Annotated in this window: 52 protein-coding genes and 1 tRNA gene (1 of these 53 cut by a window edge); 9 read left to right on the top strand and 44 right to left on the bottom strand. The window is 69.4% G+C overall.

Going from position 1 to position 57,671, the window contains the following annotated elements:
• Positions 1-630: 630 nt before the first annotated feature.
• The 3 genes from rpsB to LUW87_RS17425 all read right to left on the bottom strand — a co-directional run bounded on the left by rpsB (position 631) and on the right by LUW87_RS17425 (position 3,510).
• Complete coding sequence (rpsB, locus tag LUW87_RS17435; RefSeq protein ID WP_232672476.1) at positions 631-1,617, bottom strand: 30S ribosomal protein S2; 987 nt, start codon at positions 1,615-1,617, stop codon at positions 631-633.
• A gap of 226 nt (positions 1,618-1,843) precedes the next feature.
• Positions 1,844-2,380, bottom strand: a complete 537-nt coding sequence (locus LUW87_RS17430; protein WP_232672475.1) for a hypothetical protein — start codon at positions 2,378-2,380, stop codon at positions 1,844-1,846.
• Between the two features lie 686 nt (positions 2,381-3,066).
• Positions 3,067-3,510, bottom strand: a complete 444-nt coding sequence (locus LUW87_RS17425; RefSeq protein WP_232672474.1) for a hypothetical protein — start codon at positions 3,508-3,510, stop codon at positions 3,067-3,069.
• A 174-nt stretch (positions 3,511-3,684) separates the two neighbouring features.
• Between LUW87_RS17425 and LUW87_RS17420 the strand changes: the two genes are divergently transcribed.
• Entirely contained in the window at positions 3,685-4,362 is a 678-nt protein-coding gene (locus tag LUW87_RS17420) for an 8-oxoguanine DNA glycosylase OGG fold protein (protein ID WP_232672473.1), read from the top strand.
• A gap of 17 nt (positions 4,363-4,379) precedes the next feature.
• Here LUW87_RS17420 and LUW87_RS17415 read toward each other — a convergent pair whose 3' ends face one another.
• The 7 genes from LUW87_RS17415 to LUW87_RS17385 form a co-directional block, all read right to left on the bottom strand.
• Positions 4,380-4,625, bottom strand: coding sequence for a DUF7662 domain-containing protein (locus LUW87_RS17415; RefSeq protein ID WP_232672472.1), 246 nt, complete (start codon positions 4,623-4,625; stop codon positions 4,380-4,382).
• Positions 4,625-6,106, bottom strand: a complete 1,482-nt coding sequence (locus LUW87_RS17410; RefSeq protein ID WP_232672471.1) for a type I restriction-modification system subunit M — start codon at positions 6,104-6,106, stop codon at positions 4,625-4,627. Before LUW87_RS17410 ends, LUW87_RS17415 begins: the two co-directional genes overlap by 1 nt.
• Complete coding sequence (locus LUW87_RS17405; RefSeq protein ID WP_232672470.1) at positions 6,103-7,491, bottom strand: restriction endonuclease subunit S; 1,389 nt, start codon at positions 7,489-7,491, stop codon at positions 6,103-6,105. The genes LUW87_RS17410 and LUW87_RS17405 overlap by 4 nt, the downstream gene beginning before the upstream one ends.
• On the bottom strand, positions 7,488-10,310 hold the full coding sequence (locus LUW87_RS17400) for a type I restriction endonuclease subunit R (RefSeq protein WP_232672469.1): 2,823 nt from the start codon (positions 10,308-10,310) through the stop codon (positions 7,488-7,490). The genes LUW87_RS17405 and LUW87_RS17400 overlap by 4 nt, the downstream gene beginning before the upstream one ends.
• Positions 10,311-10,375: 65 nt before the next feature.
• Positions 10,376-10,963, bottom strand: coding sequence for a hypothetical protein (locus LUW87_RS17395; protein ID WP_232672468.1), 588 nt, complete (start codon positions 10,961-10,963; stop codon positions 10,376-10,378).
• Between the two features lie 211 nt (positions 10,964-11,174).
• Positions 11,175-11,543: a hypothetical protein gene (locus tag LUW87_RS17390; protein WP_232672467.1), complete on the bottom strand. Its 369-nt coding sequence runs from the start codon at positions 11,541-11,543 to the stop codon at positions 11,175-11,177.
• A 273-nt stretch (positions 11,544-11,816) separates the two neighbouring features.
• On the bottom strand, positions 11,817-12,152 hold the full coding sequence (locus LUW87_RS17385) for a helix-turn-helix domain-containing protein (RefSeq protein ID WP_232672466.1): 336 nt from the start codon (positions 12,150-12,152) through the stop codon (positions 11,817-11,819).
• A 326-nt stretch (positions 12,153-12,478) separates the two neighbouring features.
• On the opposite strand from LUW87_RS17385, the gene LUW87_RS17380 reads away from it, so the two are divergent.
• Positions 12,479-13,636, top strand: coding sequence for a site-specific integrase (locus LUW87_RS17380; protein WP_232672465.1), 1,158 nt, complete (start codon positions 12,479-12,481; stop codon positions 13,634-13,636).
• Here LUW87_RS17380 and LUW87_RS17375 read toward each other — a convergent pair.
• From LUW87_RS17375 to LUW87_RS17365, 3 genes are all read right to left on the bottom strand, one after another.
• Positions 13,633-15,282 (bottom strand): UvrD-helicase domain-containing protein, encoded by a 1,650-nt coding sequence (locus tag LUW87_RS17375; protein ID WP_232672464.1) that lies wholly within the window; start codon positions 15,280-15,282, stop codon positions 13,633-13,635. The two genes, LUW87_RS17380 and LUW87_RS17375, sit on opposite strands and share 4 nt — an antisense overlap.
• On the bottom strand, positions 15,282-16,889 hold the full coding sequence (locus tag LUW87_RS17370) for an ATP-dependent nuclease (protein WP_232672463.1): 1,608 nt from the start codon (positions 16,887-16,889) through the stop codon (positions 15,282-15,284). Before LUW87_RS17370 ends, LUW87_RS17375 begins: the two co-directional genes overlap by 1 nt.
• A 233-nt stretch (positions 16,890-17,122) precedes the next feature.
• Positions 17,123-17,199: transfer RNA gene (locus tag LUW87_RS17365), tRNA-Met, on the bottom strand.
• 106 nt (positions 17,200-17,305) lie between these two features.
• Here LUW87_RS17365 and LUW87_RS17360 point away from each other — a divergent pair.
• From LUW87_RS17360 to LUW87_RS17350, 3 genes are all read left to right on the top strand, one after another.
• A complete protein-coding gene (locus LUW87_RS17360; protein ID WP_232672462.1) occupies positions 17,306-18,295 on the top strand; it encodes an NADPH:quinone oxidoreductase family protein in 990 nt (329 codons plus the stop codon).
• Between the two features lie 177 nt (positions 18,296-18,472).
• The gene (locus LUW87_RS17355) at positions 18,473-19,810 is read left to right on the top strand and encodes a phosphotransferase family protein (RefSeq protein ID WP_232672461.1); all 1,338 of its coding nucleotides are present in this window, start codon (positions 18,473-18,475) and stop codon (positions 19,808-19,810) included.
• Between the two features lie 51 nt (positions 19,811-19,861).
• Complete coding sequence (locus LUW87_RS17350) at positions 19,862-20,674, top strand: glucose 1-dehydrogenase (protein ID WP_232672460.1); 813 nt, start codon at positions 19,862-19,864, stop codon at positions 20,672-20,674.
• Between the two features lie 63 nt (positions 20,675-20,737).
• Here LUW87_RS17350 and LUW87_RS17345 read toward each other — a convergent pair whose 3' ends face one another.
• From LUW87_RS17345 to LUW87_RS17325, 5 genes are all read right to left on the bottom strand, one after another.
• Positions 20,738-21,286: a hypothetical protein gene (locus tag LUW87_RS17345; RefSeq protein WP_232672459.1), complete on the bottom strand. Its 549-nt coding sequence runs from the start codon at positions 21,284-21,286 to the stop codon at positions 20,738-20,740.
• Positions 21,287-21,467: 181 nt separating this feature from the next.
• The gene (locus LUW87_RS17340; RefSeq protein ID WP_232672458.1) at positions 21,468-22,040 is read right to left on the bottom strand and encodes a hypothetical protein; all 573 of its coding nucleotides are present in this window, start codon (positions 22,038-22,040) and stop codon (positions 21,468-21,470) included.
• 126 nt (positions 22,041-22,166) lie between these two features.
• Positions 22,167-25,205 carry a UPF0182 family membrane protein gene (locus LUW87_RS17335; RefSeq protein WP_232672457.1) on the bottom strand — a complete coding sequence of 1,013 codons (3,039 nt, stop codon included), beginning with the start codon at positions 25,203-25,205 and terminating at the stop codon, positions 22,167-22,169.
• 68 nt (positions 25,206-25,273) lie between these two features.
• A complete protein-coding gene (locus LUW87_RS17330; protein WP_232672456.1) occupies positions 25,274-27,430 on the bottom strand; it encodes a DivIVA domain-containing protein in 2,157 nt (718 codons plus the stop codon).
• 70 nt (positions 27,431-27,500) lie between these two features.
• On the bottom strand, positions 27,501-28,658 hold the full coding sequence (locus LUW87_RS17325) for a YlbL family protein (protein WP_232672455.1): 1,158 nt from the start codon (positions 28,656-28,658) through the stop codon (positions 27,501-27,503).
• A gap of 85 nt (positions 28,659-28,743) precedes the next feature.
• On the opposite strand from LUW87_RS17325, the gene LUW87_RS17320 reads away from it, so the two are divergent.
• Positions 28,744-28,920: a hypothetical protein gene (locus LUW87_RS17320; protein WP_232672454.1), complete on the top strand. Its 177-nt coding sequence runs from the start codon at positions 28,744-28,746 to the stop codon at positions 28,918-28,920.
• Positions 28,921-28,996: 76 nt separating this feature from the next.
• On the opposite strand, the gene LUW87_RS17315 is transcribed toward LUW87_RS17320, so the two are convergent.
• Positions 28,997-29,617 carry a TetR/AcrR family transcriptional regulator gene (locus LUW87_RS17315; RefSeq protein ID WP_232672453.1) on the bottom strand — a complete coding sequence of 207 codons (621 nt, stop codon included), beginning with the start codon at positions 29,615-29,617 and terminating at the stop codon, positions 28,997-28,999.
• An 18-nt stretch (positions 29,618-29,635) separates the two neighbouring features.
• On the opposite strand from LUW87_RS17315, the gene LUW87_RS17310 reads away from it, so the two are divergent.
• Positions 29,636-30,298, top strand: coding sequence for a HEAT repeat domain-containing protein (locus LUW87_RS17310; protein WP_232672452.1), 663 nt, complete (start codon positions 29,636-29,638; stop codon positions 30,296-30,298).
• Positions 30,299-30,385: 87 nt separating this feature from the next.
• Here the strand turns inward: LUW87_RS17310 and LUW87_RS17305 are convergent, their stop codons facing one another.
• The 9 genes from LUW87_RS17305 to LUW87_RS17265 all read right to left on the bottom strand — a co-directional run bounded on the left by LUW87_RS17305 (position 30,386) and on the right by LUW87_RS17265 (position 39,283).
• Positions 30,386-31,684 (bottom strand): ABC transporter substrate-binding protein, encoded by a 1,299-nt coding sequence (locus LUW87_RS17305; protein WP_232672451.1) that lies wholly within the window; start codon positions 31,682-31,684, stop codon positions 30,386-30,388.
• A gap of 139 nt (positions 31,685-31,823) precedes the next feature.
• The gene (locus LUW87_RS17300; RefSeq protein WP_232672450.1) at positions 31,824-32,945 is read right to left on the bottom strand and encodes a branched-chain amino acid ABC transporter permease; all 1,122 of its coding nucleotides are present in this window, start codon (positions 32,943-32,945) and stop codon (positions 31,824-31,826) included.
• A complete protein-coding gene (locus LUW87_RS17295) occupies positions 32,945-33,844 on the bottom strand; it encodes a branched-chain amino acid ABC transporter permease (RefSeq protein WP_232672449.1) in 900 nt (299 codons plus the stop codon). The genes LUW87_RS17300 and LUW87_RS17295 overlap by 1 nt, the downstream gene beginning before the upstream one ends.
• Positions 33,844-35,700, bottom strand: coding sequence for an AMP-dependent synthetase/ligase (locus LUW87_RS17290; RefSeq protein WP_232672448.1), 1,857 nt, complete (start codon positions 35,698-35,700; stop codon positions 33,844-33,846). The genes LUW87_RS17295 and LUW87_RS17290 overlap by 1 nt, the downstream gene beginning before the upstream one ends.
• On the bottom strand, positions 35,697-36,482 hold the full coding sequence (locus tag LUW87_RS17285) for an ABC transporter ATP-binding protein (protein WP_232672447.1): 786 nt from the start codon (positions 36,480-36,482) through the stop codon (positions 35,697-35,699). The genes LUW87_RS17290 and LUW87_RS17285 overlap by 4 nt, the downstream gene beginning before the upstream one ends.
• A gap of 34 nt (positions 36,483-36,516) precedes the next feature.
• Positions 36,517-37,344: an ABC transporter ATP-binding protein gene (locus LUW87_RS17280; RefSeq protein ID WP_232672446.1), complete on the bottom strand. Its 828-nt coding sequence runs from the start codon at positions 37,342-37,344 to the stop codon at positions 36,517-36,519.
• Positions 37,345-37,509: 165 nt separating this feature from the next.
• Positions 37,510-38,505, bottom strand: coding sequence for a rod shape-determining protein (gene mreB, locus LUW87_RS17275; RefSeq protein ID WP_232672566.1), 996 nt, complete (start codon positions 38,503-38,505; stop codon positions 37,510-37,512).
• A 2-nt stretch (positions 38,506-38,507) separates the two neighbouring features.
• A complete protein-coding gene (locus LUW87_RS17270; RefSeq protein WP_232672445.1) occupies positions 38,508-38,795 on the bottom strand; it encodes a hypothetical protein in 288 nt (95 codons plus the stop codon).
• Positions 38,792-39,283, bottom strand: a complete 492-nt coding sequence (locus LUW87_RS17265) for a molybdenum cofactor biosynthesis protein MoaE (protein ID WP_232672444.1) — start codon at positions 39,281-39,283, stop codon at positions 38,792-38,794. Before LUW87_RS17265 ends, LUW87_RS17270 begins: the two co-directional genes overlap by 4 nt.
• 60 nt (positions 39,284-39,343) lie before the next feature.
• On the opposite strand from LUW87_RS17265, the gene LUW87_RS17260 reads away from it, so the two are divergent.
• On the top strand, positions 39,344-40,600 hold the full coding sequence (locus LUW87_RS17260; protein WP_232672443.1) for a S1C family serine protease: 1,257 nt from the start codon (positions 39,344-39,346) through the stop codon (positions 40,598-40,600).
• Between the two features lie 166 nt (positions 40,601-40,766).
• Here LUW87_RS17260 and LUW87_RS17255 read toward each other — a convergent pair whose 3' ends face one another.
• Positions 40,767-41,840: an NAD-dependent epimerase/dehydratase family protein gene (locus LUW87_RS17255; protein WP_232672442.1), complete on the bottom strand. Its 1,074-nt coding sequence runs from the start codon at positions 41,838-41,840 to the stop codon at positions 40,767-40,769.
• An 81-nt stretch (positions 41,841-41,921) separates the two neighbouring features.
• Here LUW87_RS17255 and LUW87_RS17250 point away from each other — a divergent pair, with 81 nt between their 5' ends.
• Positions 41,922-43,136, top strand: a complete 1,215-nt coding sequence (locus tag LUW87_RS17250) for a zinc-dependent metalloprotease (protein WP_232672441.1) — start codon at positions 41,922-41,924, stop codon at positions 43,134-43,136.
• A gap of 36 nt (positions 43,137-43,172) precedes the next feature.
• Here LUW87_RS17250 and LUW87_RS17245 read toward each other — a convergent pair whose 3' ends face one another.
• The 15 genes from LUW87_RS17245 to LUW87_RS17175 form a co-directional block, all read right to left on the bottom strand.
• The gene (locus tag LUW87_RS17245; protein WP_232672440.1) at positions 43,173-44,939 is read right to left on the bottom strand and encodes an MFS transporter; all 1,767 of its coding nucleotides are present in this window, start codon (positions 44,937-44,939) and stop codon (positions 43,173-43,175) included.
• Positions 44,940-45,010: 71 nt separating this feature from the next.
• A complete protein-coding gene (locus tag LUW87_RS17240; protein ID WP_232672565.1) occupies positions 45,011-45,721 on the bottom strand; it encodes a response regulator in 711 nt (236 codons plus the stop codon).
• Positions 45,722-45,726: 5 nt separating this feature from the next.
• A complete protein-coding gene (locus tag LUW87_RS17235) occupies positions 45,727-47,016 on the bottom strand; it encodes a sensor histidine kinase (RefSeq protein ID WP_232672439.1) in 1,290 nt (429 codons plus the stop codon).
• 11 nt (positions 47,017-47,027) lie between these two features.
• Complete coding sequence (gene phoU / locus LUW87_RS17230) at positions 47,028-47,786, bottom strand: phosphate signaling complex protein PhoU (RefSeq protein ID WP_232672438.1); 759 nt, start codon at positions 47,784-47,786, stop codon at positions 47,028-47,030.
• A 44-nt stretch (positions 47,787-47,830) separates the two neighbouring features.
• Entirely contained in the window at positions 47,831-48,505 is a 675-nt protein-coding gene (gene phoU, locus LUW87_RS17225; protein ID WP_232672437.1) for a phosphate signaling complex protein PhoU, read from the bottom strand.
• Positions 48,498-49,400 carry a phosphate ABC transporter ATP-binding protein PstB gene (gene pstB, locus LUW87_RS17220; protein ID WP_232672436.1) on the bottom strand — a complete coding sequence of 301 codons (903 nt, stop codon included), beginning with the start codon at positions 49,398-49,400 and terminating at the stop codon, positions 48,498-48,500. Before pstB (LUW87_RS17220) ends, phoU (LUW87_RS17225) begins: the two co-directional genes overlap by 8 nt.
• 10 nt (positions 49,401-49,410) lie before the next feature.
• The gene (gene pstA / locus LUW87_RS17215; protein ID WP_232672435.1) at positions 49,411-50,361 is read right to left on the bottom strand and encodes a phosphate ABC transporter permease PstA; all 951 of its coding nucleotides are present in this window, start codon (positions 50,359-50,361) and stop codon (positions 49,411-49,413) included.
• A complete protein-coding gene (pstC, locus tag LUW87_RS17210) occupies positions 50,362-51,303 on the bottom strand; it encodes a phosphate ABC transporter permease subunit PstC (RefSeq protein ID WP_249420612.1) in 942 nt (313 codons plus the stop codon).
• A 57-nt stretch (positions 51,304-51,360) separates the two neighbouring features.
• A complete protein-coding gene (locus tag LUW87_RS17205; RefSeq protein ID WP_232672433.1) occupies positions 51,361-52,362 on the bottom strand; it encodes a PstS family phosphate ABC transporter substrate-binding protein in 1,002 nt (333 codons plus the stop codon).
• Between the two features lie 227 nt (positions 52,363-52,589).
• Positions 52,590-53,450: a phosphate ABC transporter ATP-binding protein PstB gene (gene pstB / locus LUW87_RS17200; RefSeq protein WP_249420585.1), complete on the bottom strand. Its 861-nt coding sequence runs from the start codon at positions 53,448-53,450 to the stop codon at positions 52,590-52,592.
• A 45-nt stretch (positions 53,451-53,495) separates the two neighbouring features.
• Positions 53,496-54,389, bottom strand: a complete 894-nt coding sequence (gene pstA, locus LUW87_RS17195) for a phosphate ABC transporter permease PstA (protein WP_232672432.1) — start codon at positions 54,387-54,389, stop codon at positions 53,496-53,498.
• Between the two features lies 1 nt (position 54,390).
• Positions 54,391-55,383 carry a phosphate ABC transporter permease subunit PstC gene (gene pstC / locus LUW87_RS17190; protein WP_232672431.1) on the bottom strand — a complete coding sequence of 331 codons (993 nt, stop codon included), beginning with the start codon at positions 55,381-55,383 and terminating at the stop codon, positions 54,391-54,393.
• A 1-nt stretch (position 55,384) separates the two neighbouring features.
• On the bottom strand, positions 55,385-56,419 hold the full coding sequence (gene pstS, locus LUW87_RS17185; RefSeq protein WP_232672430.1) for a phosphate ABC transporter substrate-binding protein PstS: 1,035 nt from the start codon (positions 56,417-56,419) through the stop codon (positions 55,385-55,387).
• Positions 56,420-56,560: 141 nt separating this feature from the next.
• A complete protein-coding gene (locus tag LUW87_RS17180; protein ID WP_430300544.1) occupies positions 56,561-57,049 on the bottom strand; it encodes an NUDIX hydrolase in 489 nt (162 codons plus the stop codon).
• Positions 57,046-57,671, bottom strand: partial view of a CYTH and CHAD domain-containing protein gene (locus LUW87_RS17175; protein ID WP_232672429.1) — the final stretch only. It continues 889 nt past the right edge of the window; only the last 626 of its 1,515 coding nucleotides appear in the window; the start codon falls outside the window, past its right edge; the stop codon is at positions 57,046-57,048. The genes LUW87_RS17180 and LUW87_RS17175 overlap by 4 nt, the downstream gene beginning before the upstream one ends.

Below are 57,671 nucleotides of genomic sequence, written 5' to 3'. Positions count from 1 at the left end.
CATGCCAACAGACCCCCCACGGTTGGGGCCGGTGTCCGCTGCGGTTGGTGTCCGCCGGGCGGCGATGAGGGTTGGTGGGTGAGCTCCCCGAATGGTTCGTTGGGGTGATGGTCGACCATCCAGGCCAGTCTCGGCATCCCAGGTTCGTTGTGGGTAACAGCCCTTGGCAGCAGATCTGGTACACCTCGGTGGCCGTCATGTCGTCGATGAACGACCCGTCGAGAGTTGCGTCGGGTCGTAGCCCCGAACCACCCGAGAGATCCGCACCGCAGCCCGGGGAAACGGGTGAAACACCCCGAAAACGTCGAGAACCCCACCGCAGGGGGGTTCTCGAGCCGACATCTCGGAAGTTGGTGGCGGGGGCAGGATTTGAACCTGCGACCTTCGGGTTATGAGCTAGCCAAGGCCCATGTCGGCGGATACCGCTGAATGCCGGATCATGCGCCTGACCTGGGGTTTCGTGGGCTGCTGCCATCAACCCGATTGCGTCAGTTCCGGGTCATATCGGCCCGTTCGTTAGAAGATCCGTTAGAAGCCCATGACCGCCAACACGAACAGATCGCGTGTCGGCAACACCAGTCATCGGATCATGCGGTAAGCGAACCAGGGCATTGAAACCAGCCACAGGTGTCAGGCCTCCTTTGGGCGGGGGCGGAGGTTCTCGGCGGCGCCCTGACCGGCAGCCTCGGCGTCGGCCTCGAGGTTCTCGACGTTCTCTGGGGTGAGGCCGGCCTCGGTGGGCTGGTCGGCGGCGAGGGCCTCGGTCTCCTCCGCGGACTGGGCCGGCTCGGCCTGCTCGGCGGCGATGCGGGCATCGCGGGCGGCCGCGGCCTCGGCGGCCTGACGGCGGGCCTTGGCCTGAGCGGCCTCGTGGGCGGCCACCTCCTCGGCGCTGCGCTCCTGCACGGCGGGAGCGGCGGCATCGGCCGCAGCGCCGCGCTTACGCGAGGCGATGAACCGGCCCTCCTCGACGGCATCGGCGACCACACGGGCCATGAGGTTGGCGGAGCGGATGGCGTCGTCGTTACCCGGGATGACGTACTGGATGATGTCGGGATCGCAGTTGGTGTCGACCACGGCGACGATCGGGAGACCGAGCTTGTTGGCCTCCGTGACCGCGATGTCTTCCTTCTTGGTGTCGAGCACGAAGACCGCGTCGGGCAGGCGCTCCATGTTGCGGACGCCACCGAGGTTGCGCTCGAGCTTCTCGAGCTCACGGGAGATGAGGAGGGCTTCCTTCTTGGGCATCGCCTCGAACTCACCGGAGTCCCGCATGCGCAGGTACTCCTTCATCTTCGCCACACGCTTGGAGATCGTCTGGAAGTTGGTGAGCATCCCGCCGAGCCAGCGCTCGTTCACGTAGGGCATCCCGCACTTCTCGGCATAGAACTGCACCGAATCCTGAGCTTGCCTTTTGGTGCCGACGAACAGGATCGTGCCGCCATCGGCGACCAGGTCGCGCACGTAGACGTAGGCGGTCTCGATGCGACCCAGCGTCTGCTGCAGGTCGATGATGTAGATACCGTTGCGCTCACCGTGGATGAAGCGCTTCATCTTCGGGTTCCAGCGGCGGGTCGAGCCCCCGTAATGCACGCCAGCTTCAAGCAACTGGCTCATCGTCACTACAGCTGGCGAGGCTGTTGCCCGTGGTGTCTCGGGGATGAAGGTACGCCTTGCCGGCTTTGGCGCTGACGGAGTCGAGGGGTTCGGCTCAGACTCAGGAGGCGCAGGCGTAGGAGGAGGAGGAGGCGGTGTATCTCTCCGACGAAACGGGAAACGGGCATCCGGAGATGGGCGATCGGGGTCCGACACGGACCGGCACTGTAGTTGTTTCGCCCGCAACTCAGCTAAGCGTCAACCATCCGAGTGCGATCCACAGCGCAAGTTGGCCCATCCCGCAGAGAATTGCCGCCACGTAGAGCCAGCGTCGCCGCCCAAGCTCCAACTCATTTCCGTCCGCCTTCTTATCGACCTCCTCAGCAAGCTCCTTGTAGATCGCTGGTCCGGGTGGATGAATATCGGAATCGATCCAATCAGTCAGGAGGGGTTGCGCCTGGACGGATAGGGACCACTTGCCCGGCCACAACAACAGCGTGAGTGACGCGAGCATCCCGATAAGAAAAACGGTCGCGACTCCGGCGAGAATCTGTCCACCCGCACCAATGGACCCGGAATTACCGACGACAGACCCGACCAGGAAGGCCGTAGAAGCCCCAATGAACGCCACGAATTGAACCGCCCGCTGCTTCATCGTGGACAACTCTTCGGTCTGGTCGTGGACTCTCGCCCGGCTCTCGGTGTACGCGAGCCGGTATAGATCGGCCTTGGCCCTAGAAACCGATGGGGCCTTCGACGGCGTCTCCGGCTGGTTCTCGTTCACGGCCCGACCAGGGTACCGGCATAGCGATCCGACGTCGCCTGCCGGCCAATCCGATCGCCAGCGGATCCACGAATTCCCATAGCACAACTGTCGCACAGGGACGCGCTGCCTCGAGCGATGCGAGCTTCACCCAATGGTGGCGCAGAACTAAGAGGCCACGGGAGTCAGTCGAGATTGCACAGCCGCGCCCTTCTCTCAGCCCCCGGCCCGCCTGCCTAGCGGCCCAGAAGCGTCTGCCCGCCCTCTTCGTGACCCAGCGCAGCGGCTGAACGAAGCAGGGGCCCAATCACTACGGACTGCATCAAAGCGGCAGCAAAGCCGCGCCCCCTCCCCTGGGACGCAACGCCTCGGACCTCCTTGTCGGCCCGACGGTAGCGGCGAGCTCGACCTGAGCCGACGGAAACCGAACTCCCGTGCCACCTCCCCTGCCACGCGCTCTTACCGATCGTCGCCCTTGTCGTACCTCGAGCCGCTTGCCTGGAGGTACGACGCCGACCTCCTCGAACTCAGGCATGAGCCGAACCCTGGAGCTAGGTGGACAAGTCCGCTGGACGCCCCCAGCCACTTCCACAGTTAATCCAGACTAGGGCTCCGCTCACACCGGTATCGTGGCAACCCCAAGACCCCGGAACGATCCCTGCCCTCGGCACATCGCCGGGGTTTCGCCGTTCACCCCATGCGACCGGTTAGAGCAGTGCCCTCTCCGGAGGTGCGGCATCGCGTTCCGCCAGCATCGTCACCAGGACCGACTCGATCTCGGCGAGGTCTCCCACCGGAATGCGAACGCTGCCACCGACCTGCATCCCGCGGATCCCGGGGATGGGGCGGCGAACGCTGATGTCGTATCGCCAGCCGATCGGCTCCAGTTCGACGACGGTGCTACCCGGCCCATCCGACCAGTCGAACTTCTGCCATCTGTGCTCCGACAGGCGCGTCGCATCGAAGAGGTCGAGGAACCTCTCCAGCTGCTCAGCCGTGTCGAAGGAGATGTAGGCCCGGTTCTCGCGGGTAGCGCCGGCCGCAGCTGTGATGCCGCCTTCACAGCAGGCGCGAGTTGGTATGCCGAGCCGCCAGATCCCTTCGATGATGCCGGCGAGCCCGGCATCGACGTCAGCGCTCAGTTCACCCACGACGACACGAACGGTGGCGTGCTCGGGTCTCCGACTCGGTCCCACTGACCCATCGGGTGCCTGGCGTTCCGGTCTCTCGACTGTCATGTGCGACTCCTTACGGCCAGAACGCACGATGCCCGGTGTCTGCGACATCCCCGCACTCTTGTCGGTGGCCCTGCCTACGATCATGGGATGGCCGAACTACCAGAAGCAGTCGTTCGGTCGATCTCCGATTTGCAGAGCGACGGATCGATCCTTCATCACAGCGTGGCGTGGAACCCTGAGGCGTGGCGGGCGGTGCCACTCTCCTCGACCAACGCGTTCCTGGAGGACGCGGTCGACCTCACCGTCTCCCATCCAGGGCGCATCTCACGAAACGACGTGATCGCGTTGGGCGCAACCGACGAGCGGCTCTTCCTGGGGGCCATGGTCTTCGGATTCGGTCCCGTTGGCTACGGACCGCACCGGGTCGGCGAGATGGTCACGAAGACCGGCCCGACGTTCGCCGAGCGACTGGCGGCCATCACGGCTGCGGGCGCCCTCGGCCCCGCCGAGAGCTGGGATGCCATCCGCTCCTCCGCCTCCCGGGTCACCGGGCTGGGGATCGCTTTCGGTACCAAGGTCACCTACTTCGCGTCATTGCGCGATAGCCCGGAGAAGCCAGTGTCGCTGATCGCCGACATCAACACCTCGTGGGGAGCCTGGGAGGCGTTCAAGATCCCGCGAAGCGTCGAGCAGAAGGGCTCGTATCTCGCCTATGTCGAGATGGCGCGATCCTTCGAAGCCTCCGGCTTCCGTCCCGACGAGGTCGAGTATGGGTTGTTCCGCTACGGCCAGCAGGTGCTTGCCAAGCGGCGAAACGGGGCCTGACGAAGGCGATCCCCTGCTCAGCCTCGGACGAACTCGATGGTCTCGGAGTTGAGATCGAGCCCTTGGGTGCGATAGCCGGCGTCCAGCCAGGCCCGAGCTTCGACGTGGCTCCCGTCGGACTCGTTGGCCCACCACGCCTGGTGCTTCCGTGCCGACGCCGGAAGCGGCTCGCCGAAGATCCGCTCGATCTCCGAGAACGAGAGCTTCAGCAACGAGTCGGGCTTCGATACGAGGTGCTCGTGCAGTGGGTCGTACTTGGCCATCACGCCTCCTCGACGTCGACGCCGATGGCCTGGAGAGATTCAGCCAGGGCGGTGAACTCCTCGAGGGCGGCCTGGAGGTCCTCGACGATCTCGGCGGCGATCACACCGGGGGCCGGAAGGTTGTCAGTGTCCTCGAGGCTCTCGTCGCGGAGCCAGGAGATGTCGAGGCTGGCCTTGTCACGAGCGATGAGTTCGTCGTAGCTGAAGCGATGGAACCGCTCGCTCTCCTCCCGCTTGCCACGGTGGCCGGGCTTGTAGCACTCGACGAAGTCATCGAGGTCAGCGCGCGCGAGGGAGTTGGTCTTGAGGGTGAAGTGCTTGTTCGTCCGCAGGTCGTAGATCCACAGGTCCTCGGTCCACGGGGTGTCGGAGCCGGGCTTGCGGTCGAAGAACAGAACGTTGGCCTTCACACCTTGGGCGTAGAAGATCCCGGTCGGCAGGCGCAGCAGCGTGTGGACGTCGCACTCGTGGAGCAGCTTGCGTCGAATGGTCTCGCCGGCGCCGCCCTCGAACAACACGTTGTCGGGTACCACCACAGCGGCAGTGCCCTCGACCTTGAGCAGGGTCTTCACGTGCTGGACGAAGTTGAGCTGCTTGTTGGACGTCGACGCCCAAAAATCATCACGCACCACGGTGAGGCTCTGCCGCTCGGCCTTGCCCTCGGCAGTGACGATCTGGACCGACGACTTCTTTCCGAACGGCGGGTTGGTGAGCACCATGTCGAACCGCTCACCCGGGTCGGCCCGCAGGGCGTCGTCGACGTGGATCGGGCTGTCCGACTCAGGTGACTCGATGCCGTGCAGCAGCAGGTTCATCGCACACAGGCGGGCGGTGTTGTCGACGATCTCCCAGCCGGTGAATAGGCCCGAGCGGATGTGCCGCTTCTGGTCGGGATCGAGGTTCGGGTTGTTGCGGACGATGTTGTCGAACGCAGCGAGGAAAAAACCGCCGGTGCCACAGGCCGGGTCGCAGATCCGCATGTCCGGGCTCGGCTGCATCACGTCGACCATCGCCGAGATCAACGCACGCGGCGTGAAGTACTGCCCGGCGCCGGACTTCGTGTCAGCCGCGTTTCGCTCAAGCAGGCCCTCGTAGGCGTCGCCCTTCACATCGGCGCCGAGGGTCATCCAGGTCTCTTGGCCGATCAGATCCTTGATCAATCGCTCGAGCTTGGCCGGGTCCTGGATGCGGTTCTGGGCCTTGCGGAAGATGACACCGAGCAGGTCGTCGGTGCCGCCGAGGTGGTTGAGGATCGCGATGTAATGCGCCTCGAGCGCCTCGCCCTTTCTGCCGAGCAGCGACGGCCAGTCGTAGCCCTCTGGCATGATCCGATCGAGCCCGAGCTCCCGCTGCTCCTCGGCCATCTTCAAGAACAGCAGGTATGTCAACTGCTCCAGGTAGTCGCCGTACGACAGGCCGTCATCCCGAAGGATGTCGCAATAGTTCCACAACTTGTCGACGATCACCTTGGTGTCGCTCACGACGCCTTCACCCTCCGGTTGCGCTTCACCAAGCCCACCCGCCGCCTCCGCTCGAGCGGCACGTATGCCGAACCGTCATCTTGTTCCCGAGGCACGAGCTGTCCCGACAACCCTGCAGCGAGGACCGACCGACGCAAGGCGTGACCTCTTGAGCTCGAAGCATTCACCTGATCAAGAGCGGACGTCCACGAACTCATCGCGGCATCGAGTCGGTTGACCAGCTGGGCCTGCACCTCGGCCGGAGGCACAGGGAGCCAGAGCCGGCGGCAGGCCGATATGTTCAGATTGATCTGTCCGGCCGTGGCCTTCCCCGTCCGCAACAGCGGATCGACGACTATTCGATCCATTAAGAGGTACGCGAGGAACTCGCTGCGGAGGATCGGGCGCGGACGAAATGCCGCGACAGCCTGGTTCATGTTCCATTCGGGATAGTCATCTGGCACCACCGAGAGCTTCCCGAGCGGCGGTCCGACAATGTTGATCAGTACGTCGCCCGGACGTAGCCGCGAGCGGCGGAGCAGTGATTCGTGTGTCTTCCTCGTGACGAACGTGGGCTTGATGGCGAAGTCCAATCTGCCATCGAATCCGAGGTTGTAGACCTTGATGAACGGGATCTCGCCAGAGTCGGGATAGAGGTCGGCGGCCTTCGGAGTGCTCCCCGAGGACACCATCTCGCACGCGTCTGATGCTCGGACCCAACGCCAACCCATCGGTAGTGGCACCGACGGATCGTCGTCATTGAGGTTCGGCGCGCCCGACAGACCAAGTACTGCTCCGACGAGCTGCGAGCGAAGCTGACTAAGACGGACTCGGGCCCGCGTCAGCGCTTGGATTGCGTTGTCTATGCCAGAGAGGCGTTCGTCGAGCGCTGCGACGATCTTCTCCTGCTCGGCTCTCGGAGGCAGGGGAATCGGCAAGTCCTCGATCGTGCGGGAGGACAGGTGCTTGACGGTGACGGCAGAAGTTACGGCGTGTACCGCGTCCAGATACGGCTGCAGAACGAGGAGGAGAAAGCGCTCGTCGTAGGTACTGGGATCGAGCACGCGGAGCCGACAGACTCGCTGATTCAGTACCGCTCGCGGGCCAAGCCAGGGGGCTACCCGGAAGTCGCCGTCCATGCCGACAAGGATGTCCCCAGGACCAATGACGTGGCGCTCCTCAAACGGCCCCGCGTAGTGCACCTGGGTGAAGTCCCGACCAACGTCACGGATTCGGACGAGCGGCTCCCCTACGCCGTCGTTGTTGAATAGGTCGGACTTGAATGCCGCCCCGTTCGTCACCTCGACCAGGTCACCGAGTCGAGCTCGCTCCCACCATGGGGCGACACCAAGAAGGGGTGACGAGGAGGAAGCGACGATCTCATCCGGGTGCACGCGAAGCGTCATGCCGCGACTGTCTCGGCGAGGTCGGCTAGCAGGTCGTCGAGATCGTGACCAAATAGCTCACGGGCGCGGCCGAGGCCGCCGTGCTGGCTGAAGGGCGGGTCAAGCAGTTCCCGTGGCTCGATGGACAGTGATGCGGCGAGGTGGTCCCGGATGAGTCGGAGCCAAGCGAGCTGTTCGTCAGTGAAGGTCCGGCCAGCATTCTGCTGTTGGGTGAGCCAGGCCTCAAAGCGTTCTTCGACCTGCTGGGGGAACGGGGCGAGCTCGTCGTCGACGCCGAGCGTGTACCGAACGAGGGAGACGATGTTGGTGAGCAGGGTGCCCGCCGCGCCGTGGACCTTGGCAGCGTCAAGGGTCTCGTAGGCCTCCCAAAGCCGTTCGGCGGTCCAGCGGTGCGGGGGCCGGCTGATGGCATCGGCCAGTTCTTTTACGTCGGCGTAGGTGAGGCGCTTGACGTAGGGGCGGCTGTAGAGCACCTGGAGCGCGGTGATCTCGTCCTTGTGCTCGTCGAGGAACGCCTTGAACGAGTCGATGGTGGCTTCGGCCCGGGCGCGGGCGTCGACGGAGAACTCCGCTCGGGTGACGGTGTCGATGCTGATCTCGTCGATGACCTGGTCGAAGCTGCGCTGCACGTTGACCAGTTCGACGCGGAGATCGGGGTTGGCAGCGAGAGGCATGACTGCCTCATCGAACAGGACCCTCTTGGCCTTCTCCAACTCGGCATCGGTCGGCTCGCTGGTGCCGGCCGCGGCTCGAGCTGCAGCGAGCTGTTCGTCGGGGTCGATGGCTCGGATGAGGCCGTGCTCGATCGACTTCATCGAATGACCAGCAACCGCTTCGATCTTGTCGCGATCGGCGGGCGAGATGCGGACGTCGATGCGGGCCAGCCGGGAAGCCAGCGACGAGACGAGGTCCTCGCTGATCTGACCGAGGGAGACCTGGTGGAGAAGCTTCTCGAGCGACACCCCGCGCTTGCGCTCGAGTGGGGTGGACTCGATGAGCTTGGTCTCGGTCACCCCGACGGCGTCGACGAGCACGAACCGGTCCTTGTGGTGCGCGTCCGGGGTGACCTGGATCAGGTCGTGGTCGTCGATGGTGCGCACGCCGCGGCCCTTCATCTGCTCGAAGAAGTTCCGGGAGCGCACCATCCGCATGAACACGACCATCTCGATCGGCTTCACGTCGGTGCCGGTGGCGATCATGTCGACGGTGACGGCGATGCGCGGGAAGTAGCTGCCGCGGAACGCCTGCAGCACCTCCTTCGGAGTCGATCCGTCGGAGGTCTTGTAGGTGATCTTGGCGATCACCTCGTTGCCCTTGCCGAGCTCCTCACGAGCGATGCGGACGATGTCCTCGGCATGGCTGTCGTCCTTGGCGAAGATCAGCGTCTTCGGGATGTGACGCAGCCGACCGTGCTCATCGAGCTCACGGTCGGGGAACATCGCCGGCAGGTTGTCTCGGATGGCCCGGACGACCGTGCGGATCTGATCCTTGGCCACGACCTTCTTGTCGAGGGCCTTCTCGTCGTAGGTGAGGTCCTCGTCGACCTCCTCGAGCCGCTCGGTGCGGGTCTCGCGGTCGCGGAAGGTGGTGACGTAGCCCTGTCCGCCTTCGATCGTCGAGCCCTGCTCGCTGATGGCGGTGGAGAGCCGGAACACGTCGAAGTCGACGTTGACCCCGTCGGCCACGGCCTGGGGGAACCCGTACTCCATCACCAGGTTCTTGTTGAAGAACCCGAAGGTCTGCTTGCCGGGGGTGGCGGTGAGCCCGATGAGGAAGGCGTCGAAGTACTCGAGGACTTGGCGCCACACCCCGTAGATCGAGCGGTGGCACTCGTCGACGATGATCACGTCGAACGCCTCGATCGGCAGCGCCGGTTGGTAGTCGACTTCGACCGGTCGGGTGGGGCTGGTGTCGAAGGTCGACAGTTCGTCGATGTCGTCGGCCAGCTCGACGTCGCCGCGCAGCATCGAATAGACCCGCTGGATCGTGCCGATGGAGACGCTGGCCACCGAGTCGACCTTGTTGTGGGTGAGGTGCTGCACGTTGTAGAGCTCGGTGAACTTGTGGCCCGAGCCCGGGACCTCGAAGCCCTGGAACTCCTTGAGCGTCTGCTCGCCCAGGTTGCCGCGGTCGACGAGGAACAAGATGCGCTTGGCTTGAGCGTTGGAGATGAGCCGCTCGCAGATGTTCGCCGCGGCGAACGTCTTGCCCGACCCTGTCGCCATCTGGATGAGTGCTCGGGAGCGGTTGCCCTTCAGCGACGCCTCGACGTTGGTGATCGCCTCGAACTGGGCATCCCGGAGGCGAGCCGGATCGTGCACGAGCTCTGGCATGGCGGGGATGCGGGCCCGCAACGTGCCGCCGCCGTGGTCGACCTGGCCTTCGATCTCCCACTCGAGCGTCTCGGGACGATGGAACCAGAACACTCGACGAGAGGTCGGCTCCGGGTCCAGGCGACAGGTGAACCACGTCTCCTCACCGGTCGACTCGTAGCCGTAGGGCAGCCGGCCGTCGATCAGGAACGAGGGAAGAGCGTCAGGCACGTTGGTCTGGTACTTGACCGTCTGCCACTCCACACCGGAAAGCGTGGTGCCCTGCTTCTTGGCTTCGATCACCCCGACGGCCTGGCGGTTCACGAACAGCACGTAGTCCGCCGGCCCCGCTGTCGTCACGAGCTCTCGCACGGCCACACCGATGCCCCCGTACAGGTTGATCGCCTTGTAGTCCTGCACAACCCAACCGGCGGCTTCGAGCATGGCGTCGATCCGCTGCCGGGCGCGCTGCTCCGGAGGAACGTAGGAAGAATCCGCCTGGGTCATCGAGATCCGAGCCTACGACGCAAGACTCGAGGGCACCGGCTCTCGACCAGCGGCTATCGGGACTGCTAGCCGGGGCCGAGCACCCCGTCGACGGCTTCTCGCAGATCCTCGTGACCGCACGCCACGGCGAGTCCCTCTCCGACGAGGCGTTGGACCGAACTCAGCGACAGAGTCTTCGCCTCCCGAAAGCGCCCATCCAGGACAGATGTCGCCACCACGTAGAACACCCACGATCCGACGTCGAGCGGACCGAGGGGTGCATCATCGGCCCCGCGCCAGTGGGCAAACACGTACGCGCACGCTGATCTCCGAGCCTCATCGGCATAGCTGTTGGTCGCAGGATCCCAGCCACGGGTCGGCCCGATTCCCCAGACCCGTCTCGGACGCCCCACGCTGGCCCCCCACGACTGGTGGTCACCTGTGGCCTTCACCTCGATGCCACGACCTTGGTAGGTGAGGTCGAACTTCGCCCACGAGACCCGGGTCGAATCGGTCACCCCGAGGGCGGTGGCGACGAGGTACTCGGCGAAGACGCTGCGAACGTCGTTGGAGACGAGGTCCGAGTAGCCCCACCTCCAGAAGTCGACGAGCCGCCGGTCAGTTCCACGGATGACATCGTCTGGGTCAGCAGCCGGGACCTCTCGAAACCCCACACAGCTCCTTCGGTACGAGCTCGCCACCACGAGCGCCTGACGGTGGCCATGCCTTCCAGATGCGGGCCGTCCCCGCCTCCCCTTGCGAACCTAGCCGAGACGATTCCAGACGGATTTCGCCGGTCGGGCAACCGTTGCGTTGCGCCCCTGGGCCAGATCTCGGTCCCGGAAGTGGTCCCGGTATCGGTCCCGACGGCCGGCTGACCTGCGCCTACTCGGATGAGTCCCCGGGGTGGTGGAGATCCCAGAGCCGTCGCTCGGCGATCCGGGCCCGGTTCTCCCAGAAGGCGACGACGTTGTCCTGCTGGACGATCTTCGCCTCCAGCTCCTTCCGCTCCCGGGTCTCCTTCGCCAACCGGCGCTCCGCCATGCCGACGAGCCTCTCCCGCCGTGCGCACTCCTTCTCGAGGCGCCGGACCTCGGAGCGGGCATCGCGAAGCTCAGCACGAAGCCGCTCGGGCTCGGCCAGCTCGTCGGCCTTACGGGCCCGGTAGGCACGCTTACGTTCCGCCTCGGACGCCCACTTCCGGGGCCGCCCTCGACGGGCAGAACCATCGCCCTCCGCGCTCTCCTCCGACACGGACGGCAGCCTAAGCGGACGCGACGAAAGTCATGTGCACACCGACGGTGATGATCTGTGTAGGTGACATGGTGATGCCGCGTCGAAACAGGTCTCGCGGGCCGAGAGCGCACCGGCGCTCCGCGTCCCGCCGACGGCCGTGAAGGGTCTCAAGACGGGCAGGGGCGCGACGAGGTCACGGCGCGGCTCGGCCCCGATCACGACCGCGACGATCTACGACGTCAGACGCGCATGTGCCCCGAGCTCAGGCCCGAGCGGCAGTTCCGTCGGCGCTCAGGCTTCGTCGAACAGCGAAGGCTGCTCGCAGCTGATCGAGGGATTCGACAAGCGGCGCGACGCGACGGCCTTCACGGGGTGGGTCTTGGAGGTATGGACCTTGTTCGCAACGCGCCCGGTCGGCGGCGCCGTGAGCGGACCACCGGCGTAGGTCTCGAGCGCCGCCCGTGGCACGCGGAGCTGACGACCGAAGCGCACGACTGGGAGACCCTCGGCGCCCGCGGTTGCCCGCCACTGCCGGGTCAGCCCGTAGGCCGCGGTGCGGCCGATCCGCAGCACCCGGGCGGCCTCTTCGACGGTGAGGAAGTCCGGCAGCAGCTGGGGCGTCTCCACGGGTGGCCTCCTGGTGACCGTGACGGCGGGCGTCGACGCGCTCGACGGCCCTCCCCTCCTGATCCCACTCCCCACGGCCGCTGGCGTCGCGTCCTTCGGAGACTGTGGGCCACTCCCCCGCCTCCGTGGCCGCTGGACCGTCTCGAGATGCCGGGCCACAATCGGCTCACCGCCGAAGTGGACGGCCTCGAGCACGGGCCGGTTGCGGTGCGACGTGCTCCTCCAACCCGATCCGACCTCGCCCAGGCACGCCCTCGACGACGTCGGCGCCTCGACCGTCGTCCCCTGACGAGCGGACCGGTCGTGGCTGCACGCCAGGAGGAGCCGTGAGAGGCCACGTCGCCAAGAAGGGCAACCGCTACTACGCCGTCGTCTACGAGGGCACCGACCCGGCCACCGGCAAAGAACGCCGCCGCTGGTACCAGGGCGGCGCCACCCGCCGAGAAGCCGAGCGGGTGCTCACCGAGCTCGTGAAGCGGATGCACGACGGCGACTACCGCTCCCCCGAGCGGATCACCCTCGGTGACTACCTCGTCGAGCGGTGGCTCCCTGTCCGCAAGACCCAGGTCGGCCACAGCACCTACGCCTCGTACCGCCAGACGATCAACTCCCACGTGCTCCCCCGCATCGGGATGATCCCGCTGCAGCGCCTCACCCCCGAGGACCTCGAGGGCTTCTACGCCGACTTGCTCACCGAGGGCCGGCTCAACGGCGGTGGTGGAGGGCTCTCCCCCAAGACCGTGCGGAACATCCACGGCATGCTGCACAAGGCGCTCGCCGACGCCTGCCGCAAGGGCACCGTCCAGCGCAACGTGGCCGGCCTCGCCGACCCGCCGCGGGTGCGTCGACGTTCGGCGATGACGGTGTGGGACGCCGCCCAGCTCCGCCAGTTCCTCGCCGAGATCGAGGACCACCCGCTCGGCACCGCGTTCCACCTCGCCGCCCACACCGGGATGCGCCGTGGCGAGGTACTGGGGCTCCAGTGGAGCGACGTCGACCTCGACGCCGCCCGCCTCTCGGTCCACCAGGCCGTCACCAACGTCGCCTACGAGAAGCGCCTCGGCGACGTGAAGACCGAGACCGGCCGCCGCATGGTCGACCTCGACGCTCGGACAGTCGACGTTCTACGAGCGTGGCGGAAGACGCAGATCGCCGAGCACCAGCTGACCGGCCGACGGTGGAGCGAGGACGGCTTCGTGTTCGCCCGCCCCGACGGCGAGCCGATCCACCCCGACTACGTCAGCCAGTGCTTCGAGCGTCACCTGGCCAAGTCGTCACTGCCGAGGATCCGCCTCCACGACCTGCGCCACACCCACGCAACGATCCTGCTCAAGGCCGGCGTCCCGGTGAAGGTCGTCAGCGAACGCCTCGGCCACAGCAGCCCCGCCTTCACCATGACCGTCTACCAGCACGTCCTCCCAGGCATGCAGGCCGAGGCCGCTCGGGTATTCGGCGAGGCAATGTTCAGCGAGAAAGCGACCTAACGCCGATCAAGCACCTCGTCGGCCTCGGCCGTCAACAACGTCAAGAAGCGACTTGGTGTCCGATCCATGTCCTGCCCATTCCATTTCGGAACGACGTCCGCAACGGTCACGACGAGATCCTCTCGAGCTCTCGACAACATCACGTGGAGGACCGCGAGTTCCTCGGTGATCTGGGAACGATCCCCAGATCGCTCAGCGAGCATCGCCGCATAGTGAGGGAGGATCGCCTCCTCCAAGCCCAGGACCACCACCCGGTCGAACTGCTGACCTTTGCCGAGATGCCCGTTCAAGAGGTGCAGACCCGGGCCGACCGGAGCATCGGGGTCCGAGGACACCCGGATGCCCGAAACCACATCCGCCAGGGAGTACCCCTCCCCCACCAGCTCTTCGATGGCCTCCAGAGCCTCCTGTAGCTCGTCGAGGGCGTCGAGGTCCTGTTCGTCGAGGTCCACCAGGCACCGGCTGTAGAGCTCCTGCAATGCCAAGGGCGGATCCCCAACGAGCAGGGCGAGCTCGAGGTGACGGGCCAAGAGCTCAGCAATGAGGGGGCGATGCGCAGGAAAGTCCCAGATCTCCGCAGCGATACCCGACTCGTCGATCGCCCGGTCGAGGGCACGCCGCCGCGACGCCGTGCGAGCGATGACCGCTACAGAGTCAGCCGGGAACGCCCTAACCCAGCCGGCAACCAGCTCCGAGACAACCTCAGCCTCGGCGAGCACGTGCCGCGTGCGGAGAATCCTGAAGGTCCCTCGATCGCTCCACTCATCGGGGATGGCGGAGAGAACGGTTGCTCCTCCAAGTTCCCTCGACACCGAGCTGACGGCCCGCAGGACTGCAGGCGATGAGCGATAGGAAGACTCAAGTCGATACTCAGCGTCCACCTCGACCCGGATGCTCTCAAGGACGGCAATTGGCTCCGCTCCTGCGAATCCGTAGATCCCTTGCGCAAGGTCGCCTGCGTACACTGATCGCCCTCCACCGATGCGGCGGGCCAGTTCCAGTTGGCCAAGAGAAAGGTCCTGCACCTCGTCAACGATGACCGCTGTGAAGCTCGACTGATATAGGTCCTGGACCCCGGGGTGGGCCAGCGTCAGGTGGCCCAAGCGAATCACATCGTCGAAGTCCACCCTGTTCTGCGCCCGAAGCGCCGCTTCGTACTCCATCGCAGCGTGCAGCCCGGCGGCCTCGAGCCGCGCCAACACCTGCTCGTCATCGAACGGTCCGCACTTGGCGGAGCGAAGCACACAGGCGAGCTCAGCCGAGTCACATCCGGTGGACTTGACGATCCCGTTGGTGAAGCCCTTGAGCCACCCTCGTTGAGGCGCTATCTCTAGCGGCACACGCCCGATTGCGCCCGCATGGTGCTGATAGACCCGGTATGCCAGCCCGTGGAAGTTGGTTACGAGGGCATGGCGGTACCACCTGGTACCGAGGTGGGCTTTCAAGCGAGCTCGAAGATTCGCCTTGGCCTTGTTCGAGAACGTGAGGCCGAGGATGCGCTTAGGCGAATTGACCAGGCCGCGGTCGACAAGCGACTCGACCCATCGAGCGAGGCTCTCGGTCTTGCCGCATCCTGGAGGCGCGAGAACCAACGCCGAGCTGAGTTCGTGAGTCTCGTACCACGGTGGATCCACGACCGTCGCCATCAAACCCTGGCCACAGCATCGGCCACGACAGCGGCGAGGACCTCAAGGCTCGATGCATCGGACTTGGTCAGTTCGGACGCTAGCGCCGCTGCGACCTCGGTCTTGCGAGTGCGACACCAGGCGGCGTAGGGCTCGTTCTGGAGGGAGGCAAGACCAGCCACGCTGTTGCCAGCGCAGATAGCCGACTCCTTGAAGAATCCCGTCGCGATCAGGCGTCTGGCGTGGGCTTCCGCTCCCAACCCCCGGACGCACTCCATCTCGAGGTCCGGGTCGCAGATCAGGAATCCCGCTCCAGGCACCTCCGAGCGATTGATTCCCAGGTACTTGGCCACATCATCGGCTTCACTCAGGTCCACCAGGCCGACGAGCGGAACGCCAAAGCCCTGGGCTCCGAACAACCGGAGGGCCATCTTGAACCCGCCAGCGCCGTTTACGGCCGCAACGACAATGCCGAGTCGATCGAAGTCGAACCCAAGTGCAATAGCGCATGCCTCGACCATCACTCGGTCGGCGACTCCTTCAACGAGCACCACACACCGGCTGGTGAGCGGCTCAAGCGTCGGCGTCGTCCACCACTGGTCTGCCGCCTTCGGTTCGTCGTGGAACGGCTCGACGGAGAGCTGCCGGCATGCGCCACCAACGAACGCGACAGCGTGCATGGGGGAGAACTGCGTGAGTACAGCAGGAGCGTGGGTAGCAATGACCGCCTGCCCGGCCTTGTCGCGGAGCATCGACCCTGTTCGCGCCTGAGCGCGTGGATGAAGATGAATCTCAGGTTCGTCCACAGCGATGATCCGGGCCCCACCCCTTGCGAGAAGTTGAATGGCGACAGTCGACATGGCACGGACACCGTCCGATTGGTCTCGGAGCGGACGAGGCGCTGTCCCGTGCTTCAGCTTCACGTCGACATCGGCGAGTGGGGCGTGGGCATCGGCGCGAGGAAGCTCGAGCACGAGATCGTCGGCCTCAACACCCCTCGGAAGCAGTTCACCGAGCGCGGAAGCCAGGCTCTCCCTGAGTTTCACCAAGGCAGGCGCGTCATGGACCACGCCGTGGAGGTTCTCGACCGCCGACACGATCTCTGAGAGCGAAGCTCCGAGGTCCACGGAGCCGAGAAGTCCACCAATGGCGCTACGTCGCCCTGCCCCCAGCTCCCGATCGGGGGATCTTCCAGCAGGCAGGAGCGTCCAACCGACGCATTCGAGGTGCGCTGCAGTAGCGGCAATCGCAAGACCCGGCTTGATGAACACCCTTTCCAGGGCGACTTCGTCACCAGCGGGATCCGGAGTTGCACGCAGCAGTAGGCGCAATCTCTGAGCGCTGTCGGGGAGCACCTCGATCTGCTCCGGCAAGGATGCCTTCTCGTCCTCAGTGAAGTCCCTGAACTCAATCTCGCAGGTCATCGGTCGGCTCGGGTCTCGTAGGTCCCCGACGTCAATGAGGCCGTAGAGCCTGCCAAGGGACCCGCACAGCATCCCATCCAGAAGCCTCAACAATGAGGTCTTGCCAGACTCGTTGGGACCTACGAGCACGAGGTGCTCTCGCACCTCGATGTCAATCTCAGGTACCGCCAAGTGATTGCAAACCGTCAGCCTGCTGATGCGCACGCCAGTCGCCTTCCGCCATCGGCTCGATCATCGCCGATGCGAGTTTGATCGACCGCGGAGGGCGTTGGACGGATCCTGACCCCCGATCGACGGACACGGGCACGGGCCTTGGGTTCGTGTCCTGGCTGCAGGGAACCCGTTGAGAGCCGCAACCCGTTAGAAGATCCGTTAGAAGTCGGTCCGGAAACGGCGAGGGCCCATCCTCTCGGATGGGCCCTGACCTGCTGTTTCGTTGGTGGCGGGGGCAGGATTTGAACCTGCGACCTTCGGGTTATGAGCCCGACGAGCTACCAGACTGCTCCACCCCGCGGCGTGCGGATGAATCTACCGGGGACGCCGAACGATCGCCAACCCGACAGCGCCGACCCAGCCGTCACCCGACCTCACGACCGGCGACCCCGGTAGCGTCCGTCCGCATGCGTGCCTGGCAGGTCCACCGCAACGCCGCCCCTCGTGAGGCCCTCCGTCTCACCGACGTCGACGAGCCCACTCCCGGGGCCGGTGAGCTCCGCCTGCGGGTGCACGCCGCGGCCATCGGACGGCCCGACGCCTTCCTGTGCCACGGCACCTACGCCTTCCGACCCGAGCTGCCCTTCGTCGCCGGCCAGGAGGTCTGCGGCACGGTCGACGCGGTGGGCGAGGGGGTCGATCCCGCCCTGGTCGGCAGTCGCCTGATGGTGGTCACCAACTTCTACGACGGTCGAGGCGGCTTCGCCGAAGCCACCATCGCCCGGGCCGACACCGCCTACCGGGTGCCCGACGACATGGGCGACGCGGAAGCCGCCGCCTTCCGCATCGGCTACTCCACCGCCTGGATCGGCCTCGTCCGTCGCGGCCACCTCGAGCCTGGCGAGCGGCTGCTCGTGCTCGGTGCCGCCGGCGGGTCCGGCGCCGCCGCCGTCTCTCTGGGCCGGGCGCTCGGCGCCGAGGTGCTCGCGGTGGTCTCCGGCCCGGAGAAGGCCGAACTCTGTCGCCGTCTGGGCGCCCACACCGTCATCGACCGCACCACCCACGACGTGCCCGCCGCGGCGCTCGACACCACCGGTGGCGCCGGCGTCGACGTGGTCTACGACCCGGTCGGCGGGCCCGCGGCCGACGCCACCGTGCGCGGCCTCGCCCCTGGAGGCCGGCTCCTCGCCGTCGGCTTCGCCAGCGGCGCCTGGGTGCGGCCCGACACCGCCGAGCTGGTTCGTCGCAACGTCTCGCTCGTCGGCGTGTTCGCCGGCGGGCTCCCCCGGGCCGAGAACGAGGCCGACCACGAGGCGCTCCTTGCTCTCCGCGCCGATGGCCGCCTCCGCGACGCCACCACCGCGGTGGCCTTCGACGATCTGCCCGACGCGCTCGAGACGGTGGACGCCGGCGAGGCGGTGGGCAAGCTCGTGCTGCGGTTCCCTGAGCCGTGCTGAACACCGGGCACGTCCCGGGGAACCACCGTGAGCCGGTGCCGTCCCGTCGGCGCGGCCCCTCCCCCGGGCGCCGACGTCTCCGGAATCCCACCCCGAGCGCTCCCACCACCCGGGCGCTGACTACGATCGCCGCCCGGGGGAGGACCAATGGCACCAGATCACGATCTGCCGGACGGGATGTTCGAGTGGATCGCGCAGACAGGCGGCGGGGAGATCACCCGTCTCGAACGCCACGTGGCCCGGCGCGAGGCGTGGGTGGTCGACGTGACCCGGCCCGACGGCTCGGTGCTCGAGGGGTTCCTGCGCCTCGACCGCCACGAGGTGCCGGCCAACTCCTCCACGTCGCTCGTGCGAGAGACCAAGGTCATCCAGGCCCTGGCTGACACCGACATCCCGGTGCCGGCCGTGTACGGCCGCAACGACGAACTGCGCTGCACCCTGTTCGAACGGGTCCGGGGCCGCTCCGACATCGACGCCCTCGACGACCCCGTCCAGCAACGAGCGGTCATGGAGGACTTCATCCGGGTCATCGCCCGCATGCACACCCTCGACCTCGACGAGCTCGGCCTGGCCGATGCCATGCCCTACCTGCCCACCACCCCCGCCGAGGCCGCCCTCAACGACGTGGACCTGGCCCTCGAGCAGTGGCAGGGCTTCCTCGAGCACTACACCGAGCCGCTCATCACCTACGGGGTGAGCTGGCTGCGACGGAACGCCCCCACCGAGCTGCACCGCCTCTCGCTGGTGCAGGGCGACACCGGCCCGGTGAACTTCATGTTCGACGGCGACCGGGTGAGCGCCATCATCGACCTCGAGTGGGCCCACTACGGCGACCCCCTCGAGGACATCGGCAACATCTGCGTGCGCGAGTTCTGGAACCCCTCCGGCGGGCTGGACGGGCTCTTCCACCTCTACGAGCAGGAGTCCGGCATCCCCTACACCCGCTTCGCGGCCCAGTACTACCGGGTGCAACAGAACGTGCGCGGCATGATCCCGATCCACGCGGTCACCGAGAATGCCCACCCTCGGGAGTCGCTGGCCTGGTACCTCTGCTACCGCTACCTGGGCGATCGGGCCACCTGCCAGGCGCTCGCCGAGGCGGCGGGCGTCGCCGTCGAGGTGCCGGAGATGCCCGCCGCCGAGGGCGCCAAGGACATCGTCGCCGCCGCCGCCGTGTACTCCATCGAGCGCGACGTGGCCCCCAAGCTCACCGACGCCTTCGCTGCGTCACGCGCCACCGACGCCACCCGCCTCATCCGCCTCATGGACCGGCGCCGCCGCTACGGGGCGATCATCGACGCCGTCGAGTGCGACGAGATGGCGCCGCTCCTCGGCGCCCGGCCCGCCACCAAAGCCGAGGGGCTGCAGGCCCTCGACGACCTCATCCGCACCGGCACGTTCGACGACGACGCCGTCATCACCTACCTCACCCGCCGCGCCCTGCGCGACGAGTGGCTCCACGAGCCCGCCGTCTCGCTCTACCCCGAGCGGACCTGGTCCGAGCTCGACGCCTAGCGCGAGCGAGCCCGGCACCCGCGCTCACCACGACCCTCCCGAGAGGACCCCATGACCAGCACCGACTCCCCCACCCACCGACCCGGCCGACTCGACGGCAAGGTGGCGCTCATCACCGGCGCCGCCCGGGGGCAGGGCGAGGCCGAGGCCCGCCTCTTCGCGGCCGAGGGCGCCCAGGTGGTGCTCGCCGACGTGCTCGACGCCGAGGGCGAGGCCGTGGCCGCCGACATCGGCGAGCGGGCCCGCTACGTGCACCTCGACGTGTCCCAGGAGGACGACTGGGCCGCGGCGATCGCCGCCACCGAGGAGGTCGGCCCGCTGTCGGTGCTGGTCAACAACGCCGCCATCCTGCGCTTCACGAGCATCGCCGACACCACCCTGGAGGAGTACCTCCAGGTCATCATGGTCAACCAGGTCGGCACCTTCCTGGGGATGCGCTCGGCCATCGAGCCCATGACCCGGTCCGGCGGGGGCTCCATCGTCAACATCTCGTCGATCGACGGCATCGGCTCCAAGAACTCCCTCGTCGCCTACTCCAGCTCCAAGGGCGCCATCCGCTCGATGACCAAGACCGCCGCCCTCGAGCTCGGCCAACACCGCATCCGGGTCAACTCCGTGCACCCCGGCGGCGTCTTCACCCCCATGAATGGCGACATCAGCAAGAAGATGCTCGACGCCGCCCACTCCCAGCTCGCCCTGCAACGCTCGGCCATGCCCGAGGAGATCGCAGCCATGGTGCTGTTCCTCGCCTCCGACGAGGCCAGCTACTGCACGGGCGGTGAGTTCGTCGTCGACGGCGGCTGGCTGGCCGGCGACATCAACCCGTTCCTGCCGGGCGCACCGCCCGCACCGGCCAGGGCCTGAAGGCCCGGACGCGAGAGAGGGGCCCCGCAGGGCCCCTCTCCACGAACCGGTCTCGACCGTCGATCAGCCGGTGAAGGTGGGGCGGGCGGCCACCGCATCGGCCGCCACCGCCGTGGTGGTGGTCGACTCCACGGTCGTCGTGGTGGTGGTGGGCTCGGCCTCGCACGACCCGTCGAGCTCGATGGTCCCCACGGCCTCACCGCTGGCATCGCCGTTGTAGAAGTCGTAGCCAACGGTGAGCGTCACCGTGCCGGTGGTGTTGGGGACCGGCCCGTCGGTGCCCATGACCGAGTCGCCGGGGAGGACCGTCTCGCCCACGAGGGTGTCGACGGAACCGGTCCAGGCGCCGGACTGGTCGGCCGAGGTGATGTCGATCGCCGTGCCGATGCCGCCGGCTGGGCTGTTGAGCGCAAACGGCTCCAGCACGGGCGTCGTGTTCGACACCGTCCACGCGAGCGTCCACGTCTCGTGGCCGGTGGCCAGGTTGCAGGTGGCCTCACCCGTGACCGTGACGTCGACCTGCGGGATTCCCGCAGAGGCCGGCAGCGCGGTGAGCCCGGCCACCATGGCAACGGCCGCGCCGGCCACGCCGACTCGTGAGGACAACTTCATGGGCCAACTCTCCTGATTCGTCTGCCCTCCCCCCGTCGGGAAGCACGCCCGGACGCTAACGCGCCCACCTCACCCGTGTCGAGGGTCGCCGCAGGCCCCGAGACGACCAGCGGCGCGGTGCCGGACGCGAGAGAGGAGCCCCGCAGGGCCCCTCTCTCGCACCGACAGCGACCGCGACCGATCAGCCGGTGAAGGTCGGGCGGGCCGCCACCGCATCGGCCGCCACCGCCGTCGTGGTGGTCGGCTCCACGGTCGTGCTCGGCGCCGACGTGGTGGGCGGCGGCGTGCAGGAGCCGTCGAGGGTGACATCGCCGACGGCGACGCCGGAGTAGGTCTGCTCGCCCTCGCCCCAGCTGTAGTCGACCGTGAGCATCACGTCGCCGGTGGCGTTGGCGATGCCGGTGACCGTGGCGCTGGTGGACTCCTGCGGGCCGACCGAGTCGCCGATCAGGTCGGCGACCGTGCCGGTGGCGGCGCCGGACATCACCGCGTCGTCGATGGTGGCGGTGAGGAAGGGGAAGTCGATGCCGGACGGCGTGGACGTCAGCTGGGGAATCCGCTCGTCGTTCGACACGGTCCACTCGATGTCCCACGTGCCGGTGGCCGTGTCGCAGGTGGCCTCACCGGTCACCATGATGTTGCCCGAGATGTCGCCGGCCCCGGCGGGCAGCCCCGAGAGGCCCACCACCATGGCCGTGGCCGCCGCGGCGACACCCAGTCGTCCCAGGGTCTTGTTCATTCGCACGTGCTCCATGTGTCGTTCCCGCCCACGGGCACCCGTGGGACGTCGAGAGGTTAGCCCCTCCACCAGGGCGCGACCGGGAAGCCACTGCTCGCGCCGATCCCGACCACCTGGCGCCGCGCACCAGCGCGGCCGGCGTCAGGTCGGGGTGGGTGGTCTGGTGGTGGTGGTCACCGGCTCCGGGGGTGGCAGCGCGTCGGCCGACAGCAGCTGCTGGGCCTGCGCCAGCAGCTCCGAGGCCGCTTGCACCGCTTCCTGGTAGGCCCCCAGGTCGCCGGTGGCCCGCAGATCGGCCTCGGCCTCGACCAGCAGGGTGGCGGCATCGGCCAGCAACTGGTCGACCGTCTCGTCGCCGGTGGACGGCGGCTCCGTCGTCGGCGGCGTGTCCGGATCGTCGGGTTCCTCGGGGGCGGGCTCCGCCGGCTCCTCGTCGGAGCCGGGTGGGTCCCCCGTGTCCTCGAAGGTCTCCGGGCTGGCGCCGGGGAACAGTTCGCGCAACGCCTCGTCGAGCGTGTCGGACATCACCACCCGCTGGCCGAACACGGCGATGACGTTGCGCAGCTCGGGCACCGCAGTGGTGTTGTCGGCTTCGACGTACATCGGGCGGACGTAGAGGATCGAGTCGTCGAGCGGGATCAACAACATGTTGCCCAACAGCACCCGCGAGCCCTGTTGGTTGAGCAACGAGATCCGTTCGGAGACTTCGCCGTCGGCGAGGATGTTGGCGTTGACGATGGACGGGCCGTCGATGTTGGTGCCCGAGGGCATCTCGTACACCTGCATCTCGCCGTAGCGATCAGGGTCGCTGTGGGCGACCATGAACGCGGTGAGGGTGCGCCGGGTGTCGTCCTCGGAGAACGGCACGTAGGGGCGCAACGACACGAAGCTCTCGTCGTCCTCGCCGGGCAGCTTCAACAGCATGTAGTAGGGGTCGATGCGGGCCTCGGCGGCGCGCACCAGGCCCTGGCCGGGCACCAGCTGGGTGGCGGGCTGCGACGCCGGGCCACCTGGGCTCACCCCGGGGTCGGGGGCCACCGACCAGGCGGTGGTGCGCTCGTAGAACTCGTCCGGATCGGTGATGTGGTAGCGGGCCCACATGTTGGTCTGGACCTTGTAGATGTCCTCCGGGTAGCGCCAGTGGGCGCGCAGACCCTGGGGGAACTCGTCGCCGTCGGCGAACAGGTCGGGGAAGGCCTGCTGATAGGCGGCCGCGAGAGGGTCGTCGGGGTCGATCACGTAGAACGTGACCGAGCCGTCGTAGGTGTCGACGACGCCCTTGACGGAGTTGCGCACGTAGTTGAAGCGCGTGCCCGAAAGGGTGGAGTCGGCCACCAGGGTGCCCACCTCGGCCCGCTGGGAGTTGGGGTAGCGGTCGGTGGTGGTGAAGGCGTCGAACAGGTACACCACCCGTCCGTCGTGGATCACCGGGTAGGGGTCGCCGTCGAACTCGAGGAACGGCGCCAGGGTGCGCACCCGCTCGGCGACGTCGCGCTGGAAGACGATGCGCGACTCCTCGGTGACGAAGTTGGAGATCATCAGGTTCCAGTCGCCGAAGCGGGCCGCGAACGCGGCCTTGCGGAACCAGGAGCTGAGCTCGACCCCGCCGCCGGCGTCCTCGTCCTGGGGGACCGCCTCCTCGCCGATCTCCTCCTCGAGCTCGGGCGGACCCTCACGCGTGGTGTTGGTGATGGCGTAGCCGGGCAGGTTCTGGCCGTAGAACATCTGCGGCTGGTCGAGCGGCACGTTGATGGCGCCCGGCGGGTTCACCTCCACCGGCACGTTCTCGAGCACGAACGACGGACGGCCTTCGGGGGTGGTGGCGTTGGCCGGCGCCATGGTCACGCCGAAGCCGCTGGTGTAGATGAGGTGACGGCCCTCCCACGACTGCTGGGGGATGTTGTCGACGTTGAGGTCGCGAGCGCCGATGACGACCTGGGTCTCGGCGAAGCTGCCGTCGGCCGTCTCGATGGGATAGCGGTCGACGTCGAGGTCCTGGAAGGTGTAGGCCGCGAACTGGCTCTGCAACCGCACGAAGGTGGGCAGCACGATGCCCGGGTCGAGCAGGCGGATGTTGCGGATGGTGCCGGGGTTCTCGTTGACCGCCTCGGTGGCGGCCCCGAGGTCCTCGGTGTAGTCGAACGGTTCGGTGTTGACCCCGTCGAGGCCGAAGGCCTGGCGGGTGGCAGCGATGTTCTGCTCGATGTAAGCGGACTCGCGCTCGGACTCCTCGGGCTCCACCACGAAGCGCTGGATGAACGCCGGGTAGGCGGTGCCGGCCACGACCGCCACCAGGCCCCACAACCCCACGGCGATGACGGGGAGCACCCAACCCCGCCGCCAGATGTTGTAGATGAACAGCCCGGTGGAGAGCAGGGCGATGAACAACAGCAGGTAGATCGCCGGGAGCTGGGCCTGCACCTCGGTGTAGGTGGCCCCGTCGACGGTGCCGCCCGTGGAGTTCGTCAGCGTGTAGCGCTCGAGCCAGTAGTCGACCGCCTTGACCAGCGCCAACAGGGCCAGGATCACCGAGATGTGGCCCTTCACCGCCGGAGTCACCCGCTGCACCGGAGCCTGCAGGCGGATCCCGCCGTTGAGGTAGTGGGCCACCAGGGTGATGATGAGGATGACGACGCCCGAGGCGAACAGCCAGTCGACCACCGTCGTGTAGAAGGGCAGCTTGAACACGTAGAAGCCGACGTCGGTGTCGAACGTGGCGTCGCGGACACCGAAGTCGCCACCGTTGCGGAACAGCAGCCACTGCTGCCACTGGCCCGACACGCCCACCCCGGCGACCAGGCCGAACAGCAGTGAGATGCCGGCGCGCACCAGCCACGCCTTGCGGCCCACCACCGAGTGGTAGCGGTGCAGCATCTCGTCCTCGGGCCCCTGGGGCCGGAAGTCCGGTGCCACCTTGTCGGCCACCGTGAGGCTCACGAAGCACAACACGAAGAAGGCGCCGGTGAAGATGACACCGAGCGCGATCTTGGCCCCGAGGATCCCCGTGAAGACCGAGGTCAGGTCGAGCGACTCGAACCACAGGTAGTCCGTCCAGAACCCAGCAACGCCTCGCAACGAGATCACGAGGACGAACAGGACGAGGACGATGGCGATGAAGACGACGCGGCCGCGGCCTGAGCCACGGCGGCGCCTTTTCGGCATGTCGGTGGGGACGCGCATCGCCGGTCAGCCTATGGGTGAATCCCGCCGCCGTAGGAGCGGGGCGACCGTTCGGGTGCCGAAAGCCCTCAGTGGGCGCTCACGGGCACGACCAGGCAACGGCACGACGGGTGCACCGGGGGCGCCACGTGCCCGGTCGGGAAGGGCTCGCCCTTCACGACGCCCTCGGCGAGGGCGTTGTCCTCGCAGTCGGGAGAGGCGGTGCGGCCATCGTCGACGACCCACCGCACCGGCGTGCCGTCGGCCAGGGCGTCGAGCAGGCCCCGGTCGGCCGCGGCGACGACCGCCGCCGACGCCGGACCGTCGACCCGCTGGGACTTCCACTCGCGGTAGCAGGCCCGGATGCGCTCGGCGAGCTCGTCGGGATCGCCCTCGGCCTCGGCGAAGCACCGCTCCAGCCGTTCACGCAGCGGCAACGCCAGCTCCATGGCCAGGTCGCCCGCCAGCTCGTCGACGTCGGTGGCCACCTCACCCCCGCCCTCGGAACCCGCCAGCTCGGCGCCGGCCTCGGCGGCGTCGGCCAGGAGGGGACGAGCCAGGTCGCGGTAGCGCTCGACCTGCACGTCGGGTGCGCTCAGCACGGTCTCCGCGGCGGGAGAACCCTTCACCTGGCGGACGGCGTCGAGCAGCTCGTTCTGCTCGTCGGACAGGTCGCGCTTGAGCCGACGCGACAGGTTGCGCTCGAGCTCGGCGACAGCGAGGTCGCGAGCCTCGATGAGCGGGTGGACCTCACGTCTCTCGTCCTCGTCGCCCGCGGACCCCTCGGGCCCTTCGGTCGCCTCACCGGCACCCGGGCCGGCCGACGTCTCGCCCGGATGGGTGAGCACCGCTGCGCCCGGCGCCTCTTCCTCGTCGTCGCGCACCTGGGCGAAGACCGCCGCGGTGCGCTCGGCCCGCTCGGACCGCACGACCCTCACGGAGGTCGAATGGCGGCCTTCGCTCGGATCGGGCGCCCGCCGCCCGCCGTCGGCGGCGCTCGACTCGTCGGTATCGCTCGGCTCGTCGCCATCGTCGACGTCGACGGGCGGCGCCGGCTCCTCGGCGATCGTCGCCTCGCCGTCCCCGCTCGTACCCTCGGCGTCGTCGGGTGCTTCATCGGACCCGACGGGGGCGTGCTCGACGTCGTCCGTCCCGGACTCGTCGTCGAGGCCGCCGACCGGCACGTCCCCGCCACCCGCGTCGTCTGCGTCGGACGCCTCGGCGTCGGCGGCGACGGTCGCATCGGCGTCCTGGTCCTGGCGCTCGGCGCCGGCGTCGTCGCCGACCGGGGGCTGCTCGCCCTCATCGCCGACCGCCTCCTCCCGGCTGGCCGCCTCCACCTCGGCTGCGAACGCGACGTCGTCCTCCGTCGCCTGCAGGCTGGCCGTCTCGGCGGCCAGCTTCGCCTCCGGCAGGGCGACGTGCAGCTCCTCGGTGGCCACGTCGAGGGTCTGGCGGACCACGTCGTACGCGGAGAGGAGCCGGTCGCGCCCGGCCTGCAGCTGCTCGATCTGCTGGCGCAGCAGCTTGCGACGGCGGGCCAGGTCGTCGAGCATCCGCTGCCGGACGCGCTGGGCCTCGGCCACCATCTCGCGGCCTTCCAGACGACCGGCCTCGGTGAGCTCGGCGGCGTCCTCCTCGCCCCGTTCCCGCCGTTCGGCCACCTCGGCCTCGACGGCCTCGCGCTGGGCGGCGATCTCGGCGGCCACCTCGTCGCGCAAGGAGGCCGCCTCGGCCTCGGCCTCGTCGCGCAACGCCGCCGCCGCCGATCGCAGGCTGTCGGCATCGAGCTCGGCCTGCTCCTTCACCCCGTCGGCGGTGGCGCGGATGCGGGCCACCTCCGCCTCGGCCTCCTCGGTGCGCTCCACCAGGATGCTCTCGGCATCGGCTCGCATCCGCTGGGCCTCGTCGCGCGCCTCTCGCAACAGACGAGCCACGTTCTCCTCGGCCTTGGCCCGGATCTCCGACGCCGCCGCCCGAGCGGCGTCGAGCACGCGTGCCGTCTCCTCGCCGAGCAGCGCGGTCAGCCGGCTGGGGTCGAGCTGGTCGATGGGCGTGGCCCGCTTCTCGGCGTCGCGGAGCTGGCCTTCGAGCGCTCGTTCGCGCTCGCGGGCGGCCCGCATCTGGTTGGCCAGGTCGAGCAGGTAGCGCTGGACCTCGAGGGGGTCGAGCCCCCGCCGCACCGTGGTGAACGACTGCTTGATGATGTCGTCGGGGTCGATGGGAGCGCTCGAGTCCTGGGCCACGAGCGGATGGTACCGAGCGGACCTCTCGCCCTCGGTGACCCCTCGGGCCGGACCTACACCCTTGGCCGCATCACGACGGGGTGCTCACCGCTTCGGCGGGCAGCACGGCATCGCCCCCACCGACGGTGGCCAGCACGGCCAAGGCGTCGTCGAGGTCCTCGACCGGCTCCACGCGCAACCCGTCGGCGTAGCGACGGGCCTCGTCGATCTCGGCGGCCGGCACCATCATGAGGTCGACGCCGGCCCGCCGGGCAGCCACCACCTTCTGGTGCACGCCGCCGACCGGCCCCACCTGCCCGTCGAGCTCCATCGTGCCCGTGGTGGCCACCTTCGTCCCGCCGGTCACGCTGTCCGGCGTGAGGGCGTCGAGGATGCCGAGGGTGAACGCCAACCCCGCCGACGGCCCGCCCACCCGACCGGAGTCGATGGTGACGTCGACGGGGAAGTCGAAGCTGAGGTCCCGGGTGAACGTGGTGATGCCGAGCATGGGCTGGCTCGGGTCGTCGGGGCGGCCCACCAGCTCGACCGCCTCCACTCGGGTGTCGTCGCTGTCGAGGGCCTGCACGCCGAGCTCGACCACGTCGCCCGGGGACCGGGTCGAGAGGGCATCGATCAGCTCGTCGCTCAACGCCACCGACTCGCCATCGACGCTGACGATGGTGTCACCACGGGTGAGCACGGCCGCCGCCGGCACGTCGTCGGCCACCGACGCCACCACGGCACCCGTGCCGTCGGTCGGGATGTCGTAGCCCATGCGGCTCAACGCCTGGTAGGTGGCCGAGTCCTTGGACCCGGCCATGAGCTGCAGGTTGAGCTCACGGTTCTCCTGAGGCGTCTGGTCGCCGAGGATCCTCTCCGCCTCCACCACCTCCACCGCCGGGTCGATCCAGGCAGCCAACACCTCCAACGGGGTGGCCTGCTTCACCGACACGGTGAGGTAGCTGATGGTCCCCGCGTCGTCGACGAAGGTCTCCGTCCCCTCGACGGCGATGAAGCTCTCGGTGTCGCGGACGGCGCCGGGCGACAACGTGTAGTAGGGCAGCCGCCAGAAGACCGCCCCCGACAACAGCCCCACGACCGCGACCGCCAGCGACCCCACCACCCACTTGCGGCGGGGCGACCACTTCGGGCGGGGCTCGTCGGCCGAACCCGCCCGCGGGTCACCGGCCGGCGGTTCGCCACCGGCGGGGGGCCAGGGGGGCGGTAGAGTCGACTCGACGGTGTCCATGGGTAGAGGGCTTCCGGGCGATGGTGGCGCTCAGCCTGCCACGGTCGACTCCTCCTTCCACGGCGCGGGATGCAACGGGAGAGCCGTGACCACCGACGACAGCTTCGAAGCCAGTACCGCCCGCATCGCCCCACCAGCCAGCCGGCGCGTCCGTTCCGCCGTCGGGCTGGTCGCCCTGCTCGCCGTGCTCGGCGTGGTCGCCGCGATCGTCATCACCCTGCTCGTGCTCGTCAGCGTCATCGTGCTCAACAACGCCCTCTGATCGGCGACGCTTCCCGACCCCGCCGGCCGCCGTCCCACTGGCGGAGCCGGAGGGGACGGCCGGGCACCAGGGTCCCCTACGCCGTGCCCCACGTGGCGCGGGCCCACAGCTCGGTGACGGTGCCGATGGCCTGCTCCACCATGGCCTCGGTGGGCGCCTCGTGGCCCAGGCCGAGCGCCACGAACGCGTGCCACTCGCACATCGACACCAGTGCCCGGGCGGCCTGGCCGCTGTCGGCGACCGGACGCATCTCGCCCCGCGCCACCACCCGATCGATGCCGGCGCTGATGCGGGACACGAACTCCTCGCGCATGTCGAGCCACACCCGCTCGATGAGCGGGCTCGACAGCATCCCCTCGAGCAACGCCCGGTACAGGCCCGGGTTGGCGGCCAGGGCTCCCACGTAGCCGCGCACCATGACCTCGATGCGGTCGCGGCGGCCGGCGTCGGGGGCCACCTCGGGGCGCACCAGCACCCGATCGGTGACGGCCTGCAGGACCTGGATGAGCGCGTCGTCCTTGTTGCGGAAGTAGAGGTAGAACGTGCCGTGGGCGGTGCTGGCCTCCCCGGTGATGGCGCCGACGGTCGTGGCCCGGTAGCCCTGGCGGGCGAACACCACGGCCGCGGCCGCGAGCATCCGCCCACGGGTCTCGGCGGCTTGGAGCTGGCGTTTGGTGGGTGGGCGTCGTTCGGTCATACGTGATCCACTACGGGGATGCCCGACCCCGCCATCGGACCGGCCTCCACCGGGCACCTCCCGGCGGAGCGGACGCTAGCCGACCACCTCCGACGTCGACGGAGAGCCGCCCTCGCCGGCCACCGCGGCGACCGCGACGAGGCCCGAGCCCTGCTCCTCGACGACGATCCCGGGGTCCGCGCCATCGCGCTGGGCGCGCTGGTGCGCCTCGAGGCGATCTCGCCATCGGAGCTCCTGGCCGCCGCCGCCGACCCCGACGCCGGGGTGCGCCGGAGAGCAGCCGACGAAGCCGCCCGGGCCCTCCTCGACGACGCGTCGGTCACCGCCGCCCTGCTGGAGCTGTTGGAGGACGACGACGCCACCGTGGCCGAGACCGCCGCCTTCGCCCTCGGCGAACGCCCGGCCGGCGACGGACCCGTCGTGGCCCGGCTGGCCACCATGGCCACCGACCACCCCGATGCCCTGTGCCGGGAGGCGGCGGTGGCGGCCCTCGGTGCGGTGGGCGACGCAAGCGGCCTGCCCGCCATCCTCGCCGCCACCCGCGACAAGGCCACCGTCCGCCGTCGGGCGGTGATCGCGCTGGCACCCTTCGACGGAGCCGAGGTCGATGCCGCCCTGGCTCGGGCGCTCGAGGACCGCGACTGGCAGGTCCGCCAGGCTGCCGAGGACCTCACCGCCTGAGCCACCGGTCGGCGACCGACGGGCGACGCGCCGATGGCCGGCCCCCGCTCGGGGAGGCCGGCCATCGGGTCATCGCACGTCGACGGATCAGCCGTCGAACTGGTAGGCCTCGGCCGCCTCGGAGGCGACGTCGACCTCGAGGGCCGTCAGACCGCCGGGGATGCTCGGATCGATGGCGTTGATCGTCGAGGTCCGGGGCGGGTCACGGTCCTCGACCGGACCGTAGGCGTAGTCGCCGGTGAGCTCCTCGAACGTGAGCATCTCGATCGTCTGGGCTGCGGCCACGATGCCGGCCGGGGAGAGATCCCCGTCCTCGACGGCCTGCTCCAGGATCTGGGCCATGGCCCACGCCTGGGCGTAGCCGAACTGGAAGTAGATGTCCGGCGTCTGGTCCGGTGCGTAGGCGGCGATGTCCTCGAGCATCTTGGCCATGCCCGGGTTGGAGGTGTCACCCCACTCCGGACCCTCGGAGATGAGCAGGAAGTTCTCCTGCAGGTAGGGAGCCAGGGCCGACCCGGCGAACGCGCTCACCCAGGTGGGCGAAGCGGCCAACCACATCGGGGCGAACTCCTGGGCCACGGCCTCCGAGAGGATGGGGCTGGTCTCGTTGGGCAGGGCCACGAACACCGTGATCTCGCACCCGGCACCCTTCAGCTGGCTGATGGGCGCGGTGAAGTTCTGGTCCCCTTGGCGGAAGGTGGCCGTGGCCGCGATCTCGAAGTCCATCTCCTCGGCGGCGAACTCCAGCCCGGCCAGGCCGGTCTCGCCGTAGGGGTCGTCCTTGGTGAGGGCGCAGATGGTCTTGTCGGCCGCGTCGAGCTCGCGCATGGCGTAGTCGATGCCGTTGATGACCTGCACCTGGTAGGGGCCACCGATGGGCATGAGGTTGGGCTCGCGCACCCAGAAGGCGTCGAGCGAAGCCGGCCCGGCGAGCATCTCGTCGGTCTCGAGCTGCGGCAGCAGCGCGTCGACGACGGGGGTGCCCAGCACCTGCAAGAAGGCCGCCACGTCGCCCTTGGAGGCCTGGTACTGCTGCACCGCGGTGGGCGGCTCGTACTTGGTGTCGAGCACCTCGAGGCTCACCGGGTACTGCCCGGCGATGCCCCCGGAGGCGTTGAGGCCCTGGAAGAAGACCTCGTTGCCCTGGGTGAGGGGGTTGCCGATGACGGCCGCGGCGCCGGTCTGCGGGGTGAGCACACCCAGGCTGATGTTGGTGCCGTCGAAGCCCGGGCCGGGGGTGACCTCGCTCGTCTCCTCGCCGCCCCCGCCCTCGGCCGTGGTGGTGGCTGACTCGGCGTCGTCGTTGTCGCTGCCGCGGCAGCCGGCTGCGATCAGGCCCAGGGCCATGACCACCGCCGCCAAGCGGATGATCCTGCGGTGTCGCATGTTGCTTCCCCCTTGATGGGTGTGTGGGAGCTCCTCCCCGCCTCGGCGCCGAGGAGCATCTGGTGAACGGGGCGATCCCGGCGGTGGGCCGGAGACCGCCCCGGTCAGAACGGTGCGATCAATGCGACCGCGATGGAGATCAGTACGAGAACGGCCAGAACTTGAACCAGGCCTTGGCCCGCAACCAGAGCGCGGCCAGACCCCGGGGCTCGACCAACAAGAAGACGATGATGAGCGCCCCGAACAACATGTTGTTGAACGACGCCACGCTGAGGATCCCGTCGCTGGTGGGCGAGGTCTGCAGGAACGGGATGTCTCCGCTGTACTCCTGGATGATGCGGGGCAGGGCACCCACCACCAACGCCCCGAGGATGGAGCCGAACACGGTGCCCATGCCCCCCACGATGATGACGGCCACGAACGTGATCGACAGGATCAACCCGAACGTGCCGCCGAACTCGACCGGCGAGACGTAGCGCTGGATGGCGGCGCCGTAGAAGGCGCCAGCCACGGCGGCCATGGCCGAGGAGATGGCGAAGGCACCCACCTTGTAGCGCACGAGCGACACACCGACCACCTCGGCGGCGACGTCGCGGTCGCGGATGGCCTGCATGGCCCGCCCCGGACGGGTGCGCACCACGTTCTTGGCGATGAGGGCACAGATGCCCACGACCGCCCACAACAGCCAGAACACGCCTTGCTCCCGGCTGAAGGTGGTGCCGAAGAGCTCGAGGGCGGTGAAGTCGAGCGGACCGACGGCGAGCGACGCGTCGACCTGGGTACCGCGACTGCCGCCGGTGACGGAGTCCCACTCGATGAAGATGTGCTCGCCGAGGAACAGCAACCCGAGCGTCACGATGGCCAGGTAGTTCCCGTGCAGGCGGAGGGCGACCGGCCCGATGAGCGCCCCCAGCGCCCCGCCGATCAGCGCGGCCATGGGCAGCCACAGCAGCATGGGCCACCCCTGTTGGCCGCCGAACCAGGCGGCCGAGTAGGCCCCCACACCGACGAAGAAGGCGTGGCCCAACGAGACCTGCCCGGTGTACCCGGTGAGCAGGTTGAGGCCGATGCCCCCGATGGCGAAGAAGGCGCAGTAGTTGAGCACCCCGATCCAGAAGTCGTCGAGGGTGTTGGGGACGGCCAGGTAGGCCACCAGCAGCAACAGCATCCCGATCTGGAAGCCGCGGGTCTTGAACAGGCCGACATCGTCGGCGTACTCGGTGACCATCTCCGGACTGCGGCGACGTCGGATGGCAGCCATCAGACCCGCTTCACCTCCTTCGTCCCGAAAAGGCCGTAGGGCCGTACCAACAAGATGACGAGCATCACCACGTAGGGCATCACCGACTGGAACCCCTCACCGAGCCAGGCCAGGCCGATGTCCTTCTGGTAGCCGGCGGTGAGGGTCTGGGTGACGCCGATGATGACCCCGCCGACGATGGCCCCGCCCGGGGAGTCGACACCGCCGAGGATGATGGCGGGGAAGGCCAAGAGGGCGATGAACTGCACCTGAGGACTGAGGTTGCCGGCCCCGGAAGCGATGGTCACCCCGGCCAGGGCGGCCACGGCGCCGGCGATGGCCCACGAGATGGCCCACACCTTCTTGGCGCTCATGCCCTGGGCGAGGGCCGCCTCCTGGTCGAGGGCGGTGGCCCGCATGGCCAGACCCAACCTGGAGAAGCGGAAGAAGGCGAAGAACGCGGCCACCACCACGAGGCCGAGGACGATGGTCCAGATGTCGGACACCGAGATGACGAGGGATCCGATGTTCACGACGTCGACCCCCCACGGGTCGCCCAGGTTGAGGTTGTCGAAGCCCCAGATGGTGGTGACCACCTCCTGGATCACGAACAGAAGCCCGACGGTGATCATGATGAGGGCGAACGGCGGCTGGCCCACCATGCGGCGCAGCACGAGGCGTTCGAGCACCATGCCCACCAGGCCGGTGGCGACCATGGCCATGATGACGGCCAACCAGAACGGCAGACCCCACGTGGTGCCGAAGTTGTAGGTGAAGTAGGCCCCGAGCATCACGAAGCCGCCCTGGGCGAAGTTGATGACGCTGGTGGCCTTGAAGATGATGACGAACCCCAGGGCCACCAGGGCGTACTTGAAGCCCAGGGCGATGCCCGAGAGCACGAACTGGAGGAACTCCTCCATCAGGCCTCCCCCGCGCCGTACATGGACTCGATGAGGTTCGAGAACTCCTCGGCGATCGCCTTGCGTTTCACCTTGGCCGTGGCGGTGATCTCCCCGTCCTCCTGGTCGAGCTCCTTGGGCAGCAGGCGGAACGCCTTGATGGTCTCGACCTGGGCGAGGTCGAGGTTGACCTCGTCGACCCAGGCCCGCACCAGCTCGACCACCTCGGGCTTGGACGAGAGGTCCTCGTAGGTGGTGAACACGATCCGGTGTTGCTGGGCCCAGTTGGCCACCGTGTCGGTCTCGATGCCGATGAGCGCAGTGAGGTACTTGCGCTGGTCGCCGATGACGATCGCCTCACGGACGTACGGCGAGACCTTCAGCCGGTTCTCGATCTCCGACGGGGACACGTTCTTGCCGCCGGCGGTGATGATGATGTCCTTCTTGCGGTCGGTGATGCTGAGATGGCCGTCGGCGTCGAGCACCCCCACGTCGCCGGTGTGCAGCCAGCCATCGGCGTCGAGCGTGTCGGCAGTGGCCTCGGGGTTGCGGTAGTAGCCCTGGAAGGTGCCGGGGCCCCGGGTGAGGATCTCGCCGTCCTCGGCGATGCGGATCTCGCTGCCCGGCACCGGGAGGCCCACCGTGCCGATCCGCACGTCGTCGGGCGGCGTGAGGGTGGCCTGGGCGGTGTTCTCGGTCTGGCCGTAGCCCTCGCGCACCGGTACCCCGAGCGACCAGAAGAAGCGCAACACCTCCGGAGAGATGGGCGCGGCGCCGGACAACGCGTCGGTGACCCGCAACAAGCCCAGCTTCTTGCGCAGCGGCCGATAGAGCAACAGCCAGCCCAAGCCGTAGACGAAGCGCCCGCCCACGCCGAGCTTGCCCGCCAGGCGACGTTCGGCCAGCCGGGCGCCGCGCGTGGTCCAGAAGGCGTAGGTGGCCCGCTTGATCCGACTGGCGTCGGCCATCCGGATCTCCACCGAGGCCATCATCTTCTCCCAGATGCGCGGCACCCCGAGGAAGAAGGTGGGCTGGACCTCGCGCAGCTCACCTGCGAAGGCGTCGCCGCCCTCGCCGAAGTTCACGACGTAGCCCGCCCCCAGGGCCCCCATCACCGAGATGAGGCGCTCGGCCACATGGCACAACGGCAGGTAGGAGAGCACCTCGCTGCGGGCGTCGACCGAGAACTGGGCCTTGGCCGCAGCGGCCGCCACGGTGAGGTTGGTGTGCGACAGCATCGCCCCCTTGGGCGGGCCGGTGGTGCCGGAGGTGTAGACGATGATCGCCGTGGCGCTCGGGTCGACCCGATCGGCTCGGGCTTCCAGGTCGTCGACGGTGGCGCCCCGCCCCAGTTCTTCGAGGGCGGCGTAGGTCATGAGGGCCGGGTCGCCGGCGATGGCGTGCACCCCCCTCGGCGAGAGCACGACGACCTTGGTGAGCCCCGGGAGCCGGTCGCGGATCTCGAGGTACTTGTCGACCTGCTCTTCGTCCTCGGCCACGAGCACGGTGGCCCCGCTGTGGTCGAGGAGGTACTCGAGCTCGGCGGCCGGGGAGGTCGGGTAGATGCCCACGGTGACGCCCCCCAGGGCCTGCACCGCCAGGTCGACGAACACCCAGGCCGGCCGGTTCTCCGAGAGCACCGCCACCCGGTCGCCGGGCCCGACGCCCAGCTTCTCGAGGCCGGCCGCGGCCACCGCGGTGCGCTCGGCGTAGCCGCGCCAGGTGTAGGACTTCCACCGGCCGAGCTGCTTCTTGCGCAGGGCCAGGCCGTTCGGGGTCTCCCGGGCTCGGCGCACCAGCACCGCCGGAAGGGTGGGCTCGAGATCGGACTCCAACGCGGGGCCGGCCACCGAGGTGACGGTGTGGGTGGCGGTCACGAGCCCACCCCCAGGTAGGCGTCGACCACCCGCTGGTCGGACTGGATCTCGGCGGGGGTGCCGGTGGCGATGGGCACCCCGAAGTCGAGCGCCATCACCCGGTCGGCGAGGTCCATGACCATGTGCATGTCGTGCTCGACCAGGATCATCGACAGGTTCAGGGCCTCACGGATCTCGAGGAGGTAGCGAGCGGTGTCCTCGGTCTCCTCCTGGTTCATGCCGGCCACCGGCTCGTCGAGCAGCAGCAGGGCAGGCTCCATGGCCAGTGCCCGCCCCAGCTCGATGCGCTTCTGGATTCCGTAGGGCAGCAGCCCCACGGGCCGGTAGCGGTAGGCCTGCAGCTCGAGCAGCTCGATGATCTCCTCGACGGCTTGCCGGTTGGCGATCTCCTCGTTGCGGGCTCGCCCCCACCACAGCGCCCCGGCGAAGAAGCCGGTGCGCATGAGATGGTGGCGCCCGAGCATCAGGTTGTCGATCACGTTGAGGTTGGCGAAGAGCCCCAGGTTCTGGAAGGTACGGGCCACTCCCAGCTCGGCGATGCGGCGCGAACCCATGCCCACCAGCTCGCGGCCCCGCAATCGGATGGATCCGCTCTGGGGGCGGTACACCCCGTTGAGGCAGTTGAAGATCGAGGTCTTGCCGGCGCCGTTGGGTCCGATGACGGCGAACAGCTCCCGTTGGCGCACCTCGAAGCTGACGTCGGTGAGGGCGCTCACCCCGCCGAAGCGCAGCGAGACGCCGCGGGCCACCAACAGCGGCTCATCGCTGCTCGACTCGGTCATGCCGGCTCCTCCCCGACGTGGTGCTCGGGCGCCATCAGGCGCTCCACCGCTTGCGGCGCCGGTAGGTCTTGACGTCGCGGAACGACTTGCGGCCGGCCTCACCGACGCCCAGGTAGAACTCCTGGATGTCCTTGTCGTCGCGCAGCTCGTCGGCCGGACCGTCCTTGACCACCCGGCCGTTCTCGACGACGTAGCCGTGGTGGGAGACCCCCAGGGCCATCGCTGCGTTCTGCTCGACCAGCACCACGCTGGTGCCCTGGCGGTTGACCTCGCCGATGATCTCGCCGATCTGCTCGACGATGAGCGGGGCCAGGCCGAGCGACGGTTCGTCGAGCAACAACACCTTGGGCGAGGCCATCAGGGCCCGCCCCATGGCGACCATCTGCTGCTCGCCGCCGGAGAGGTAGCCCGCGATCGAACGGCGGCGGTCCCGCAGGATCGGGAACAGCTCCATGACGCGGTCGAAGCTCTCGGTGATCTCGGCCTTGGAGCGGCGCGTGTAGGCGCCGGCGCGCAGGTTCTCGTCGACGCTCAGGGCGGAGAACACCCGCCGGCCCTCCATGACCTGCGACACGCCCGAACGCACGATGGCGGCGGGGTCGTCGCTGTCGATGCGTCGCCCCTCGAGCTCGACGCCGCCCTTGGTGATGCGGGCCCGGTGCACGTCGAGCAGGCCGGTGATGGCTCGCAGCACCGTGGTCTTGCCCGCCCCGTTGGCACCGAGGACGGCCACGATGCTGCCGCGGGGGACCTGCAGGCTGATGCCGCGCACGGCCAGGATCACGTCGTTGTAGACGACCTCGAGGTTGTTGACGGCGAGGACCACGTCCGGTGCAGGCACGATCGTCGATTGCGCAGCCATCACGCGTCACCCCCCAGGGACCTCTCCGGCCCACCCCCGGCGAGCCGTCATGGGCCGTGACTGTAGTCACATGGCGCCGGCCCCCCGCCACTCGGTGACGAAATCGTCACCCAACCGCCATCGTAGAGGACCACCCAGGACCGAGCAGCGATGCCCGATCGGCGGTCACTCCATGAACATGACCTTGAGCTGGTCGAAGGACTCCACGCAGTGCCCCGCGCCCAGCACCACCGACTCGAGCGGCAGATCGACGAGGTGCACCGGGATGTCGGTCTCGTGCTCGAGACGCAGGTCGAGGCCCCGCAGCATGCCGCCACCGCCCACCAGGTGGATGCCCTGGCCGATGAGGTCCTGGGCCAGCTCCGGCGGAGCCTGGCCGAGACAGGCGATGGCGGCGTCGACCATGGCCGACACCGGCTCGTCGATGGCCTCGCGCACCTCCTCGGCCGTGAGGATGACGGTCTTGGGGAGCCCGCTCATGAGCTCGCGACCCCGGACCTCGGCCGCGAACTCGTGCTCGGTGGGCCACGCCGAGCCGATGGTGACCTTGATCTCCTCGGCCGTGCGTTCGCCGATGGCGATGCCGTATTCGCGTCGGATGTAGGTCTGGATCGCGGCGTCGATGTCGAAGCTGCCGACGCGCACCGCCTCGAGCGCCACCACCCCCCCGAGGGAGATGAGCGCCACCTCCGACGTGCCACCGCCGATGTCGATGACCATGTTGCCGAGCGGCTCGTTGATGGGCAGGCCGGACCCGATGGCGGCAGCCATGGGCTGTTCGATGAGGTGGGCCTCGGCCGCCCCGGCCCGACGCGCCGCTTCGGTGACGGCGCGCTGCTCGACCGCGGTGATGGCCGACGGCACGCAGATGACGACCCGCGGGCGGTTGAACCGGTTCACCCCCACGCGCTGCAGCAGCAGGCGGATCATGCGCTGCGTCACCTCGAAGTCGGTGATGGCGCCCTTGCGCAGGGGACGCACGGCCACGATGTAGCTGGGGGTGCGCCCGATCATCTGCCACGCCTCGTGGCCCATGGCCAGGACGTCCTGCGTACGGCTGTTGAGGGCGATCACCGACGGCTCGTTGAGCACGATGCCCTCGCCGCGCACGTACACGAGGGTGTTGGCGGTGCCGAGGTCGATGGCCAGGTCGCGAGCCAGAGCTACTGCCCCCCACCCTGGTCGTCGGTGCGCGACCGACGATCACGTCGATTCGACGTGGGGGGCGGGGAGGTGCGGCTGGGGGGCGGGGCCGCGCCCCGTGGGCGAGACGAGCGGCGCGACCGCTCGGGAGCCTGGTTCGGATCGCGGCCGAGCGCCTGCATCTCCTGTTGGAACTCGTCGACGCTCGACATGTACGTCGTGGGCTTGCGGTTGCGCAACCACAGCACCAGCGAGCCCACCACGGTGATGACCACGACGATGAGCAGGAAGCCCACCCCACCGCTCACCGCGTCACCCCGTCGGTGGCGAGGTCGTCGACGTCGGTGATGGGCTGGGTGGCTCGGGCCCAGGTGGCGCCGCCCGGCCAGTGCTCCTTCTTCCAGATCGGGACGGTGGCCTTGAGGGTGTCGATGCCGTGCTCGGCGGCGTCGAACGCCTCGCCCCGATGAGGGGCCGACACGGCCACGACCACTGACGACTCACCCAGGTGCACCACGCCGTCACGATGCCACAGCACGATGCGCCCGAGATCCGGCCAGCGACGCCGCATGTCGGCGGCGATGTCGCCGAGACGGGGTAGCACCTGCTCGGACCACGCCTCGTAGTCGATGTGGGTGACGTCGACCGTGCCGTCGGCGTGGTCGCGCACCACGCCGCTGAAGGCCACGATCGCTCCGCACCCGGGGCGCGTCACCCAGTCGGTGGCGAGACCGACGTCGAGCACCTCGTCGGTGAGGGCCACCCAGTCGTCGGCATGCGGGGCGTCGATGGTCACTACCCCATCGTAGTGGGGGCGCGTCCAACGCGACCGGCGTCGCCGGTACGATCCGCGGCCATGGCGAGGCCTGACGATTCCGACGACGCCGACGGGTTCGTGCCGCCTCTCCCACCAGAGGATCGGATCTGGCGCCACCCCTCGGAGCTGGGTCGATCCGCGTCCGGCGAGCCCCCCCGGCCTGCCGTCGAGGTGATCGCCGCCCCGTCCGGCGCCGGCGTCGGCGACGCCGCTCGGGGGCGCACGGTGGTGCTGGCCATGGCCGCCGGGGCCGTGGCCACGCTCGCCCTGCTGGCCCTGATCGGCACCTTCGACCAGACCCGCAGCCCGGTCGTGGTGGAACAGGTGGCGGTGGCGCTGCCCAACGGGGGCGGCGCCGACCCCGTCGACGTGCTCGGCACGGCCCTCGCCCGCGTCGATGCCCGAGCCGGGTCCACGACCACCACGGCCAGCGGCGTCGTCTACCGCTCCGACGGCCACGTGCTCACCGCCGCCGCGGTGGTCGCCGACGCCGACGACGTGGTCGTGACCCTCGCCGACGGTCGCGTCCTCGACGCCGGCGTGGTCGGCGTCGACGAGGTCAGCGGCGTGGCCGTGGTGAAGGTCGACGCCGACGAGCTGAGTGCGGCGGTGCTCGCCGACGTCGACGGGGTGGACCCCGGTGACCCCGCGCTGTCGGTGTCGCACCCGCCGGACCCTGCCGGATCACCCGCCGTCAGCACGGGGACCATCAACGGGATGGGCTGGCGGGTCGACGCCCCCCAGGGCACCTGGCACGACCTCATCGGCGCGTCGTTCGACGCCGCGCCGACCACCCCGGGCGCCGTCGTGTGCACCGAGGCCGGCGCCGTCCTCGGGCTGGTCCTCGTCGCCCTGCCCGGCGAAGGGACCGGCATCGCCCCCGTCTCCACCGCGGCACCCGTCCCGACGACGACGAACGACGCGTCGGAGGGTCCCATGGTCCACTACGCCACCCCGATCGATGCCGCCATCGTGGCGGCCGACGAGTTGATCGCCACGGGGCGCACCACCCGGGCCTGGCTGGGCGTGATGGGCGACGACCTCGACACCGACCTCGCCGGGGAGCTGGGCCGGGCCGGCGCCGTGCTCACCGAGGTCACCCCCGACAGCCCGGCCGACACGGCCGGGCTGCGCCCGGGCGACATCGTCGTGCACCTCGACGGCGCCGAGGTGCTGTCCGTCTCGTCGCTGGTGGTCGCCATCCGGGCCCACGAACCCGGCGACGAGGTCACCGTCACGGTCATACGCGACGGGGACACGGTCGATCTGCCCGTCACCCTCGGCGCCCAGAGCTGACACCCGAGCCGGCCCAGTCGGTCGGTCGGCCCAGTCGGTCGGTCGGCCCAGTCGGTCGGTCGGCCCAGTCGGTCGGTCGGCCCAGTCGGTCGGTCGGCCCAGTCGGTCGGCCGGCCCAGTCGGTCGGTCGGCCCAGTCGGTCGGTCGGCCCGGTCGGTCGGTCGGGTCAGCGGCGACCGGCTCGGCGCAGGCGCTGCACCACCGCCAGCACGACGCCGAGGGCCGTCGCCACCGCGACGCCGAGCGAGCCCAGGGCCAGCGTCTGGCGGTCGCGGGGAGTGAGCCGAGACCACGGCCCACCCGGGTCGACCACCACGAAGGCCTCCTCGCTGGTGTGGGTGGGGCGCCAGCCCGTGGCCTTGAGGCGATCGTTGGCCAACACCCATGGGGCGGCGCTGGCGATGACCGCGGACGGGTCGCCCCAGTCGACGCGCAGCCCGCGACCGAGGCGGGCCACCCCCACCGCGACGGCTCGCGGCAGGCGCACCCGAGCCGCCGGGCCCTTGAGCGCCCGGCGCTCGTCGGCGGTGATCCAGCCGTCGGGGGCCACGTTGACCACCGCATCGGGACGAGACCGACGCACGGCGGCGACCGCGGTCACCAGGTCGTCGACGTGGAGGAACTGCACGGGCGGCTCGGCCCCCGCCACCTGCAGCCCGGCGCTGGACCACGGCGACCGACCCAGCCAACGGGCGTTCTCGGGGGCCACCACCACGCTGGGCCGCAGCACCGTGCACGGGACCTGGTGCTGCACGGCCCAGCGCCGCACCCGGTGCTCGAGCTCGGCCTTGGCCACGGCGGCGGGCACCTCGGGATCGGGGCGGGCCCGCACCCGCTCGGTGAGGGGCAGAGGGTTGTCGGGGCTCGAGCCGTAGACCAGCCCTGACGACACCACCACCATGTGCTCCAGGGTGTCGACGTCCCCGAGCACCCCGAGCAGGGCCGAGACGCCGTCGAGGTCGACCTCGGCTCCGCCCGTGCCGTCGAGCTCCGGGCCCGACGCGGCGCTCACCAAGATCACCTCGGTGGCTCCGGCCACGGCGCCGGCCAGACGAGGATCGTCGAGCGCGAAGGGCACCGATCGCACCTCGGCGCGGTGCGTCGATCCGGGGGTCGACGACGCCATCCCGGCGCGATCGACGGCGACCACGCGGCGGACGAGGCGGTCGGACGCCACGTCGTCCACGACCCGCCGGCCGATCGAGCCCGCAGCTCCGGTCACCACCACGACGTTGCCCATCCGGGCCCATCATGCCCCGACGTCGGCGGAACCGGCACACCCGAGGCGGGGACGACGCGCATGGGGCCTACGCTGAACCGGGTGAGCCCGGAACCCCCCGACACCCCCGACGACCCCTTCGGACAGGGGGGCACCAACCCCTTCGAAGGGCTGCCCATCTTCGGCGACCTCGCCCGGTTGTTCTCCCAGCAGGGCCCGGTCGGATGGGACGCTGCCCGGCAGCTGGCCTACACCGTCGCCACCGACGGAGGCCAGGAGACCAACGTCGATCCGCTCGAGCGGATCAAGATCGAGCAGCTGGCCCGAGTGGCCGAGCTCCACGTGGGCACCGCCACCGGGCTGCCCTCCTCGGCCACCGGCCGGGGCATCGCCATCACCCCGGTCACGCGCGGCCAGTGGGTGAACGCCACGCTCGACGCCTGGCGTCCCCTCTTCGAAGCGCTCGCCGGTGCGCTGCACTCCCCTGCCGCCGAACCCGAGAGCCCCGACCCCGCCGACCCGCTCGGCTTCATGGCCCCGCTGATGCAGATGGTCGGCCCCATGATGCTCGGCATGACCGCCGGATCGATGGTCGGCCACCTGGCCCGCCGGGCCCTCGGCCAGTACGACCTCCCCATCCCCCGCCCCCCGTCCGACGAGCTCATGGTGGTGGTGGCCAACCTCGACGAGTTCGGCGAGGAGTGGAGCCTGCCCCCCGACGACCTGCGCCTCTGGGTCTGCGTGCAGGAGGTCGCCACCCACACGGTGCTGCGCCTCCCCCACGTCCGGACCCGGCTCGACGAGCTGCTGCTGGCCTACGTGAGCGGGTTCCAGCCCGACTCCTCCGCCCTCGAGGACCGCCTGGGCGACATCGACCCCGGCGATCCCTCCTCGCTCACCAACCTGCAGCAGTCGATGTTCGGCGACCCCGAGATCCTGCTCGGCGCCATCCAGTCGCCCGCCCAGCGCGAGCTGCTGCCCCGCCTCGAGGCCTTGGTCATGGCCATCGTCGGCTACGTCGACCACATCATGGACACGGTGGGCCACGGGCTGGTGCAGGACTACCCGATGCTCACCGAGGCGTTGCGCCGGCGACGGGTGGAGGCCCACTCGTCGGACCGCTTCGTCGAGAAGCTCCTCGGCCTCGAGCTCTCCCAGGCCAGCTACGACCGCGGCGCGGCCTTCGTCGGCGGGGTGGTCGAGCGTTCCGGTGCCGAGGGCCTGGCCCGGTTGTGGGAGTCCGACCGCACGCTGCCCACCCCCGCCGAGATCGACGCCCCGGGCCTCTGGCTGGCCCGCATCGACCTGCCCGACTGACCGGACCCCCAGGTCGCCGACCGGCAGGCTCGGGACTCAGGGGGACGGGGGTGCCTCGTCGGCGTCGGCCGGCGCGGCCTCGTCGCCGCGAACCGCGTCGTCGGAGGGAACCGCCTCGTCCCACGCCTCGGGGCCGAACAGCATCCCCTGGCCACAGACCTCGGGCGGCGCCGCGCCGGTGCCCCCGCTCGGCCCCGCGTCCGGTTCGGGGGCCCGGCGCATCCACCGCCGGGCCCGATCGGGTGGCGGCGGCGCGTCGGTGACGGTGGTGACGTCGGCTCCGGGCCGGCTGGCGGTGGACGAGCGCGACGCCCACGGCGGGTCGACGGCGAAGCCGCGCCGCACGGTGGTGGCGTCGCCGTCGACGAGGGTGGGGTCGGGCGGCGCAGGGGTGGGCGGCGCAGGGGTGGGCGGCGCAGGACGTCGGTCGTGGTCGGCGGTGGCGGTGGCCGCGACCTGGTCGCCGTCGGATTCGCCGTCGGAATCGGGTTCGGGTTCGGGGGTGAGCGGGTGCGGCGAGCGGACCCCAGGACCGAAGAGGGGCCGGAGCTTCCAGCCCCGCCGCCGGACGGGCACGTTGCCCTGGCGGATGCGCCGCAGCTCGAGGAGGTACCAGCCGGCGGTGATCGACGCCGCCACCGCGATGAGGGCGAAGCCCACCTGTGCCGACACGGGCACCACGATCGGCACGAGCGCACCGATCACCCAGATGAGCTGGAAGCGGGTCTCGAAACGGGCGAAGGACCGCCCGCGGTTGGCATCGGGAGCGTCACGCTGGAGGATGGCGTCGAAGGCCTGCTTGGCCGAACTGCCCGTGGCCCCCACCAGCATCGACATCACCGCGGCACCGAAGAGGCCACCGATGACCGCGGTGGCCAGACCACCGACGGCGATGATGACGAGGGCACCGACCAGGATCTGCTCCTCGTTGGCCAGGCGGCGCAGGCGCGGGGCGATGACCGCGCCCACGAAGAAGCCGATCTGGGCGGTGGCGGCCACCACGCCGAGCTGCCACAGGGGTGCGCCGGCGTCCTTGAAGGCGAAGGCCAGCATGAAGGCGAGGAACCCGACCACGCCGCGCACCAGCGACATGGCGGTGCCGGCGAGGAAGATGCCGGCGCTGCGCAGCTCTTCCTTCTCGGCTTCGCCGACCGGTTCGTCGGCCACCACCGTGGGCTGCAGGCGCAGGGCGAACACCGTCGCCACGACGAAGAGGATGGCGCTGAGCCCCAGCGACCAGCGGGACCCGCCGAGGGCGAGCAGGGCACCGGCGGGGGCGGCGGCGATGACCACCACCACGGCGGACAGCACGGTGAGCTTGGAGTTGGCCTCGACCAGCTCGGTGTCGTTGCGCACGGTGCCCGGCACGACTGCGCTCTTGGAGATCGTGTACACCTTGCCCAGCACCAGCATGCCGAAGGCGGCCGGGTAGAACCACAGGTCGTCGAGGTAGCGCACCACGGTCAGCGCCAGCACGGCCCGCAGGGCCATGGACCCGGTGATGATCCACCGGCGGCCACCCTTGATGCGATCGAGGGCGGGCCCGATGAGCGGGGCGGCGATGGCGAACGGGGCGATGGTGAGCACCAGGTAGAGCGCCACCCGCCACCGGGCGGAGTCGAAGTCGAGCGAGAAGAACACCGACCCGGCCAAGCCGATGGCGAACACGGCGTCGCCGGCGACGCCGGCGGCGTGGGTGCGAGCCAACCGGGCGAAGGCCGTGGGGGCCCAGGGGTTGCGTGGGTCCCGCCGAGGCTGTGCCGGACCGAGGCGATCCGGCGGTGGGGGGGCGGGACGGCTCACCGCGCCCATGCTAGGAGTGCCGCGCGACGGCGCGGTCTCGCTGCGAGGCGCCCAGGGGCGGCGGGTCCTCGTCAGGAGCGAGGGACCTCGTACTTGTAGCCCAGGCCCCGGATGGTGACGATGTGGACCGGGTTGGCCGGGTCCGGCTCGACCTTGGCCCGCAGGCGCTTGACGTGGACGTCGAGGGTCTTGGTGTCGCCCACGTAGTCGGCCCCCCACACCCGGTCGATGAGCGTGTCGCGGGTGAGGACCCGGCCGGCGTTCTCGAGCAGCAGAGCGAGCAGCTCGAACTCCTTGAGGGGCAGGCGCACCTCCTCGCCGCGCACCGTGACCTCGTGGCGCTGGTGGTCGAGGCTGACGTCGCCGACCGCGAGCACCTCGTCCACGGTCAGGGCGGACAGGTCCGGGGCGCCCCCATCGCTCGGGAGGCGCCGCAGCACGGCCCGCATGCGCGCCACCAGCTCGCGCAGGCGGTAGGGCTTGGTGACGTAGTCGTCGGCGCCCACCTCGAGGCCCACCACGGTGTCGATCTCGGCCCCCTTGGCCGTCACCATGATGATGGGCACCGACGACCGGCCGCGCAGCTCACGGCACACGTCGAGGCCCGAGACCTTGGGCAACATGACGTCGAGCAGCACCAGGTCGGGCTTCACGTCGTCGAACATGTCGAGCGCCTCGGCGCCGTCTCGGGCCACCGAGACCTTGAAGCCCTCGCGGGCCAGTCCGACCGTGAGGGCGTCGATGAACGAATCCTCGTCCTCGACGACGAGGACCGAGGTCAGGGTGGTCATCGGGCGAGCTCCTGTGCAGGGGTGGTGGTGGAGGTGGGGGTGGGATCGGGGACCAGGTGGGCCGGGAGGTGCAGCGAGAACGTGGACCCGACGCCGAGGCGGGACTCGACCTCGACGGTGCCGTCGTGGTTGGCGGCCACGTGGCGCACGATGGCCAGGCCGAGGCCGGTGCCACCGGTGTCGCGGCTGCGGCCCTGGTCGACCCGGTAGAAGCGCTCGAAGATCCGCTCGAGGTCGCGCGCCGGGATGCCGATGCCGCGGTCGGCGACCGACAGGGCGAGGCGGCCGTCGTCGCCCAGGCGGGCGGCGACCTCGACGGTGGAGCCGGCGTCGGAGTACTTCACGGCGTTGTCGAGCAGGTTGGAGACGGCCGAGGTGAGCTGGCGCCGATCGCCGCTGAGCTCGACGCCCACGTCGACGCCGCTCTGGTCGAGCACGATCCCGGCCTGCTCGGCGGCCGGCTGGATGCGCCGGACCGCTTCGGCCACCACGTCGTGCACGGCGAACGTCGCCCCCGGGGCCATGCCGGTGGTCTCGATGCGCGAGAGCTCGAGGAGGTCCTCGATCGTGTGGCCCACCCGCAGGGCCTCGGTCTGGATGCGACCGGCGAGACGGGCCACGACCTCGGGGTCGTCCTCGCCGAGCAGGGTCTCGGCCAACAAGCCGATGGCCCCGACCGGCGTCTTGAGCTCGTGGCTGATGTTGGCCACGAAGTCCTTGCGCACCGCTTCGAGGCGGCGCCGTTCGGTGACGTCGTCGATGATGACGACCACGGCGTTGCCGTCGTCGGCCGAGATGGGAGCGACGTCGACGACCACGACGCGCCATGGGGGGCCGTAGAGCTCGAGGACCCGTTGGTCGGCCCGTCCCTCGAGCGCCTCGTCCACCAGTTCCGCCACGGCCGCCTCGACCAACGCGTCGGCGTGGCGGGCGGCCACGAAGGCGGCGGCGGCGGAGTTGCGCTCGACGACCTCGCCGCGACCGTCGACGACGACGACGCCCTGGGGGAGCCCCTCGAGCGCGGCGCGCAGCAACGCACCTGTGCCGTCGGCGTCGGCCAGCGCTCTCGTGCGATCGACCAGTGCCCGTTCGACGAGGGCGAAGACCCCGGGGAGGCCGATCGGTTCGTGGGGCACGTCGACGCCCGCCCGCTCGAGCGCCTCGGAGGCGGCCCGGACGGACCGACGACGGTCGGCGTAGATGCCCACGGCCACGCCGAGCGCGAGGGTCGCGAGGGCGACGGCGAGCCCGCCGATCAGCTCGACACCGGTGAGGCCGAAGGCCACCGGCCCCCCGTTCACGCCGTGGTACCGGCCCCGGACTCGAGGTCGGAGCCGACCCGTCCGCTGATCCCCTCGCCGGCCATCTCCGAGCGGGCTTGGAGCCGAGCGGCCCCGCTGTGCTCGGGGAGCCAACCGGTGACCATGTACTGCACCCGCTCGCCGATGTTGACGGCATGGTCGCCGATGCGCTCGTAGTAGCGACCGATGAGGGCCAGCTGCACGGCCTGTTGGAGGTCCACCGTCTGGCCGGCGTGGGATTCGAAGATGGCCTGGATGTAGTCGTTGTGCAGGTCGTCGAGCGAGTCGTCGATGTCGTCGAGTGCAGCGGCCAGACCGGCGTTGCGCTCCACGTAGGCGTCGATGGCCAGCTTGTAGAGGCGGGCGGCTTCTTCGGCCATGCGCTCGATGAGGCCCCTGACCCGGGCGTCGAGGCCGGCGCCGTAGATGCGCCGGGCGCCCTTGGCCACGTTGATCATGAGGTCGGCCGACCGTTCGATCTCGGCGGTCAGCCACATGGCCGTCACGATGCAGCGCAGGTCGCTGGCCATCGGCTGTTGCAGGGCGAGCACGTGGTAGCACTGCTCCTCGATGTGCAGGGTGAGGGCGTCGACCTCGTCGTCCGCCTCGATCAGCGCCTGCGCCCCGCCCATGTCGTTGGTCAGCAGCGCCTGCGTGCCCCGGGGGATGAACTCGCCGAGCATCGCCGCCAACCGCACGATGTCGTCGCGGATCTCGTCCAGCTCCTGGTGGAAGGGCTTGCGCGCCTCTGGCATCTCGTGTCCTGTCCCGGTGCCCTCGGATGGCCCGTGGTCTCTGCTCAACGAACTTCGGCGGCGAGGTGGGTCGGATCGCCGGTGATGAGGTAGCGAACCCTCGCCCCCAGGATGGCAGCATGATCGGTGATCCGGTCGAGTGCCTGTCCCGCCACCAGCGTATTCAGTGCCGCGGGCACCGCCTCGGGACCGTCGTAGGAGAGCATGGACTCCACCAGCTGCTGGGTGGAGAAGTTGACGCGGACTTCGTTGGCCACCTGCTCGGCGAGCGCCTCGTCCATGGCCGACCATGCCCGCAAGGCCTCCCGGAAGCGATGGAGGGCGTCGTCGGCCATCGTCAACAAGATGTCGAACGATCGCGGCGCAAGCGTCAGCAAGCGGTGCTCGGGCGCCAGCTTGCAGACCCGTAGCGAGAGGTCGCCGATCCGTTCGAACTCCGAGGTGACCCGCAGCACCGAGACGATGAGGCGCAGGTCGCCGGCGACGGGGGCCTCTCGGCGCAGCAGCTCGTAGCAGCGCTCGGTCAGCGACACGTTCATGTCGTCGATGGTGTCGTCGGCGCTGATCGCCCGCTCGGCCAGCACGAGGTCGCCCGTGCGCAGCACGTCGCGCATGCGCTCGAGGTTCTCGTCGACGAGCACCCCCATCATCTCGGCCTGCAGCGAGAGCTGCTCGAGCTCGGCCGAGTAGTGGAGCCGGAGGGGGACTTCCTCAGCCAAACCGACCCGTGACGTATCGCTCGGTCCGCTCGTCGGACGGGTTGGCGAAGATGGTGTCGGTGGTGTCGTACTCCACCAGCACACCGGTGCGGCTGCTGGTCTCGTCGTCGGCCAGCACGGTGAAGAAGGCGGTACGGTCGGCGACACGGGCGGCCTGCTGCATGTTGTGGGTGACGATGACGATCGTGTAGGTGTTCTTGATCTCCATCATCAGGTCCTCGATGCGGGCGGTGGACACCGGGTCGAGGGCCGAGCAGGGCTCGTCCATCAAGATGACGTCGGGCTGCACGGCGATGGCCCGGGCGATGCACAGGCGCTGCTGCTGCCCGCCCGACATGCCGTAGGCGTTGTCCTTGAGGCGGTCCTTCACCTCTTCCCACAGGGCGGCGCCCCGCAGGGCCTCCTCGACGATGTCGTCCATGTTGCCCTTCATCCCCGTGGTGCGGGGCCCGAACGCCACGTTGTCGTAGATCGACTTCGGGAACGGGTTGGGCTTCTGGAACACCATCCCGATGACCTTGCGGACCTGGACCGGGTCCACGGTCGGGCCGTAGACGTCGGCCCCGTGGTAGCGCAGCGAGCCGCTGACCCGGGCCGCGGGGATGAGGTCGTTCATGCGGTTGAGGCAGCGCAGCAGGGTGCTCTTGCCACACCCCGAGGGGCCGATGAGCGCGGTGATCTCCTTCTCGGCGATCTCCATCGAGACCCGGTCGACCGCCAGCACGTCGCCGTAGTGGACGGACACCTCGTCGAGCTCGAAGACGTGCTCGCGGAGGGCGTCGTCGGCGGGGGCGTGGTGGGGCTCGGCGCCGTCGATCGGCAGGCCGGCCTCGCGCCGGGTGGTGGGGTCGGTCACGGGGGGGACCTCTTTGGTCAGTTCGAGGTTCTCGGACATGTTCAGCCGCCTACCATTCCTGTTCGTAGTGATTGCGGAGCCACACGGCCACCGAGTTGACGAGCAGCAGCAGGACGAGCATCACGATGACGCCGGCGGCGGCCAGCACCCGGAACTCGTCCTGGGGTCGTCCGGCGTAGCTGTAGATGAGGACGGGCAGGGCCGAGTAGCCGTCCTCGAAGAGCTTGGGGTTGAAGGTCACGAAGGTGACCGCTCCCACCAGCAGCAGCGGCGCGGCCTCGCCGATGGCCCGGGCGATGGCCAGGATCACCCCGGTGAGGATGCCGGGGATGGCCGCGGGGAGGAGCTGGCGGCGGATCGTCTGCCACTGGGTGGCCCCCAGCGCCAGGGAGCCCTCCTTGATGGAGGGGGGCACCGCTCGGATGGCCTCGCGGGAGGCGAGGATCACGGTGGGGAGCACCAGCAGGGCCAGGGTCATGGAGCCGGCCGCGGCCACGAAGCCGAGCGAGAGGGGACCCCGCACGATGAAGGCCAGGCCCAGGATGCCGAAGACGATCGAGGGCACGCCCGCCAGGTTCTGGATGTTGAGCTCGATGAGCCGGTTGTACCAGCGGGTCTTGTCGGCGTACTCCTCGAGGTAGAGGGCCGCGCCCACCCCGAGGGGCACGATGAGCAGGAGCACCCCGCCGATCACGTAGAGCGTGCCCATGATGGCGGTGCGGTAGCCCGCCGTCTCCGGCCTCACCGTCGACGGCCCCTCAGTGATCAGGGCCGTGTCGAGGCGGGGCCAGCCCTCGATGAGGGCCCAGATGAGGATCCCCGCGATCGAGGCGATGGCCACGGAGATGCCCAGCAGCATGAGCGCCAGGAAGACCACGTTGGAGTACCGGTCGAACTTCGACCGCTGGCCGAACACGTCATGGGTAGCCGCCCGGGCACCGCTCACGGCGAGACGGGCACCTCCTCGAGCGGCCGGTGGGTCCTTGGTCAGCTCGGACATCTATTCGTAGACCTCCCGGAAGCGGTGGACCATGCGGATGGCGAGCATGTTCATGCCCAGGGTGAAGAGGAACAGCAGGAGGCCCACGGCGAAGATGGTGTCGTAGTCGAGGGTGCCGGTGGCGATGTCGCCGGTGGCCCGACCGCCGATGAAGGCGGTCATGGTCTGGATGCCCTGGGTGGGGTCGAAGCTGAGGTTGGGATTGCCGGCACCGGCGGCGATGAGCACGACCATGGTCTCGCCGATGGCCCGAGAGGCACCCAGGACGAAGGCGGCGATGATCCCGGAGATGGCGGCGGGGAGCACCACCCGCAGCGACACCTTCAGCTTGCTGGCGCCCAGGGCGTAGGCGCCCTGGCGCAGGCCCTGGGGCACGGACCGCATGGCGTCGTCGGAGACCGACGCCACCAGCGGGACGATGAGCAGGCCCACCGCGAAGCCGGCCACGCCGATGGAGAAGGGGCCCTGCCAGGGGAGGAAGGGCAGGAGGTCCTCGGCCAGGGGCCGCAAGAACCAGAAGGCGAACAGGCCGGTGGCCACCGTGGGGATGCCCTCGAGCACCTCGAGCACCGGCTTCAGGATCTTGCGCACCCGGTGCGGGGCGTACTCGGACATGTAGATCGCCGAGGCCAGGCCGATGGGGATGGCGACCGACAACGCGATCACCACCACCATGAGGGTGCCCACCACGATCGGGAGCACACCGAAGCTGGGGGTGGCGAACGACGGCGCCCACTGGGTGCCGGTCAGGAATTCCATGACCGGCACTTCCTGGAAGAAGCTGATCGCCGGCAGGAGCAGCGAGATGACGATGGCGGTGGTCACGGCCACCGACAGCGCCGCGCAGGCGAGGAGCAACAGCTTGATGATCTTCTCGCCGTAGCGAGGGCTGGTGGCCTCCAGCGTGCGGCGCTGAGGAGCGCCGACGCCGGAGACCACCATGTCGACCGAGGTCACGGAGATTCCTCTCTTGTCGATTCCCTACTGGTCACGAGTGGCTCAGGAACCGGCGAGGGCCTGAACCTTGGCCAGCTGCTCTTCCTTCTGCTCGTCGGTGAGGGGCACGTAGCCGCCGATCTCGGCGATCTCCTCGGCGTTCTCGATGGTGAACTCCATGAAGGCCACCACCTCGGGACGGGCGAGGGCGGTATCGCTGGCGTAGATGAACAGCGGGCGCCCGAGGGGGGTGTACTCGCCGGCCTGGACGTTCTCGAGGGTGCCGTCGACGCAGCCGTTGCCGTCGTCGATCTGCAGGGCCTTGACCTCGTCCTGGGCCTCCTGGAAGTAGGAGTAGGGGATATAGCCCATGGCCCCGGCCTCACCGGACACGCCCACCACGGCGGCGGCGTCGTCCTCACCGATGTCGGTGTAGTCGGTGCGGATCTTGCCCTCTTCGCCGTTGATCTCGTCGGTGAAGAAGTCGAAGGTGCCGGAGTCGCTGCCCGGACCGTAGAGGGTCATGCTCGTGCTGGCGAAGTCGCCGGCGTCGATGCCCTCGACGTCGCCCCAGGTGGACACGGTGGAACCCTCGTCCCAGATCTGGCTGATCTGGTCAACGGTGAGGCAGTCGATGGGGTTGTCCTGGTTGACGACGACGGAGAGGGCGTCGTTGGCGACGGTGATGTTGTCGTAGGCGATGCCGTTCTCGTCACACTGGGCGATCTCCTCGTCCTTGATCTCACGCGAGGCGTTGTTGCCGTCCGTCTCACCGATGCAGAACTTCTCGAAGCCGCCGCCGGTGCCGGAGATGGCGACCGTCACGCGGACGTCGGGGTTCTCGTCCATGAACAGCTCGGCGGCCACCTCGGCGAGGGGCCCGACCGTGCTGGAACCGTCGAGGTTGACCTGGCCGGAGACCGAACCGCCGCCGCCGCCGTTCTCGGAGGCTTCGGTCGTGTCGGAGCTGGAACCGTTGTCGTCGTCGCCGCAGGCGGCAGCGGTCAGGGCGAGAGCGGTGAGCGTCGCAACGAATGCGGCACGTCGCCGGGTGGGGGTACGCAAGGTGGGTTCTCCTGTGGAGCTCGGGGACGCACGTCATTCGTGAGCGTGCAGCCGGCACCATAAGAAGCCCGCCTGTCGGAGCAGTGTCGCCGAGGTGAACGACCACGTTGCGCCGAGGTGAACAGTTGGGGCGCGCCTGCGACGGCGGTCACCATCCACGGGGCGAAGCCACCCGTCGTGCCGGCCCGACCCCGGGCTGCGGTCGGACGCCGGCCCCGCTGCCGGGATCAGCCGAAGCGGCCGGTGATGTAGTTCTCGGTGCGCTCGTCGGCCGGGGCCGAGAACATCTGGTCGGTGCGGTCGTACTCCACCAGCAGTCCGGTGCGCTGATCGCCGTCGGGGTTCACCTCGGTGGTGAAGAACGCCGTGCGGTCGCTCACCCGGGCCGCCTGCTGCATGTTGTGGGTGACGATGATGATCGTGTACTCGGACTGGATCTCGGCCATGAGGTCCTCGATCCGAGCCGTGGCGATGGGGTCGAGCGCCGAGCAGGGCTCGTCCATGAGCACGACCTCGGGCTCCACGGCGATGGCCCGGGCGATGCACAGGCGCTGCTGTTGCCCACCCGAGAGCCCCAGGGCCGAGTGGCCGAGACGGTCCTTGACCTCGTCCCACAGCGCCGCGGAGCGCAGGGCCTTCTCGACGATCTCGTCGAGCCCCTTGCGGATCCCGTTGAGCCGGGGGCCGTAGGCCACGTTGTCGAAGATCGACTTCGGGAACGGGTTCGGCTTCTGGAAGACCATCCCGATGCGCTTGCGCACCTCGACCGGGTCGATGCGCGGATCGTAGAGATCCAGTCCGTGGTAGAGGATCTGGCCCTCCACCCGGGCGGATTCGATGAGGTCGTTCATCCGGTCGAAGCAGCGCAGCACGGTCGACTTCCCGCAGCCCGACGGGCCGATGAAAGCGGTGATCTCGTGCTCGTGGACCTTCAGGTCCACGTCTCGGACGGCCCGGAACCCCCCGTAGTAGACGTGCAGGTCGCGCACGTCGAAGACGGTGCGGCCGATGGGGGCGTCGGCTCCCGACGTCACCGTGCGGCGGTCGTCCGCGGCGGCGAGGAGCGTGGGCTGAGGATCACTGGGCATCGAGAGGCCTCACGGGAGATGGGAGCACGGAGAGGGCGAACATGGTCACGCCCCTCGTCCACGCCCGATGCGGGCGGAGACCGCCCGGGCGCCGAGGGTGAGCAGGAACACGATGACGACGAGCGTGAAGGCGGCCGCCCAGGCCCGGTCCTGAGCCGCCAGGAAGGGGTTCTGGGCGTTGTCGAAGATCTGCACGGACAGCGCCGTGGTGGGGCCGTCGAGGATGTTCGGGTTCACCACCCGGGCCACGCCGATGGTGAACAGCAACGGGGCGGTCTCACCTGCGGCCCGAGCGACCGCCAGCATCGCCCCCGACGTGAGCCCTCCGGCGGCGGACGGCAACACGACCTTGAGGATGGTGTGCCACTTGCGATCCCCGAGGGCGTAGCTGGCGTGGCGGAGCTCGTCGGGGACGAGGCGCAGCATCTCCTCGCTCGAGCGGATCACGATGGGCAACATCAGGCACGCCAGGGCGAGCGCCCCGCCGAAGGCGGACAACCCGAAGTTCACCGTCCAGACGGTGAAGACGAACAAGCCCATCACCACCGACGGCACGCCCGTCATGACGTCGGACACGAAACGGATGAGTCGGGCGGTGCGTCCCGTCCCTCCGTACTCGTTGAGGTGGATGGCCCCGAGGATGCCGAGCGGCACCGCCATGAGGCTGGCCAGGCCGGTGATGACCAGGGTGCCCACGATCGCGGGAGCCATGCCCCCGCCGGCGATGCGACTGCGCACGCTGATCCGCTCGGTGAACCACCCGGGCTCGATCAGCCCGATGCCCTTCGTCGTCACGTAGCCCACCACCAGAGCGAGGGGCACCACCGCCACCAGCAGCGACCCGACCATCCAGACGGTGGCGACGCGATCGCGGACGCGGCGGCTGGTGCTGGTGGTCGAGCGGAGGAGGTCCGTCGCGTCGGGTTCGTGGCCGGCCATGTCAGGCTCCTCCGAGCTTTCGGTCCATTCGACCGACGACGACGCGGGCTCCGACGTTGACCACGATGGTGATGGCGAAGAGGACGACCCCCAAGCCGATCAGCGCCGACCGCTGCAAGCCGGCGGCTTCGCCGAACTGGTTGGCGATGACGGCCGCCATGGCATCGCCCGGGGCGAAGAGGTCGGCGGTGATCTGCGGCGTCGAGCCGATCACCAGGGCGACGGCGATGGTCTCGCCCATGGCCCGCCCGAGCCCCAGCATCACCGCCCCCACGATGCCCCCCTGGCTCCAGGGCAGCACGGCGGAGCGGATCATCTCCCAACGGGTGGCGCCCATGCCGTAGGCGGCCTCGCGCTGGGAGGCGGGGACGGTGGCGATCACCTCGCGCGACAGCGAGGTGATGATCGGCGTGATCATGATGGCGAGGATGATCCCGGCGGTGAGGAACGAGCGTCCGCTCGAGCCCGGGCCGAACACGGCCCCGAGGACGGGCCAGCCGTCCACCGCGTCGGCGATCGACGCGAAGACGGGTTGCAGAGCAGGGGCCAGCACCAGCACGCCCCACAGCCCGTAGACCACCGAGGGTACGGCGGCGAGGAGGTCCAGCAGGTAGACGACCGGGCGTCGGAACCGCCGAGGGGCGGCCTCGTTGGCGTACAGGGCGATGCCGACGCTCACCGGGACGGCCATCACCAACGCGAGGAACGACACCAGCAGGGTCCCGTAGACGAAGGCCAGCGCGCCGTAGCGCCCCTCGGCCGGCACCCAGTCGTCCCGGGTCACGAACCCGAGACCCTCGGCGGAGAACGCCGGCCAGGCCTCCCGGGTGGTCGAGACCGCGATCAGCACGAGGATGGCGAGGACCGTGAGCCCGGCCCCCAGCGCCACGATCCGGAAGAGCTGGTCGCCGGCGTTCGTGGCGCCCCGAGAGAGGAGCTCGCCGCGCTGGGATCGCAGGGTCGGCCGACCGGGAGCGGGTGACGAGCGCTTCACGTCAACCCACCTGGATCCGGTCGATCTGGGCCTGTGCCGGCTCGAGCACGTTGGTGGGCAGCCGGGCGAAGTCGACGACGGCGGCCACGTCCTGGCCTTCGCCGAGCACCCAGCGCAGCCAGACCTTGAGGTTCTCCACGGTGGAGTCCTCCGGATAGGTCTCGTAGACGAGGATGTAGGTGGGCGCGGTGATCGGGTACGCCTCCGGCCCGTCGGCATCGAGGGGGTCGTAGGTCAGGTCGTCGTTCAGCTCCGCCCCCGCCAGGGCCGCCGAGGCGGCTTCGAGCGAGGGGGCCACGTAGTTGCCGCTGCGGTTCCGGACGGACGCCAGCGCCAGGCCCGAGGGCTTGGCGTCGGAGTAGTCGACGTAGCCGATGGCCCCGGGGGTGTCCTGGATGAGGTGGGCGACACCGGCGTTGCCCCGGGCCGCCTGGGCCCGGGGCCAGGCGACGGTGTCACCGGCGGTGACGGTGAAGACCTCGGGCGCCGCCCGCTCGAGGTACTTGGTGAAGTTGGAGGTGGTCCCCGAGCCGTCCGATCGAACGGCCACGGTGAGCGGCGTGGACGGCAGCTCGAGGTCGGGGTTGTCGGTGGCGATGGCCGCGTCGTCCCACCGCTCGATCTCGCCCATGAAGATCGATCCGAGCGTGTCCTGGGAGAGCCGCAGGCCCTCGACACCGGGGAGGTTGTAGGACACGGTGATCGGCGCGGCGACGCTCGGGAAGTAGAGGAAGGGCCGATCGAAGTTCGACACCTCGTCGTCCTTGACCAGGCTGTCCGAGCCGGCCCAGTCGACCGTGCCGGCCGACAGGTCCTTCTTGCCCTGCCCGGAGCCGACCGCGTTGTAGTTCACGACGATCTCGTCGTTCACCTCTTCGAGCTCGGCGATGGCCTCTTCGTAGAACAACTTGGGGAAGGTGGCCCCCGAGCCGTTGATGGTGCGGGCGCCCGCACCGGCACAACCGGACGCGACCAGGGCCACGGCCACCAGGCCGAGCGCCACCGTGGCTCGCGTGAGGCGGGAGAACGTCGACACGCGGCAGGTGACTCCTCGGTGAACGTCAGGTGGCCGACTCGTGGACGGGTGAACGCTAGGAGTCGAAGGTGACGAGCCAGGGGGCGTCAGGTGAACTGAGAGTGAACGACAGGTGGCCGTTTCTCGACGTCGGGGGCGTGCTCACCCGGGGCCCGGACCGTCGACCGCGCCCGGACCCTCGACGGCGAAGGTCTCGAAGGCGTCGAGCAGCTCGGCGTCGTGGCCGTAGGTGAGCCGGGACCGGGCCTCGGCCAGGTCCCGCCACTGGAGGCGGTCGACCTCGTCGTTGGGCGTGAAGGAGCCATCGGCGATGGTCATCTCCCAGTACCGCACCTGCTTGTGGCGTCCCTTGCCGTCGACGTAGCGCACCGTCGGGAGCTCGTGGCCGAGCACGCACTCGAAGCCGGTCTCCTCGTGCACCTCGCGGCGGGCGGCCTCCTCGTCGGTCTCGCCCTCCTCCAGCTTGCCCTTGGGGAAGGTCCAGTCGCCGTACTTGGGGCGGTGGACCAGGGCCACCTCGGCCACACCGTCGGCCACCCGCCACACCACCCCACCGGCGGCGCGCACCTCGATGGGGGCATCGGCTCTCGGTGGGGTTCGCCCTCCGCCGTCGTCGTTCCGAGAGGTCACGGCAGCCAACCGGTGAGGGCCTTGGTGTCACAGGCCTTCCAGGCGGCCCGCCACGAGCCCCGCCGCTCGGCTGCCAGCCGACGCTGGGCAGCCACCAGCTGGCCGGCCACCATGGCCTCGGCGTGGGTCAGCCGCGGGGTGAGGCCCCGCAGCCAGTCCATCGCCACGGCGGTGTCGTGCAGCTCGCCGAGCTCGTCCTGCAGGTGGGCCACCGCCCAGCTCAGACCCGACGCGGCGTCACCGACGACGGGCTCGGCGGCGTCGGCGGCGTACCGGGTGCGCTTGGCGAGGATGCGCACGCGGTGCAGCTCGTCGTCGCTCGGGTGGTCCCCCAGGTCCCGAGCCGTCCGACGCAGCTTCCTCCAGCGCTCGGCCACCAGGCCCGGGACCACGTCGACGGCCGGCCGGTGGGCGTCCGGGCCGAAGCGGGGACGCGCCGCGGCCTCGACGAGGTGCTCGAGCAGGTCGACGTAGCGGTCGGTGCGCATGACGGTGAGCAGAGCAGCGACCTGGCGGCGACGCTCGTCGACCAGGTGAGCCAGGACGGACGCCCCGACCGGGTGGTCCCGCTCGTCGAGCCCGGCGACGTCCCGCCACAGCGCGTCGAGGAGGACGTCGGTGT

The sequence above is a fragment of the Rhabdothermincola salaria genome (assembly GCF_021246445.1).
In the GTDB taxonomy this organism is placed as follows: Bacteria; Actinomycetota; Acidimicrobiia; order Acidimicrobiales; family Acidimicrobilacustridaceae; genus Rhabdothermincola_A; species Rhabdothermincola_A salaria.
Note: the sequence above shows the minus strand (reverse complement) of the source record. Positions and strands in the feature narration are given on the sequence as shown.

Coding starts and splice junctions, on each gene's coding strand:
- LUW87_RS17255 (WP_232672442.1), bottom strand. CDS start 41,840: ATGGGCAACGTCGTGGTGGTGACCGGAGCTGCGGGCTCGATCGGCCGG.
- LUW87_RS17360 (WP_232672462.1), top strand. CDS start 17,306: ATGCGTGCCTGGCAGGTCCACCGCAACGCCGCCCCTCGTGAGGCCCTC.
- LUW87_RS17355 (WP_232672461.1), top strand. CDS start 18,473: ATGTTCGAGTGGATCGCGCAGACAGGCGGCGGGGAGATCACCCGTCTC.
- LUW87_RS17405 (WP_232672470.1), bottom strand. CDS start 7,491: ATGACGCTTCGCGTGCACCCGGATGAGATCGTCGCTTCCTCCTCGTCA.
- LUW87_RS17325 (WP_232672455.1), bottom strand. CDS start 28,658: ATGGACACCGTCGAGTCGACTCTACCGCCCCCCTGGCCCCCCGCCGGT.
- LUW87_RS17345 (WP_232672459.1), bottom strand. CDS start 21,286: ATGAAGTTGTCCTCACGAGTCGGCGTGGCCGGCGCGGCCGTTGCCATG.
- phoU (WP_232672438.1), bottom strand. CDS start 47,786: ATGCCAGAGGCGCGCAAGCCCTTCCACCAGGAGCTGGACGAGATCCGC.
- pstB (WP_232672436.1), bottom strand. CDS start 49,400: ATGTCCGAGAACCTCGAACTGACCAAAGAGGTCCCCCCCGTGACCGAC.
- LUW87_RS17335 (WP_232672457.1), bottom strand. CDS start 25,205: ATGCGCGTCCCCACCGACATGCCGAAAAGGCGCCGCCGTGGCTCAGGC.
- pstC (WP_249420612.1), bottom strand. CDS start 51,303: ATGGTGGTCTCCGGCGTCGGCGCTCCTCAGCGCCGCACGCTGGAGGCC.
- LUW87_RS17280 (WP_232672446.1), bottom strand. CDS start 37,344: ATGGCTGCGCAATCGACGATCGTGCCTGCACCGGACGTGGTCCTCGCC.
- LUW87_RS17260 (WP_232672443.1), top strand. CDS start 39,344: ATGGCGAGGCCTGACGATTCCGACGACGCCGACGGGTTCGTGCCGCCT.
- LUW87_RS17295 (WP_232672449.1), bottom strand. CDS start 33,844: ATGGAGGAGTTCCTCCAGTTCGTGCTCTCGGGCATCGCCCTGGGCTTC.
- LUW87_RS17285 (WP_232672447.1), bottom strand. CDS start 36,482: ATGACCGAGTCGAGCAGCGATGAGCCGCTGTTGGTGGCCCGCGGCGTC.
- LUW87_RS17350 (WP_232672460.1), top strand. CDS start 19,862: ATGACCAGCACCGACTCCCCCACCCACCGACCCGGCCGACTCGACGGC.
- LUW87_RS17300 (WP_232672450.1), bottom strand. CDS start 32,945: ATGGCTGCCATCCGACGTCGCCGCAGTCCGGAGATGGTCACCGAGTAC.
- pstB (WP_249420585.1), bottom strand. CDS start 53,450: ATGCCCAGTGATCCTCAGCCCACGCTCCTCGCCGCCGCGGACGACCGC.
- pstA (WP_232672432.1), bottom strand. CDS start 54,389: ATGGCCGGCCACGAACCCGACGCGACGGACCTCCTCCGCTCGACCACC.
- LUW87_RS17400 (WP_232672469.1), bottom strand. CDS start 10,310: ATGACCCAGGCGGATTCTTCCTACGTTCCTCCGGAGCAGCGCGCCCGG.
- LUW87_RS17310 (WP_232672452.1), top strand. CDS start 29,636: ATGCCCGACCCCGCCATCGGACCGGCCTCCACCGGGCACCTCCCGGCG.
- rpsB (WP_232672476.1), bottom strand. CDS start 1,617: ATGAGCCAGTTGCTTGAAGCTGGCGTGCATTACGGGGGCTCGACCCGC.
- LUW87_RS17415 (WP_232672472.1), bottom strand. CDS start 4,625: ATGGCCAAGTACGACCCACTGCACGAGCACCTCGTATCGAAGCCCGAC.
- LUW87_RS17305 (WP_232672451.1), bottom strand. CDS start 31,684: ATGCGACACCGCAGGATCATCCGCTTGGCGGCGGTGGTCATGGCCCTG.
- pstA (WP_232672435.1), bottom strand. CDS start 50,361: ATGTCCGAGCTGACCAAGGACCCACCGGCCGCTCGAGGAGGTGCCCGT.
- LUW87_RS17340 (WP_232672458.1), bottom strand. CDS start 22,040: ATGGAGCACGTGCGAATGAACAAGACCCTGGGACGACTGGGTGTCGCC.
- LUW87_RS17420 (WP_232672473.1), top strand. CDS start 3,685: ATGGCCGAACTACCAGAAGCAGTCGTTCGGTCGATCTCCGATTTGCAG.
- LUW87_RS17375 (WP_232672464.1), bottom strand. CDS start 15,282: ATGGCGACGGTCGTGGATCCACCGTGGTACGAGACTCACGAACTCAGC.
- LUW87_RS17315 (WP_232672453.1), bottom strand. CDS start 29,617: ATGACCGAACGACGCCCACCCACCAAACGCCAGCTCCAAGCCGCCGAG.